This is a genomic window from Spiroplasma endosymbiont of Polydrusus pterygomalis, from assembly GCF_964030825.1.
Lineage (GTDB): Bacteria > Bacillota_I > Bacilli_A > Mycoplasmatales > VBWQ01 > Spiroplasma_E.
The window spans coordinates 461,372-519,042 of the sequence record NZ_OZ034964.1 but is presented as its reverse complement, the minus strand read 5'-3'; the positions used below and the strand labels follow the sequence as shown (position 1 = coordinate 519,042).

60 protein-coding genes, 1 other RNA gene and 1 pseudogene (2 of these 62 running past the window's edge) are annotated in these 57,671 nt (G+C 25.1%); 19 read left to right on the top strand and 43 right to left on the bottom strand.

Features of this window, described 5'->3' with window-relative positions:
* Positions 1 to 231 carry the 5' end (the start) of an APC family permease gene (locus tag ACQH25_RS02570; RefSeq protein ID WP_425381676.1) on the bottom strand. The gene continues 1,533 nt to the left of window position 1, outside the view, so the window shows 231 of its 1,764 coding nt (coding positions 1-231); it begins with the start codon at positions 229 to 231; its stop codon lies off the left edge, out of view.
* Positions 232 to 476: 245 nt separating this feature from the next.
* Between ACQH25_RS02570 and ACQH25_RS02565 the strand changes: the two genes are divergently transcribed.
* The 4 genes from ACQH25_RS02565 to ACQH25_RS02550 all read left to right on the top strand — a co-directional run bounded on the left by ACQH25_RS02565 (position 477) and on the right by ACQH25_RS02550 (position 5,062).
* On the top strand, positions 477 to 1,973 hold the full coding sequence (locus tag ACQH25_RS02565; RefSeq protein WP_425381675.1) for a YfcC family protein: 1,497 nt from the start codon (positions 477 to 479) through the stop codon (positions 1,971 to 1,973).
* Positions 1,974 to 2,333: 360 nt separating this feature from the next.
* Complete coding sequence (locus ACQH25_RS02560; protein ID WP_425381674.1) at positions 2,334 to 3,887, top strand: type I restriction-modification system subunit M; 1,554 nt, start codon at positions 2,334 to 2,336, stop codon at positions 3,885 to 3,887.
* Entirely contained in the window at positions 3,880 to 4,863 is a 984-nt protein-coding gene (locus ACQH25_RS02555; RefSeq protein ID WP_425381673.1) for a restriction endonuclease subunit S, read from the top strand. The genes ACQH25_RS02560 and ACQH25_RS02555 overlap by 8 nt, the downstream gene beginning before the upstream one ends.
* Entirely contained in the window at positions 4,811 to 5,062 is a 252-nt protein-coding gene (locus tag ACQH25_RS02550; protein WP_425381842.1) for a restriction endonuclease subunit S, read from the top strand. The genes ACQH25_RS02555 and ACQH25_RS02550 overlap by 53 nt, the downstream gene beginning before the upstream one ends.
* 77 nt (positions 5,063 to 5,139) lie before the next feature.
* Here the strand turns inward: ACQH25_RS02550 and pnuC are convergent, their stop codons facing one another.
* From pnuC to ACQH25_RS02535, 3 genes are read right to left on the bottom strand one after another with little or no spacing between them, the layout of a single operon-like run.
* Positions 5,140 to 6,039 carry a nicotinamide riboside transporter PnuC gene (gene pnuC / locus ACQH25_RS02545; RefSeq protein ID WP_425381672.1) on the bottom strand — a complete coding sequence of 300 codons (900 nt, stop codon included), beginning with the start codon at positions 6,037 to 6,039 and terminating at the stop codon, positions 5,140 to 5,142.
* Between the two features lie 18 nt (positions 6,040 to 6,057).
* The gene (locus tag ACQH25_RS02540) at positions 6,058 to 6,381 is read right to left on the bottom strand and encodes a hypothetical protein (protein WP_425381671.1); all 324 of its coding nucleotides are present in this window, start codon (positions 6,379 to 6,381) and stop codon (positions 6,058 to 6,060) included.
* 29 nt (positions 6,382 to 6,410) lie between these two features.
* On the bottom strand, positions 6,411 to 6,593 hold the full coding sequence (locus tag ACQH25_RS02535) for a hypothetical protein (RefSeq protein ID WP_425381670.1): 183 nt from the start codon (positions 6,591 to 6,593) through the stop codon (positions 6,411 to 6,413).
* 211 nt (positions 6,594 to 6,804) lie between these two features.
* Here ACQH25_RS02535 and asnS point away from each other — a divergent pair, with 211 nt between their 5' ends.
* Both asnS and ACQH25_RS02525 read left to right on the top strand, forming a co-directional pair.
* Complete coding sequence (gene asnS / locus ACQH25_RS02530) at positions 6,805 to 8,220, top strand: asparagine--tRNA ligase (protein ID WP_425381669.1); 1,416 nt, start codon at positions 6,805 to 6,807, stop codon at positions 8,218 to 8,220.
* 121 nt (positions 8,221 to 8,341) lie between these two features.
* Entirely contained in the window at positions 8,342 to 8,911 is a 570-nt protein-coding gene (locus ACQH25_RS02525) for a hypothetical protein (protein WP_425381668.1), read from the top strand.
* 31 nt (positions 8,912 to 8,942) lie between these two features.
* Here the strand turns inward: ACQH25_RS02525 and greA are convergent, their stop codons facing one another.
* Together greA and ACQH25_RS02515 are read right to left on the bottom strand one after the other, a co-directional pair.
* The gene (greA, locus tag ACQH25_RS02520; RefSeq protein WP_425381667.1) at positions 8,943 to 9,467 is read right to left on the bottom strand and encodes a transcription elongation factor GreA; all 525 of its coding nucleotides are present in this window, start codon (positions 9,465 to 9,467) and stop codon (positions 8,943 to 8,945) included.
* Positions 9,468 to 9,565: 98 nt separating this feature from the next.
* Positions 9,566 to 9,913 carry an HPr family phosphocarrier protein gene (locus ACQH25_RS02515; protein ID WP_425381666.1) on the bottom strand — a complete coding sequence of 116 codons (348 nt, stop codon included), beginning with the start codon at positions 9,911 to 9,913 and terminating at the stop codon, positions 9,566 to 9,568.
* A 197-nt stretch (positions 9,914 to 10,110) separates the two neighbouring features.
* Between ACQH25_RS02515 and rpmB the strand changes: the two genes are divergently transcribed.
* From rpmB to phoU, 8 genes are all read left to right on the top strand, one after another.
* The gene (gene rpmB / locus ACQH25_RS02510; RefSeq protein ID WP_425381665.1) at positions 10,111 to 10,302 is read left to right on the top strand and encodes a 50S ribosomal protein L28; all 192 of its coding nucleotides are present in this window, start codon (positions 10,111 to 10,113) and stop codon (positions 10,300 to 10,302) included.
* A gap of 271 nt (positions 10,303 to 10,573) precedes the next feature.
* Positions 10,574 to 10,780: a hypothetical protein gene (locus ACQH25_RS02505; protein ID WP_425381664.1), complete on the top strand. Its 207-nt coding sequence runs from the start codon at positions 10,574 to 10,576 to the stop codon at positions 10,778 to 10,780.
* Complete coding sequence (locus ACQH25_RS02500) at positions 10,761 to 10,985, top strand: hypothetical protein (RefSeq protein ID WP_425381663.1); 225 nt, start codon at positions 10,761 to 10,763, stop codon at positions 10,983 to 10,985. The genes ACQH25_RS02505 and ACQH25_RS02500 overlap by 20 nt, the downstream gene beginning before the upstream one ends.
* 16 nt (positions 10,986 to 11,001) lie before the next feature.
* On the top strand, positions 11,002 to 11,127 hold the full coding sequence (locus ACQH25_RS02495; RefSeq protein ID WP_425381662.1) for a BspA family leucine-rich repeat surface protein: 126 nt from the start codon (positions 11,002 to 11,004) through the stop codon (positions 11,125 to 11,127).
* A 219-nt stretch (positions 11,128 to 11,346) separates the two neighbouring features.
* Positions 11,347 to 12,312: a PstS family phosphate ABC transporter substrate-binding protein gene (locus ACQH25_RS02490; protein WP_425381661.1), complete on the top strand. Its 966-nt coding sequence runs from the start codon at positions 11,347 to 11,349 to the stop codon at positions 12,310 to 12,312.
* Between the two features lie 11 nt (positions 12,313 to 12,323).
* Positions 12,324 to 14,375: a phosphate ABC transporter permease subunit PstC gene (pstC, locus tag ACQH25_RS02485; protein ID WP_425381660.1), complete on the top strand. Its 2,052-nt coding sequence runs from the start codon at positions 12,324 to 12,326 to the stop codon at positions 14,373 to 14,375.
* Positions 14,276 to 15,217 (top strand): phosphate ABC transporter ATP-binding protein PstB, encoded by a 942-nt coding sequence (gene pstB / locus ACQH25_RS02480; protein WP_425381659.1) that lies wholly within the window; start codon positions 14,276 to 14,278, stop codon positions 15,215 to 15,217. Before pstC ends, pstB begins: the two co-directional genes overlap by 100 nt.
* Before the next feature lie 31 nt (positions 15,218 to 15,248).
* On the top strand, positions 15,249 to 15,926 hold the full coding sequence (phoU, locus tag ACQH25_RS02475) for a phosphate signaling complex protein PhoU (RefSeq protein WP_425381658.1): 678 nt from the start codon (positions 15,249 to 15,251) through the stop codon (positions 15,924 to 15,926).
* Between the two features lie 93 nt (positions 15,927 to 16,019).
* Here phoU and ACQH25_RS02470 read toward each other — a convergent pair whose 3' ends face one another.
* The 5 genes from ACQH25_RS02470 to ACQH25_RS02450 form a co-directional block, all read right to left on the bottom strand.
* The gene (locus ACQH25_RS02470) at positions 16,020 to 16,778 is read right to left on the bottom strand and encodes a hypothetical protein (protein WP_425381657.1); all 759 of its coding nucleotides are present in this window, start codon (positions 16,776 to 16,778) and stop codon (positions 16,020 to 16,022) included.
* Between the two features lie 683 nt (positions 16,779 to 17,461).
* Positions 17,462 to 17,692 carry a hypothetical protein gene (locus ACQH25_RS02465; protein WP_425381656.1) on the bottom strand — a complete coding sequence of 77 codons (231 nt, stop codon included), beginning with the start codon at positions 17,690 to 17,692 and terminating at the stop codon, positions 17,462 to 17,464.
* Between the two features lie 139 nt (positions 17,693 to 17,831).
* On the bottom strand, positions 17,832 to 18,839 hold the full coding sequence (locus tag ACQH25_RS02460) for an ABC transporter ATP-binding protein (RefSeq protein ID WP_425381655.1): 1,008 nt from the start codon (positions 18,837 to 18,839) through the stop codon (positions 17,832 to 17,834).
* A gap of 20 nt (positions 18,840 to 18,859) precedes the next feature.
* Positions 18,860 to 22,849 carry an FtsX-like permease family protein gene (locus ACQH25_RS02455; RefSeq protein ID WP_425381654.1) on the bottom strand — a complete coding sequence of 1,330 codons (3,990 nt, stop codon included), beginning with the start codon at positions 22,847 to 22,849 and terminating at the stop codon, positions 18,860 to 18,862.
* 41 nt (positions 22,850 to 22,890) lie between these two features.
* Positions 22,891 to 23,757, bottom strand: a complete 867-nt coding sequence (locus ACQH25_RS02450) for a hypothetical protein (RefSeq protein WP_425381653.1) — start codon at positions 23,755 to 23,757, stop codon at positions 22,891 to 22,893.
* A gap of 132 nt (positions 23,758 to 23,889) precedes the next feature.
* On the opposite strand from ACQH25_RS02450, the gene ACQH25_RS02445 reads away from it, so the two are divergent.
* On the top strand, positions 23,890 to 24,144 hold the full coding sequence (locus tag ACQH25_RS02445; RefSeq protein ID WP_425381652.1) for a hypothetical protein: 255 nt from the start codon (positions 23,890 to 23,892) through the stop codon (positions 24,142 to 24,144).
* A gap of 23 nt (positions 24,145 to 24,167) precedes the next feature.
* On the opposite strand, the gene ACQH25_RS02440 is transcribed toward ACQH25_RS02445, so the two are convergent.
* The 7 genes from ACQH25_RS02440 to ACQH25_RS02410 form a co-directional block, all read right to left on the bottom strand.
* Complete coding sequence (locus ACQH25_RS02440; protein WP_425381651.1) at positions 24,168 to 24,650, bottom strand: hypothetical protein; 483 nt, start codon at positions 24,648 to 24,650, stop codon at positions 24,168 to 24,170.
* A gap of 208 nt (positions 24,651 to 24,858) precedes the next feature.
* Complete coding sequence (locus ACQH25_RS02435) at positions 24,859 to 25,245, bottom strand: hypothetical protein (RefSeq protein ID WP_425381650.1); 387 nt, start codon at positions 25,243 to 25,245, stop codon at positions 24,859 to 24,861.
* 530 nt (positions 25,246 to 25,775) lie between these two features.
* On the bottom strand, positions 25,776 to 27,560 hold the full coding sequence (locus ACQH25_RS02430; RefSeq protein WP_425381649.1) for a PTS transporter subunit EIIC: 1,785 nt from the start codon (positions 27,558 to 27,560) through the stop codon (positions 25,776 to 25,778).
* 42 nt (positions 27,561 to 27,602) lie between these two features.
* Complete coding sequence (locus ACQH25_RS02425) at positions 27,603 to 27,899, bottom strand: hypothetical protein (RefSeq protein WP_425381648.1); 297 nt, start codon at positions 27,897 to 27,899, stop codon at positions 27,603 to 27,605.
* 101 nt (positions 27,900 to 28,000) lie between these two features.
* The gene (gene der, locus ACQH25_RS02420; protein WP_425381647.1) at positions 28,001 to 29,326 is read right to left on the bottom strand and encodes a ribosome biogenesis GTPase Der; all 1,326 of its coding nucleotides are present in this window, start codon (positions 29,324 to 29,326) and stop codon (positions 28,001 to 28,003) included.
* A gap of 27 nt (positions 29,327 to 29,353) precedes the next feature.
* Positions 29,354 to 30,028: a (d)CMP kinase gene (gene cmk, locus ACQH25_RS02415; protein ID WP_425381646.1), complete on the bottom strand. Its 675-nt coding sequence runs from the start codon at positions 30,026 to 30,028 to the stop codon at positions 29,354 to 29,356.
* A gap of 16 nt (positions 30,029 to 30,044) precedes the next feature.
* Positions 30,045 to 30,698 (bottom strand): hypothetical protein, encoded by a 654-nt coding sequence (locus ACQH25_RS02410; RefSeq protein WP_425381645.1) that lies wholly within the window; start codon positions 30,696 to 30,698, stop codon positions 30,045 to 30,047.
* Between the two features lie 394 nt (positions 30,699 to 31,092).
* Between ACQH25_RS02410 and ACQH25_RS02405 the strand changes: the two genes are divergently transcribed.
* Positions 31,093 to 31,614, top strand: coding sequence for a hypothetical protein (locus ACQH25_RS02405; RefSeq protein WP_425381644.1), 522 nt, complete (start codon positions 31,093 to 31,095; stop codon positions 31,612 to 31,614).
* A gap of 116 nt (positions 31,615 to 31,730) precedes the next feature.
* Positions 31,731 to 32,378 carry a hypothetical protein gene (locus ACQH25_RS02400; RefSeq protein ID WP_425381643.1) on the top strand — a complete coding sequence of 216 codons (648 nt, stop codon included), beginning with the start codon at positions 31,731 to 31,733 and terminating at the stop codon, positions 32,376 to 32,378.
* 1,260 nt (positions 32,379 to 33,638) lie between these two features.
* Here the strand turns inward: ACQH25_RS02400 and ACQH25_RS02395 are convergent.
* The 14 genes from ACQH25_RS02395 to ACQH25_RS02330 all read right to left on the bottom strand — a co-directional run bounded on the left by ACQH25_RS02395 (position 33,639) and on the right by ACQH25_RS02330 (position 48,140).
* Positions 33,639 to 34,445: an SDR family NAD(P)-dependent oxidoreductase gene (locus ACQH25_RS02395; protein WP_425381642.1), complete on the bottom strand. Its 807-nt coding sequence runs from the start codon at positions 34,443 to 34,445 to the stop codon at positions 33,639 to 33,641.
* Positions 34,446 to 35,108 (bottom strand): CDP-diacylglycerol--glycerol-3-phosphate 3-phosphatidyltransferase, encoded by a 663-nt coding sequence (gene pgsA, locus ACQH25_RS02390; RefSeq protein ID WP_425381641.1) that lies wholly within the window; start codon positions 35,106 to 35,108, stop codon positions 34,446 to 34,448.
* A gap of 143 nt (positions 35,109 to 35,251) precedes the next feature.
* A complete protein-coding gene (locus ACQH25_RS02385) occupies positions 35,252 to 37,141 on the bottom strand; it encodes a VirD4-like conjugal transfer protein, CD1115 family (RefSeq protein WP_425381640.1) in 1,890 nt (629 codons plus the stop codon).
* Between the two features lie 33 nt (positions 37,142 to 37,174).
* Positions 37,175 to 37,303: a hypothetical protein gene (locus tag ACQH25_RS02380; RefSeq protein WP_425381639.1), complete on the bottom strand. Its 129-nt coding sequence runs from the start codon at positions 37,301 to 37,303 to the stop codon at positions 37,175 to 37,177.
* A gap of 39 nt (positions 37,304 to 37,342) precedes the next feature.
* Positions 37,343 to 38,716 carry an Mbov_0396 family ICE element transmembrane protein gene (locus ACQH25_RS02375; protein WP_425381638.1) on the bottom strand — a complete coding sequence of 458 codons (1,374 nt, stop codon included), beginning with the start codon at positions 38,714 to 38,716 and terminating at the stop codon, positions 37,343 to 37,345.
* A 52-nt stretch (positions 38,717 to 38,768) separates the two neighbouring features.
* Entirely contained in the window at positions 38,769 to 39,068 is a 300-nt protein-coding gene (locus tag ACQH25_RS02370; protein WP_425381637.1) for a hypothetical protein, read from the bottom strand.
* A gap of 320 nt (positions 39,069 to 39,388) precedes the next feature.
* On the bottom strand, positions 39,389 to 42,085 hold the full coding sequence (locus ACQH25_RS02365) for an Mbov_0397 family ICE element conjugal transfer ATPase (protein ID WP_425381636.1): 2,697 nt from the start codon (positions 42,083 to 42,085) through the stop codon (positions 39,389 to 39,391).
* Positions 42,066 to 42,308 carry a hypothetical protein gene (locus ACQH25_RS02360; protein ID WP_425381635.1) on the bottom strand — a complete coding sequence of 81 codons (243 nt, stop codon included), beginning with the start codon at positions 42,306 to 42,308 and terminating at the stop codon, positions 42,066 to 42,068. Before ACQH25_RS02360 ends, ACQH25_RS02365 begins: the two co-directional genes overlap by 20 nt.
* Positions 42,309 to 42,638: 330 nt before the next feature.
* Positions 42,639 to 44,000: a signal recognition particle protein gene (gene ffh / locus ACQH25_RS02355; RefSeq protein WP_425381634.1), complete on the bottom strand. Its 1,362-nt coding sequence runs from the start codon at positions 43,998 to 44,000 to the stop codon at positions 42,639 to 42,641.
* A 160-nt stretch (positions 44,001 to 44,160) separates the two neighbouring features.
* A complete protein-coding gene (rny, locus tag ACQH25_RS02350; RefSeq protein WP_425381633.1) occupies positions 44,161 to 45,735 on the bottom strand; it encodes a ribonuclease Y in 1,575 nt (524 codons plus the stop codon).
* Between the two features lie 162 nt (positions 45,736 to 45,897).
* Positions 45,898 to 46,881 (bottom strand): recombinase RecA, encoded by a 984-nt coding sequence (recA, locus tag ACQH25_RS02345; protein ID WP_425381632.1) that lies wholly within the window; start codon positions 46,879 to 46,881, stop codon positions 45,898 to 45,900.
* 53 nt (positions 46,882 to 46,934) lie between these two features.
* Entirely contained in the window at positions 46,935 to 47,396 is a 462-nt protein-coding gene (locus tag ACQH25_RS02340; protein ID WP_425381631.1) for a CinA family protein, read from the bottom strand.
* 48 nt (positions 47,397 to 47,444) lie between these two features.
* Positions 47,445 to 47,793: RNase P RNA component class B (rnpB, locus tag ACQH25_RS02335), an RNA gene on the bottom strand.
* Positions 47,794 to 47,822: 29 nt separating this feature from the next.
* The gene (locus ACQH25_RS02330; RefSeq protein ID WP_425381630.1) at positions 47,823 to 48,140 is read right to left on the bottom strand and encodes a DivIVA domain-containing protein; all 318 of its coding nucleotides are present in this window, start codon (positions 48,138 to 48,140) and stop codon (positions 47,823 to 47,825) included.
* A gap of 200 nt (positions 48,141 to 48,340) precedes the next feature.
* Here ACQH25_RS02330 and ACQH25_RS02325 point away from each other — a divergent pair, with 200 nt between their 5' ends.
* Entirely contained in the window at positions 48,341 to 48,691 is a 351-nt protein-coding gene (locus ACQH25_RS02325; protein ID WP_425381841.1) for a Holliday junction resolvase RecU, read from the top strand.
* Here the strand turns inward: ACQH25_RS02325 and ACQH25_RS02320 are convergent.
* On the bottom strand, positions 48,688 to 49,002 hold the full coding sequence (locus tag ACQH25_RS02320) for an HU family DNA-binding protein (protein WP_425381629.1): 315 nt from the start codon (positions 49,000 to 49,002) through the stop codon (positions 48,688 to 48,690). The genes ACQH25_RS02325 and ACQH25_RS02320 overlap by 4 nt on opposite strands.
* 389 nt (positions 49,003 to 49,391) lie before the next feature.
* Between ACQH25_RS02320 and ACQH25_RS02315 the strand changes: the two are divergent.
* Positions 49,392 to 49,502: pseudogene (locus tag ACQH25_RS02315) on the top strand (Rid family hydrolase); the annotation flags it as partial.
* A gap of 50 nt (positions 49,503 to 49,552) precedes the next feature.
* Here ACQH25_RS02315 and ACQH25_RS02310 read toward each other — a convergent pair.
* From ACQH25_RS02310 to ACQH25_RS02265, 10 genes are all read right to left on the bottom strand, one after another.
* On the bottom strand, positions 49,553 to 50,794 hold the full coding sequence (locus tag ACQH25_RS02310; RefSeq protein WP_425381628.1) for an acetate kinase: 1,242 nt from the start codon (positions 50,792 to 50,794) through the stop codon (positions 49,553 to 49,555).
* Between the two features lie 18 nt (positions 50,795 to 50,812).
* Complete coding sequence (gene pta, locus ACQH25_RS02305) at positions 50,813 to 51,805, bottom strand: phosphate acetyltransferase (protein ID WP_425381627.1); 993 nt, start codon at positions 51,803 to 51,805, stop codon at positions 50,813 to 50,815.
* A 30-nt stretch (positions 51,806 to 51,835) separates the two neighbouring features.
* Positions 51,836 to 52,570, bottom strand: coding sequence for a UMP kinase (pyrH, locus tag ACQH25_RS02300; RefSeq protein ID WP_425381626.1), 735 nt, complete (start codon positions 52,568 to 52,570; stop codon positions 51,836 to 51,838).
* A 64-nt stretch (positions 52,571 to 52,634) separates the two neighbouring features.
* A complete protein-coding gene (locus tag ACQH25_RS02295) occupies positions 52,635 to 53,213 on the bottom strand; it encodes a hypothetical protein (protein ID WP_425381625.1) in 579 nt (192 codons plus the stop codon).
* 23 nt (positions 53,214 to 53,236) lie between these two features.
* Positions 53,237 to 54,118, bottom strand: coding sequence for a translation elongation factor Ts (tsf, locus tag ACQH25_RS02290; RefSeq protein WP_425381624.1), 882 nt, complete (start codon positions 54,116 to 54,118; stop codon positions 53,237 to 53,239).
* Positions 54,119 to 54,135: 17 nt separating this feature from the next.
* The gene (rpsB, locus tag ACQH25_RS02285; protein WP_425381623.1) at positions 54,136 to 54,906 is read right to left on the bottom strand and encodes a 30S ribosomal protein S2; all 771 of its coding nucleotides are present in this window, start codon (positions 54,904 to 54,906) and stop codon (positions 54,136 to 54,138) included.
* A gap of 328 nt (positions 54,907 to 55,234) precedes the next feature.
* Positions 55,235 to 55,834, bottom strand: coding sequence for a LemA family protein (locus ACQH25_RS02280; RefSeq protein WP_425381622.1), 600 nt, complete (start codon positions 55,832 to 55,834; stop codon positions 55,235 to 55,237).
* A 140-nt stretch (positions 55,835 to 55,974) separates the two neighbouring features.
* Complete coding sequence (gene radC / locus ACQH25_RS02275) at positions 55,975 to 56,664, bottom strand: RadC family protein (protein ID WP_425381621.1); 690 nt, start codon at positions 56,662 to 56,664, stop codon at positions 55,975 to 55,977.
* A 31-nt stretch (positions 56,665 to 56,695) separates the two neighbouring features.
* A complete protein-coding gene (locus ACQH25_RS02270; protein WP_425381620.1) occupies positions 56,696 to 56,932 on the bottom strand; it encodes a hypothetical protein in 237 nt (78 codons plus the stop codon).
* A 67-nt stretch (positions 56,933 to 56,999) separates the two neighbouring features.
* Positions 57,000 to 57,671 carry the 3' portion of a Nif3-like dinuclear metal center hexameric protein gene (locus ACQH25_RS02265; RefSeq protein ID WP_425381619.1) on the bottom strand. 102 nt of this gene lie beyond the right edge of the window, so 672 of the gene's 774 nt are visible here — the last part of the coding sequence; its start codon lies off the right edge, out of view; its stop codon occupies positions 57,000 to 57,002.

Here is a 57,671-nt window from a genome sequence, read left to right as displayed (position 1 = left end):
ATGCACTCGTGAAAGTCTTGAAAAAGATCAAGCACAAGTTCCTGCAATTAATCCTTCTACTAAAAAAATTCAAATCATATGGGAACCTAAGTTTAAACTATCTTTATTAATTAAAACTACAAAATTAGCAGTAAAAGTAATGCCAACAGTATAATTAAAACCAAACCAAATTAATTCTGATAAAGTTAATTTATGATTTGTCCTTTCTTTTTTCTTAAAAAGTTTTAACATAATATTCTCCTTTCAATTATTATAACTATATACCTTTAAAATCACCTCAATTAATTACAAAAAGTAAAATAATAAAAAATATATGAAACTATAATAACTAATATTATTTTAAAATGCTACTAATATTTAATTAATTTTTTAAAATAATATTAAAAAATAATATTAAATATCTTTTAATCTAGATAGTAAATAGTGTATTATATAATAATACTTTTAAAAAATTAACGAGGAGGCATTAACGATTTATGAAAATTAATAAAAAGAAAAAATTTCGTTTATTTCCATTTAAAATGCCAACAGCAATTACCGTTTTATTCTTTATTATTGCACTAATTGTTGTTATCTCTTGGATTCCAGGAACAACTGGTAAATGATTACAAGATGAATCACAACCACCAGATCCTAATACTAACCCTTGACAACAAGGTGGCCCATTAGGGATCATGGACTTATTTTTGGCGCCAATTAAAGGCTTTATTGGTAGCAGTGATATTATTATTTTTGTTTTAGTAATTGGTGGTTACATTGGCATCGTTATGAAATCAGGTGCTTTAGATGCTGGAATTGGTCGTTTAGTTAAACGTCTAAACGGAAAAGAAATTTGAATTATTCCTTCAATTATGACTATTTTATCAATTGGTGGAACTGTCGAAGGAATGTGTGAAGAAACTATTCCTTACTATTTAATTATTATTCCAGCAATGTTAGCTGCTGGTTTTGATGTTGTTACTGCCGTACTAATGATTTTATTAGGTGCTGGGGTTGGTGTTATGTTCTCAACACTTAATCCCTTTGCTATTGCAACAGCTTCACAAGCTAGTGGTTTAAATCCTGGTGATGGTATCATTTGACGTTTAATTTGTTGATTTTTAGCAACAATTGGTACTATTGCTTTTGTGATGTGATATGCCATTCGTGTTAAACATAATCCTGAAAAATCAGTTGTTTTTCATTTACATAGTGAACATCATGAAGAATTTATTAATAATGAAGAAATTCCAGAATTTACTAAACGTCGTAAAATTATTTTAGCATTATTTGGATTAACATTTTTAATTATGGTACTTTGTATTATCCCTTGAGGAAAAATTACCGGAACAACTATTTTTGATGATTTTCATGATTTATTAATTAACTACTTTCCATATTTTACAAGCCAAATTAATGCATTTGGTGACTGAAATATTGAAATGTTAGCATTTTTATTTTTCTTTGTTTCACTTATTATCGCAGCAATCGATTGAAAAGGTGAAGAAAAATATGTTCGTAATTTTATTAGTGGTTCTTCAGAATTATTAGGTGTTGCTTTAATTATTGCTGTTGCTGGTGGTATTGGTTGATCATTACAACACTCAGGAATGCAACATGTTGTTGTTGGACAATTACAAAGTATTGATAAATTACCAAGATTTGCTATTGTTATTATTGGTTTCTTTGCTTTTTTAGTAATTGCTTTTATTATTCCTTCAACCTCAGGTTTTGCAAAAGCTGTTTTTCCCATTGTTTCAAAAATAGTAATTCCGTTAGGATTAGGTTCAGGAATGATTACTACTTTTGTAATGGCTAGTGGTTGAATTAATTTATTTGCACCAAGTGCAGGAGTAATGATGGCAGGACTTGCCATTGCTAAAGTTCCACTAACGAGTTTCTATCGTGCAGTCTGACCATATACTATTGGCATTACTGTCTTTGCTTTATTAATGTTAAGCATTGGAACTTTATTACCAACATCAATTTTTTAGTACTTATTATTTAATAAAATTTATTATATTAAATGTTTCTAATTTATAATGTTTATATTTATTAAAATCAAAAATTTTATCTAATCCAAACTTAAACAGTACTTCTTGTCTAATTTTTGTGTGACTAACAGTTTTTTATCAGTTTCATTTCTATGTTTAATATATGGTTTATAATTTTTAATTTCTAAATTTTCAATTGTTAATTCTATTTCTTAAAATAAGTTTATCCTTCATTTTTTTATATAATTATATCGTAAAAATAATTAAATATTTATCAGCAAAATTACTAACAAGGTAAAACTAGTTAACATTAAATATCATTGCTTTAATTAATAAGTTTGAAAGTTAGGAAAAGATATTATGACAACACATGAAAAACAAAATATCCAACAACAACAGTTGTTTTCTAAGTTATGAGATATTTCTAATACGTTACGTGGGACAATGGAACCATCCGAATATAAAGAGTATATCTTAGGATTAATATTTTATCGTTATTTATCAGATAATGTCCAATCGATAATAGCAAAAGATTTAACAATGGAAGGGATTGATTATTACACTGCTTTAACTAATGAAAAATATCGCAATGATTTTTTAGAAGTTTTATATGATAATGATAGTGTTGGATATTATATTGAACCAGAATATTTATGACAAGCAATAAATAAAAAAATTAATAGTGGAAAATTTGATATCTTCATCTTAAGAAAAGCGTTTAACAAATTAATTGAATCAACAGTTGGTCATGCATCAGCAAAAGAATTCGAAAATTTATTTGATTCTGTTGATTTAGATTCTAGTAAATTGGGAAAAACAGAAACCGAGAAAAGTAACATCATTGCTAAAGTAATGTTAAAAATTAATGAAATTAATTTTGAAATTAACGATGCAGAAATTGATATTTTAGGTGATGCCTATGAATATTTAATTAGTAAATTTGCTTCTGAATCAGTAAAAGCAGCAGGTGAATTTTATACACCACAACCTGTTTCTAAATTATTAGCTAAATTAGTTAGTCAAGGAAAAACAGAAATTAAAACGGTTTATGATCCAACATGTGGTTCTGGTTCATTACTATTAAGAGTATATAAAGAATTAAAAATTGGTCATTTATATGGTCAAGAATTAAAAACCAATTTATATAATATCGCAAGAATGAATATGATGTTACATGGTTTAAAGTATAATAAATTTGATATTTATCATGGTGACACACTAGAAGATGATGGTTTTAAAGGACAAGAATTTGAAATAATTGTTGCCAATCCGCCATATAGTTCTCATTGATCGGCAAATCAAAAATTTTTAAGCGATGAAAGATTTAGTGCTTATGGCAAATTAGCACCAAAAACAAAAGCTGATTTTGCTTTTATTCAAAATATGATTTATAAATTAGCAGCTAATGGTGTCATGGCCGTTGTTATTCCACATGGAATTTTGTTTAGAGGTAATGCTGAATTAATTATTAGAAAATATATGATTGCCAAAAATTGAATTGATACTATTATTAGTTTACCAGCTAATATGTTTTATGGGACATCAATTCCAACTTGTATTATTGTAATGAAAAAATGGAAAAGTGATAATGCCATTTTGTTTATTGATGCTTCGAAAGAATTTGCCAAGCAAGGAAATAAAAATACTTTAACTGATGAAAATATTATTAAAATTATTAATGTTTTTAATAACAGAAAAACTATTGCTAAATTTTCTAATTTAGTTGCGATCGAAATAATTAAAGCAAATGATTATAACTTAAATATTGCTCGTTATATTGATAATACAGCAGAAAAAGAAATAATTAATATTAAAGAATTGCAAGATAAATTAATTACTAATGAACAAGCAACGCAAAAATTAAATGAAGAATTTAAGTTACTGGTAAAAGATTTGGTGATTAATAATGAATAAATCTCTGGTGCCAAAAATTAGATTTAAAGGATTTAATGATGAATGAAAAAAATATAAAATTAATGAAATTTATAAATTAAAAAGAGGATGCGTTATAAGTAAAGAAATACTTTCTAAAAATAAAGAAGCTAATTTTTTTCCTGTATATTCATCTCAAACATCAAATAATGGAATAATGGGTTGAACTAATAGTTATCTTTTTGAAAAAAATAAAATTATTTGAACAACTGACGGTGCTAATGCTGGTACTATTAGATTTGTGAATGAAAAATTTTATGCATCTAATGTTTGCGGAGTTTTGATTGGTAAAAAAGATCATTATAATAATTATTCATTTGCTATTTCAATTAATTTAGAAGCAAAAAAACATGTAAATAAAAATGGAAATCCAAAGTTAATGAATAATATTATGGGAAATATTAATTTTTATAATTCAAAATCAAAAAATGAACAAACAAAAGTGGCACAATTTTTTACCATTATTGATAAAAAAATTGAATTAGTTAAAGAACAGTTAAGTTTATTAGCAAAACAAAAACAATATTACTTAAATAATATGTTTGCTAATGAAAAAGGTTATCCCCAAATTAGATTTAAAGAGTTTATTAATGAAAATAATTTTCAAAAAGTAAAATTAAGAACAATAGCAACAATTTGAGGTGGTTCAACACCTTCAACAAAAAATAAAAAACTATGATTAAATGAAATTCCTTTTATAACTCCTAATTTTATTACAAAAAATAACAGTATGCTGCTTAATAAATATGATCGTTTTATTACAGATAAAAATTTTAATTTTTCTAAGAAAAATGATATTCTTTTAACTTGCAGAGCTCCTGTTGGTGTAGTTACAATAAATAATTTAGAAAAATGTTGATTTAGTCAAGGAATAAAAAACATTAGAACAGGAAAATTAATAAACCATAAATACCTATATTATTGACTTTATAACAATAAGAAATGTATTAATTACTAATTCATTTGGAACAACATTCTTAGAAATTTCTAATAAAGATTTAGAAAATATTCAAATTTATATTACTTGTAGTTTACAAGAACAAACTAAGATTGCACATTTTTTTAGTATTATTGATAGGAAAATTGAATTAGTCAAAGAACAGTTAAGTTTATTAGCAAAACAAAAACAATATTACTTAAATAATATGTTTATTTAATTTATGGTTTCTATCTGATTTTTAGATACAAATAAAAGTTTTACATAATTTAACAAGAAAATGAATAATAATTAATACTAATAGTAATATTGATATGTATTTTTTTTAACTTCTACCTTTTCTTCACTTCTAACAAAAAATCATTGATAAAAACCAAAACAAGCATTACCAAGAGCAACAAATCACATTAATAAAAGATTTACATCTAAATGATTATGAGCTACTCCTGAATACATAACAATTTGACAAATATTAACAATTATTCAAAAAAATCATTGTTCACGAAAACGTAATAACATTAAAATTTGGGCAACAATACTTAATGCATTAGTTAATGAGTCTAAAATATGAGGTAGCAATTGTTGAAAAGTATTACCATCAAAATCATAATGACCTAAAATTACACGTGAAAACTCAGGAATTTCAAAATAAAAAAATACTGCTAAAACAATGGTAAAATAAATAACAATAACATTTGTTTTTAAATTTAAACGTTTAGAAATTATTTCTTGTTGTGAATTTAAATGAAACTTTCATAAACTATAGCCAATAAATTGGAAAGGTAAAGCAAAAAATAAATTTAATTGCATGCTACCAATATAATCTCAAACTAAAGCAATACAACCATAAATACTAACAGCAAAAAAACCTCAAAAAAAATTAGAAATTTTACCAAATGAAATCAAAATTATACAAATAACATTAGTAAAAGCAGCAATACCATTTAAAAATAACAATGCTTGTTGTCAAGGGCGATAAACTTGATGGTTAATAATTGTTCAAATCGAAGGATATAAAGCAGGATTAACAAAATGATTCAAATCAAAAAATGTATTTCATACCATAAAAATTCCTAAACAAAAAATAGCGACCTTACCAGTAAATGGAAGCGTGTTAAAATCTTTAGGTATTAGTAATAAAAATGATTTTATATTTTTATTACTTGTTATAAATTTAAATTTTATATTTTTAAACATTTTGTTAATCCTTTTTAGTTATTTATTAAAATAAACTATCGTATTATTTCATTGTAATTTTCCATAAATTGCTAATGTTAGGCCATCATTAACTTTATCCAATTCACTTTCATTAACAAAAGTACCACTAATCCCTTTTTCACCAATACTGCCATCAACTTTACCAAAATAAACTAACGTTAAATCTAAATTTAAAGTTGTGACATCAACTGCATAAAAATACCATTTTTTTATTGAAGTTTTATTAATATAATAACTACCAAGGTTATAAATATAATTACTTTTTAAACCATTAATATTAATTCCTGTCTCTTCAAATATCTCATCTTTAACAGTTTGCAATGGTGATTTATTTAATTTACAGCCACCTGTTAAAGTACTAAAGTGTGATTTTTTTTATCTTCAAATAAAGGATTATTTTCATTTATTAACAAAAACCAATATTGATTATTTTGATATATAAAAGGTAAAACAGCAACTGCTTCATTATTACATCAAGGCTCACTAACACCCATCATAAAACCATTAGTAATTAACTTTAAAAATTTACCCATAATTCTGTTTGGTACTCCTTTTGTATTTGAATAACTGATATTTATTCATTATAACACTAACTGCAAATTTAATAATAAAATTTATATTAAATCAAAAATAAAATTAATAGCAAATATTACTGAAAAAATAAATAAATAAATGACTACTAAGATAATAGTTAATATATAATTTATTTATTATATATCATAAAAATAACGAGGAGGAACAATAATGATTTATACAATTAATAATTTATTTATTGATAATAATGATAAAACTAAAAAAATACCAAAACAAATAACTGTCAATGGTTGGGTTCGTTCTAATCGAATTAATAAAAAAGTTGGATTTTTAGATTTAAATGATGGTTCTTCCATTCATAATTTACAAGTAGTATATGATCCAAATTTAGCAAGTAATAATAATTTAACTACTATTACTACTGGCAGTGCTGTTACTATTACTGGTAATCTAATTTTAACGCCAGATGCAAAACAACCATTTGAATTAAAAGCAATTAATACTACTATCTACAATCTATGTAGTAATGACTACCCAATCCAAAAAAAAGAGCATACCAAGGAATTTCTCCGTGAAAATGCACACTTACGTGTTCGCACGAATACTTTCTTAGCACTATTTAGGATCCGTGATCAAGTATCATGATCGATTCATAAATTTTTTCATGATCAGCAATTTATTTATTTGCATAGTCCTATTATTACTGCTAATGATGCCGAGGGCGCTGGTGAAAATTTCATTGTTACAACAATAACTAATGATAAATATGAAAAAGATTTTTTTAGTAAAAAAGCTGCATTAACTGTTAGCGGACAACTAAATGCAGAAGCATATGCGCAATCTTTACAAAAAGTTTATACTTTTGGTCCAACATTTCGTGCTGAAAAATCTAATACTACCCGTCATGCTGCAGAATTTTGAATGATAGAACCAGAATTTACCTTTAGCAACTTACAAGATAATATTATGCTAGCACAAAATCTAATAAAAACTGTTATTAGTGATGTCTTAAATAATTGCAATTCTGAACTAAAATTTTTACAAGAAAAACAAGAAACTAAAAATAATGAATCATTAATTGAAAAATTAACAAGTATTGCTGATGCAAAAACTAATTTCAAAGTTATTACTTATACAAAAGTCATTGACTTATTATTAGTTGCCCAAAAAGAAGGAAAAAAATTTGAATTTAATAATATTAAATGAGGCATTGATTTACAGTCAGAACATGAAAGATATTTATGTGAGGAGATAACTAAACAACCAACATTTGTTATTAACTATCCACAAGCAATCAAAGCGTTTTATATGAAACTAAATCCAATTGACAATAATTATCCAGAACAAAAAACAGTAGCAGCTATGGATTTATTAGTACCAGGAATTGGTGAATTAATTGGTGGATCTGTTCGTGAAGATAACTACCAACAATTACTAAAAAATAAAAATCAATTTAAAATTGCAGGCGATGATTTACAATGATACTTTGATTTAAGAAAATATGGTTATGCACCAAGTGCTGGCTTTGGTTTAGGATTAGAAAGATTTTTAATGTTTATTACTGGTAGTAATAATATTAGAGATGTTATTCCTTTTCCTCGTACACCAAATAATTTAACATTTTAAAAAAATGTTAATATTACTCTTTATTTTATAATCCATAAAAATTACATTTTTTTTAACATCATATATAATAATTTTGGCACTAAAATTATCAGTTTAAAACTAATGAGAAGAGGAAAATTATATGTACAAACCACATACAATTAGCAAAACATGATTACAAACTAATGTTTTTGCTATACAAAGTAAACGTTTAAATTTAGAAATAATAATTGATCATAGTCAACAAGATGGAATTAATGTACAACACTCGCTTTATAATTGTTCAAAACTAACCAGTAGTTCTGAACAATTACAAGCATTTTTTAAAAATGCTTATTATAAAGCAGTTGCCACAAACAAGTTTTATATTCCATGAAAAATAAAAGCAACACTTAATTTACCAAAATTTCAAATAGTTGAAAATAAACTATTAGATTCAACAAAAACAACTGCAACTATTAATGATTTAAAAAATACAATTATTAAAGAAAGTATTATCATTAAAAACAATGAAACAAACTTTGAAGTTAAACTTTCATTAAAAGAAATATGTGAAAATTTTCATATTGAAAATCCTACTTTAAACCAATTACTAAATGATTGTTTAAAAATAAATAATAATTTTGAAAAAGTCAAAAAAGAAAGTAATTTAGTTGCTAATAAAGAAGACAAAAATTATCACTATCATTCTCTATACAATTATAAATTATAATATTTTTTATATTTTAAATAAAAAATGATCATTAATAATGATCATTTTTTACTTCGATAATTTTTACTTTATATGATTCTTTAATACCTTTAATATCAACAATATCACCAATTACACAATTCATAATTGATGTTGCTAATGGACATTCATTAGATATTCATCCTTCAAATGGATCAGTTTCAATACTGCCAACAATTTTAAATTTTTGCTCTGAATTAGCAATTACTTTATTATCCTTAATTTTTGCAATTGTTACTCAACTACCAACACGAACTGCTTTGATATTACTATTTTTACGTTGTTTTTGTTCTTCAAGAATAACAGCACTAGTAATAATAGTTTCAAGTTCTTGAATACGTGATTCATTTTTAGCTTGTTCTTCACGAGCACTAGTATAGTCAGCATTCTCTGATAAATCACCATCGACTCTCGCTGCCTTTAAACGTTCTTTTATTGCTTCACGTTCAACATTAATTCTTTTATATAATTCAGTTTTTAATTTTTCTAAACCTTGTTCAGAAATAATTATTTCTTTATTTTTGTTAATTTCACTCATTAAATTGCCTCCATTTATATTTGAACAACGTAAATAATTATATCATAAGGATAATGGTTTTAAAAAAAGTATTCAAAGAATACTTTTGATTTCTTAAATTACTTTATCAACTTTTCTTCTTTTAAGACAAAACTAATTACTGACTTAACTTCATCAAGTATTTTATCTTCTTCTTTATCATTGATTTTTGTAATGATAAAAGCAATTTTATTAAAGTTTTTTACTTGTAAACCTAGAAAACTAAGAACTGATTTTGCTTTAACTTTTTGTTCTTTACCTGTCAGTTCTATTGGCTTAGTAATGTCTGCATTATCAGGTAACTTAACAACTTCCACATCAATATTTTTATACTTACTAATAGCACCTGCCACTTTAGCTACTGGTCGTGCATGTAAACCTATTTTTTTTTCATCATCAATCTGCACAGGATAAATAATACACTTCATGTTTTCCTCCAAGATTTCTCAAAAATTTCTATATTAATCATAGGTTATTTATAACACATTTTTTGTTTTTAAAAAAAAATATATATAATTATTTTTTTATTTTATTAAAAGATAAATAAATTTGATATTTTTTTAAAAAAATATCAAATAAATATGATATTATTTACTAGTCAAAACATTAATAAGGAGAAATAACTATGGCAAGAAAATGTGCTTTAAGTGGCATTGGCCCACTAGCTGGCAATAACCGTTCGCACGCGATGAACTCTTCTAAAAGAAAATGAAATCCAAACTTACAACCAGTAAAAATTGGTGGCAAAACTTTAATGATTAGTGCTCGTACTTTAAAAACTTTAAAGAAAAATAATGCTTTAGATAACAAAAAATAAAATTATTTTATCTTTTTAATTATATAAATAAAGAATGTGAATAAAAGAAATATAGTCTTCTATATTTCTTTTATTTTTTTATATCATTTCATTATAGTTAAAAAATATGAAAACTATTTCAAAGTTTAAGTAATTTTTTTTCAATCATACATGTTAATTTCTAGTAAATATTTTGTTATTTAATATAATATATTAAATTAAATTTGCAGTAAATTTAATACTTTTTATTAAAAAAAATATAAAACTTAATTGACTTTTTGAACTTAAGAAGTTGCTAGGAAAAATAAAAAGGGATTTTTGTAAAAAACCAGTACTAACAACATTAAATATTTTAACATTTGCAATAACAATAGGAAATTTAAAAAATATCTTACACACAATTTTACAAAAAGATAATATTAGTACTAATAATTATAGTGTAGCTAAAACCCAACAAGATACTAAATATATTGATAAATTTGGCAAAAATAACAACTAATGAAACTAATTTATCAAATAGAATTACCAAAGAAATTAATCAAATTGGATTTTATCAAAATGAAAAAAACGAAATTCAAGCTGTAATTATGCCAAAAAGTATTGAAAAAGTACCTAATCAATTACCACCAAAAATAACATCTTTAAAAACATGTTTGCTATTACAAAAATATTTAATAAAGATTTATCAAGTTGAGCTGAGATAGATCAAAAGTAACAGATATGAGTGGAATATTCTTTAGAACAGGTTTTTTTAATGATAATATCTCAAAAGAAAACGTTTCAAATATAACAGATATGAATTATATGTTTACTGGTGTAAAATTATGTAACCAAGATCTTTCATAATGAAATATAGCAAAAATAACAAATCATCAACAATTTAATACCAATTTAGGAATGAATGATAATGCAAAATTGCCAAAATTTAAAATAACAAATTACATTTATTAAATAAAATTTTAAAAATATAATTTTTTTTAAAACGAAATAATTTTTCTAGTTTTTATCAATTATATTGTTATAATACGTGTATGATAAAGAAAACTCTCAGTTGGGTGGATTTATATGTTAAAAAAAAGAATTTTGCCATCATTATGACTAATCACTATGATTACTATTTTTATTGTAACGTTAGTTAGCCATAAACCATACTTTATTATGGGTGGATCAACTTCAATATCACCGTTAATGCATACATTAATGAATTATTATCCTGATAATCATAAAGAAGCAGATTTCACTTACAATAGCTTAGGTTCAGATGCCGCAGTAATTCCTGTTAATAAAAATATGTTTGCCATTGGGTGATTATCAAAAGAATATACTACAACTAATAATAATTTAATTTCTTTTGTTTTATCAAAAGATGGAATGATTCTTGTTTATAACCTACCACAAAACTGCTTAGGCAATGATAAACCACTAAATTTTACACAAGACAAAGCAAAACAAATGTACCTAACTACTTCACCAATTTTATGAAAAGATTTATTTCCGGAAAAATCTTCAGATCCAAATCAAGGTTGAGTCAAAGCAACTTGTAACCTTAAAGTATTACCTTATACTCGTGAAAATGGTTCAGGAACTCGTGATGTTTTCAATGAAAAAGTTTTAGGAAACTCACAAGCATACTATCCACAAGCAATAACAGTTAATTCAAGTACCCAAATGTTTAGTATGTCTGCTGGTGGTGTTGGTTATAGTTCATATTCAGATAAAAAGCAATTATTTTCTAATCCACAGTTCGCGAATATTCATATTGCTAATTGAGAAAATGTTATTCCAAGTTTAGACACAATTAAAAATAATACTTATCATTTAGCACGACCATTTACAGGTTTAATCAATAAAAACTTTAAACAAATCAATAGCTTAATTAAATTTCTAAAATTCCTATTTGTTAATGATTATCCAGGTCATAACGAATATGTAGTTCCTGCTTTTAAAGAAGATCAATATGCACAAGCCGCTGTACCATTGAATGATGAAGTAAATAAAAACTTACAAAAATGATTAAATGAATTTCCATAAAGGAGTAACAAATGAAACGCAAATCTTTTAAAGACTTCTGACACAAAATAACTTTTAATCATTTTAATAAAAAACATAAAACTAAAAATGGATATATTAGTGAACAAAAAAAACATACTCATGATTTAATTGCTAAAGTTTGTGTCCTAGCAATATCTTCATTAACATTAATTATTACTGCATTATTAATTGGTTTTATTATTGGTCAAACATTTAGCAATATGAGTTTCCTTAATTGATTTAAAATGTTAGGAAATAGTAAATGATTACCTAGTGCTAATAGTTTTGGAATTATTGCTTTTGCTGTTGCCACTTTCTGAGTCGCATTGTTTTCAATGGTAATTGCTGTTCCTTTAAGTTTATTAACTTCATTATTTATCTGTGAATTTTTACCACCAAAATTAAAAAAAACAACACTGACTTTAGTTGAACTACTATCTGGCATTCCTTCTGTTGTCTTTGGTGCTTTTGGTCTGATGACAATTGGCCCTATTTTTGTAAAAATGGGAGCACCAACTAAAGAAAATATGATGACAGCAAGTTTTATTTTATCAATGATGGCATTACCAACTATCATTTCCTTATCTGTTAATGCTATTACTAGAGTACCAAAATCCTATCTATATGCATCATTAGCGTTAGGTATTAGTCGAACTGATACTAGTTTTAAAGTTATTTTTAAAGCAGCAAAAACGAAAATTATTGGTGCCGTAATCTTTGGTTTTGGTAGAGTTATTGGTGAAACAATGGCTGTTGTCATGATCGCTGGTAATAGTACTTTAATTCCTAACTTTGCACATGGACCACTTTCATTTTTATTTAGTTCAATTTCTACTTTAGCAGGAGTAATTGGATTAGAAATCGGAGAAGCAGTTAGTTCACAACAAATATCAGCATTATATGGCATTGGTCTATTTTTATTTATCATTGTTGCAATTATTAATGTCATTGTTTTAATTATTTATAAACGTAGTGATAAAAAAACAAAAGGTCATAAAAAAGCACGAAATTATAATTTAAAAAATTTAAAACTTTCTGATCACCAATTAATGTTAACCATCAATGAAAAGACAATTAAAAATCAAGGTTGAAAACATTTTAAAGATTATTTTCGACTATTTTTTATGGGATTAGCTTGTTTTATTACCATGAGCTTAATTGTTTGAATTATTGGTGATATTATTATTAATGGCATTTTTAATATTAGTGGTAATGCTGCTAGTGTTAGTGGTGTTTTTAATTTTAATTTTGTAGCTTTATTTTGAACAACTGGTGATGAAGGCTACTTATCAATTATCACAATGACATGTTTATTAGTATTAACAACAATTACTATCGCAATGCCGTTAGGTATTATTGGTGCAATTTACCTTCATGAATATGCTAAAAATGGATGATTTGCTGCCACATTACGGTTTGTTCTAAATACATTAGCTTCAATACCATCAATTATTTTTGGGATGTTTGGATTTACTTTTTTTATTACTTTCCTCCAAATAAGTTTTTCAGCTATTGCTGCTAGTTTAACATTGACAATTGTTGTTTTACCTCTTATTATTAAAGCAGTAGAAGATACACTAAAATCAGTTCCGATTGAATATCGTGAAGCATCACTGGCACTTGGAGCTAGTAAATTTGAGACAATAAGAAAAGTAGTTATTCCTACTGCTCTTGGTGGTATTATTACCAGTATGATTTTATCAATGGGCAGAATTATCGGTGAATCAGCACCAGTTTATTTAACATTAGGAAGCACTGTTGCCTTTCCCAATAAAGGTTTCTTAAGTTCAGGGCAAACATTAACAACACATATTTTATTAATTAATAAGGAATCAAATGATACTAATAAATTAGGAATGATGTACCAAACAGCACTAATAACAGTCATTTTAATATTTATTTTAAATTTCTTAGCAAAACATTTTGAAAAAAATTTAACAACAGGAATCGGGGTGAAAACAAAATGTTCAATTGAATTATTAAAAGAAAAGATGAAAGCAAAAAAACAGCAACGAATAGCAATCAAAAAAGAAAAACAAATCCAAACAAACCATATTTCTTAACAATAAAAGAAAATAAACCTCATCAATCACGTAAAAATTCTGACCCTAAACCAAAAACTGCAAGTGAATTTAGTGAAAAAAGTAGTTATGTTTTTACTATTAAAAATTTAAATTTCTTTTATAATCATGGTAAAAAACAAGCTTTATTTAATATAAACTTAGAAATTACTCGCAACCAAGTAACTGCTTTTATTGGACCAAGTGGTTGTGGTAAATCAACATTACTACGAACTTTAAATCGCATGAATGATTTAATTGATGGTGTTAAAATTAGTGGTGAAATACTATTCAACAATGAAAATATTTATGAAAATAAAAAAAATATTATTTTATTACGAACTAAAGTTGGGATGGTATTTCAAAAACCTAATCCTTTTCCAATGTCAATTTATGATAATGTTGCCTATGGACCAAGAAATCAAGGCATTAAAAAGAAAAAGATTTTAAATCAAATTGTTGAAGATGCTTTAAAAAAAGCAGCATTATGAGATGAAGTTGCTCAACATCTTTTTGATTCAGCATTATCATTGTCTGGTGGTCAACAACAACGGTTATGTATTGCTCGTGCTATTGCTTTAAAACCAGAAGTATTATTAATGGATGAGCCAACTTCAGCTTTAGATCCAATTGCTGCATCAAAGATTGAAGACTTAATGAATGATTTAAAAACAGACTTTACCATTATTGTTGTTACCCATTCAATGCAACAAGCAGCACGAATTTCTGATAAAACTGCTTTTTTCTTAAATGGTGAAGTTATTGAATATAATAATACCAAAAAAATATTCTCACGACCAAAGGATAAAAGAACAGAAGATTATATTACCGGCAGATTTGGTTAAAATATATAATTATTAAAGAAAGGAGGAAAATATGAAAGTAATTAACCGTAGATTTGATTTAGATATTATTAATTTAAAACAAAATTTATTAACTTTACTAAAAGAAGTTAAAAAAGAACATAAAGACGCATTAATAGCAATGGAAACACAAGACTTTGAAACTTCAAAAAGAATTGTTGAAACTGATAAAGAAATTAGAACTGTTGCTGAAAGTTTAACAATTACTGCGATTTGAAGTATTGCTCAACAAAATCCTTTTGCTAGTGATTTGCGTACTATTATTGGTTATATGAATATTATTCGTGACTTAGAACGTATTTCAAATTATGCTAAAAATTTATCTAAATTTAATGTTAAATACAAACCAGAACTTAAATTAACATCACAGTTGTCTGGATTAATGAAAAAAGTTTTTAAAATGATGGATTTAATTGGTGAGTCAATAAATGAAAATGATATTAACAAAGCTTATCAAGCAGCAGCATACGATGCTGATATTGATAATCGTTTTCGTGAATCAATGAAAAATATAGTTAACATGCTAAAACAAAATAAAAATGATGATCAACTCTCTCAATATACATCAACAATGCAACAGTTGAAGTATATTGAAAGACTAGGTGATCACCTAGTTAATATTTGTGAAACAATAGTTTATATTATTAAAGGTAAATTTTATGACTTATCTTCCACAAAATTATCTGAATAATTTTTGACAAAATTATTAGTTCTTTGTAAGTTTAAGGACTATGAAGATATTTCTTATATTAATTTAGAAATGTAAGTGAAATATAGTAATTTATTATTTATTTTTTTTAACAATTAAATTATTAATAGTATTAATAATTAAAGTTAAAAATAATGTAATAATTACAAAAAATAACATACTTCCTATCCAATAACCTCAACCATAAATAAATCATGAAAGAAATCAATAAGGTGAAATAAAAACTAAATGATCATTTAGATTTATTCCTTTAATTTTATATTGATGAATTAAATAAAATGAACGAAATAGCATAAAAATTGCATACAAAAAAGGGAAAATTAATACTAACCAAAAATCTTTTTTATAATAAGTTCGATTAATTTTAAAATAATCACAATATATAATAAAATAAATTAATAATAAAATAGGAATAATTAAATGTCCTATTAAGGTAGCAGAAAATGATAATGATTCTTCTGTTCTTTTGACAATATACTCATTTCATCCGTACCTAAATATTCCACATCAAAAAATAATTGCTGCTAGCAAATTATAAACCAAAGAAAAAGCCTTAAAATTATAACTAGTAATTAACTGAATATTATTTTTTTTAGTTAAAAAAAATAATATTCATGAACTTCAAATTAAAGAAATAATTGTTGCTCAAACGCTAAATCATCTTAAAATATCAATAATAAAAATTCAATAACTTACGTTAATATCACCTTCTCAAAATTTTACTGATAATACATAAAAACTTAATAATCAAATTAAAACTAATATTATTAATTTGATTATTAAGTTTTTTTTATGATAGAAACTTTTTTTAGATTTTCTTATTAAAACATTCATTATGATAAATTCCATTTCATTTTATATAACTTTTAAATGCCAGTTTAATTAAAACAGATAAATATATTTTGTGAATATCATTTTTTTTCTGAGCATATCGTTGTATAAGCCCCCAGTCAACATTACCAACATAATCTAAAATATTATAAATTATTTGCTTTGTTATGTATTATTGTTTTGTTACCACCATTTGATGATAAAATTTTTTTCATAGCAAATTTCAATTGCTGCTATTATTTTATTTAAATTTGTTTTTATTAATGTTTAGATTATAAATTATTTCTTTTTCTCCTAATTTTATGTCTGAATTATACCATTTTCCATTATTCTTATAAAAAAGATGCTATTAAACGCAAAAAAAGAAAATTAAATACAAAGTGTTTATTTTTTGAGACAGTAAAAAAACATTACAAATTTCATATTTACTTGTAAAACTTAATATAAATTTTTAATCTATTATTTTATTTTTAAAAATAAAATAATAGATTTTAATAATTTTGGAAAGGGGGAAAGAAAAATTATGTTCTAAATAACTACCCTACAACTTTAAAATTTATATTAAAATATTTATAACTTTTTTAATAGTCAAGAAAATATAAATTGCGTTAATTTAACAAAAATTAAATTAAATTATATTTTAAAAAATATATTCAAAAAATTTCACTCTATTAACAATTTTATTTTTAATCTATCTTTTCTGATAAATATTTCTTTTCCATTGCTACTGTTTGCTTATTCTTACTATTATATAATAAAAATAAACCAATAATTAAACCAAATACGTTTAATGTTAAAAATAATAATAAAACCCCTAATGCATTATTACTACTACATAAAATTATCCCTCAAATTAAAAACACTACTCAAAATACAAAACATATTCATATAATCAACATAATTAATCCAATACTCATTATTATCCCCCTCTTTCGAAAAATAATTAAACTAAATAACATATCGTATTCTCTATTGATTTCTTATAATTTAATATTTTTCTCACTACACAAATTTTTTCTATATTTAGCAAAACAACCCCCATCTACGCCCTTTTTCTTATGATCAATTTATGTCACTTGGTTTCATTGGTTTTTCATTATTCTTTATACTAATAATTTTACCATTTTTAACATTAATAACGGTATTAGCGACATATTGAAAGTTTGGATTATGAGTAACCATAATAATTGACGTTTTGTATTCATGATTAACATCTAATAAAATTTCTAATACCTTCCGTCCCATTTCTTCATCAAGGGCACCAGTTGGTTCATCACAAAATAAAATCGTTGGATTTTTGGCTAGTGCTCGACCAATCGAAACTCTTTGCTGTTGACCACCAGATAATTGACTTGGAAATTTATTCATATGTTCATCCAACTCAATAACTTTGAAAATATCATCAATTGTCATATTTTTATTTTTATTTTTAGCAAGATTTTCACCAACTTCAGCATTTTCACGAGCTGTTAAATTAGTTAATAAATTATATTGTTGAAAAATAAAACCAACATTGTCTCTTCTAAATTTAGTTAAATGACTATCCTTTAATAGCGATAAATTATATCCAGCAACAAAAACATCACCAGTATTTGCCTTATCTAATCCTGAAATAATATTTAATAACGTTGTTTTTCCACTACCAGAAGGGCCTAAAATAACAACAAAATCGCCTAACTTAATTTTTAAATTAACACCTTTTAATACTTCATATTCTAAATCTCCTGTTAAGTAAGATTTTTTAACATCAAATAACTCAATCACGTTAGTATTAGTATTTGGTATATTGTTAGTGATTGAGATAATTTTACCTGCTAAAATTTCTCTTGAATGGGCTTTTGTCAATTTTTTAATTTCTTTTTGCTTATCTTTAAAAAGTTTTAATTTCTTTTTATTTACCTCAATTTCTTCTTTTGACTCTGGCTTATCATGGGAGGCGTGAATTGGTGGTAGTACTGGTTTTTCTTTTTCTTTTGCTACTGACTTTTTGATAAAACTAGATTTTAATTGATTCTCAGTTTTCTCGTTATTTACATTTTTAAGGTTTTTTTTATTATTTTTCATGTTCTTATTCCCTTCAATTTTTAATCAATTTCATTTAAAGCTTTAATTGGATTAATTTTCTTCATCGCATATCAATCAATAATAAAGGTTGTGGCATAAATAGCAACAACAATAAAACCGACAACAAAAGGTAATCATCAAGTAAAAAATAAAGGTAAAACTCATGTTGTATTATCAGCTAAATAATTAATGATAAACTTAACAATTATTCATCCTACGGGAAGACCAAAAACAAACATAACAGCAATCACTGGTAAATACATACCAATAACAATATTAGTTATCTTAGCATCACTATAGCCAAGTGTTTTCATAGTTGCTATTGTTTTACGATTTTCATAAATTACTAAATTACTTGTTAATAAAATAATAAAGAATGAAATTATTAAGGAAAAAATAATAAACGCTCCTAATACGGCATCAACTAAATCAGTAATTTGATTTAATAATTGATGATCAATATCTTGTGGTGTAATATTATTGGCACTACCAGCACCATAACCCTGATAAGTAATACCATTATTAGTACCACCATTTAAGCCAAAAGCACTATAATCGCCATACATTTGTGAAGTTGAAAATGAATTAGTAATATCTGGTAATGCTTGTGCAGTTGAAAATTTAAAATTAAATATTGGATTTTCATTTGCAAATACTTGATTAAGTTTAGCAAAAACAGGATCATTTATTTTTTCAAGCAATTCTTGATAATTATTAATATCTTTTAATTTATCAAACTCAACACCAGCGATTGTATTTTTTTCTGCTCATTCTTTTTTAAATAATAAAAAGAAAAATTCTTTTGTTTTATTAAATGATAAGACTTTATCAGCATTATTTTTGCTAATATAAGCATTAGGTTGACCATAACCATTATAGATACCAACTACTTTATACTTAGAAGTCATTTGATGATCGTAAGCATTAACAACGTTACCAGCAGCAACTTCTTGTAACATTGGTGTCGCATTAGTACCTAAATTCTCATATGCTCCATTTTTTAAACTATCAACTTCTTTATAACCAGTTTTTGCTTTTGATAACGTTACATTATTATCATTTTTAGGATCTTCTACGATGTCATCAATATCAATTTGATTTAGATCAAAAGCTTTAAATTCATTAGTAGCGGCATCTTTAAATTTCATAATATTACCATTACTACTCATTTTAAATTCATCGTTAGTTTTTAAATTTAATTGTTTAGCGATCGTTTGATTAATAACAATACTAATACTATCGTCACTATTTTCTTGTTCTAAAACCGGATTTAATGAAGAACCTCTTTCATCATATAATTGCATCATTGATGGTTTACCTAATTGTTGTTGATTTTGTAAACCATAAACTTTCATTAAATATTTGTTGTGATTAAATAATTTTTCAGGAGTACCAATAAAATAAGTTCCTAATTCATCAGTATTCTTATCATAGGGAACAACATTAAACGCCACATTAAAAGGAGCATTAGGGTCATTATAAGCCTTAGCAATATTCTGACGAATAAAATATGGACTTTTAGTATAAACACCTTGCACTACTGTTTGTCCCATTCTTTTATAAAATAAAGCACCAAATCAAATTCCAACTTTATTAATTCAATGATCACGATCTTCTTCACTAATACTAATTGCATCATTATTTAATAACTGCTTTTCGTTAGTTAAATGTCATGGGTATAATTTATCACTAGTATCAAAACTTAAATTATCAATATCATTGGCAAAAGTAACACCAGAACTTGAAGTATTATGATAAGCAGGTATATTACTATTTGCTCAAGTTTTAAACTTTGTAACATCAAAATCACTAGGATTAGTACTAATATTACCAGTTTGCGAAATTATACCACTAATATTCATTGCTACTGTCGTGCGAAAATCTTGATAAAATCTTCGCACAATATTATAAGTATCATTACTATAAAAGATATCATTCTTTTTTTCTTTTAAAACTTTTTGATACATTGGTAAGGCATTTGGTCAAGCCATTTGCACCATAATTTCAACAATAGTATCATTATTAATATCACTAGAATCTAGTCCATTTAAAAAGTTTTTAGTAAGCATTTTACCATTTAAATATGTTAAACCAGACATTCCCAAAGTGGTAATAGCAGCGCCAGGATTAGACTCATATGACATTGGAGCATATGCTTCACCATTAATATTATTTTCCAATAATTCTTTCACAAAAGTCTCATTCAATGGACCTGAACTATCAAAACGAGGGGGATGTAAATACTTTTCACCATTAGTCTCATCAGTAGTAGCAGTATATGTTCAATCATTTTTATTATTTGGATTATAAGTTTTATAAAAACTATATGGCGAATTATAAGTTGGCACTTGATATTCAACTAAAGAATGGTAATGCATACCAGTAAAAGAAAGTAATTTATTATCAGCCATAATTTTTGGACCAATAATAGCTGTTGTCATTAAAGTTGTTCCTAAAAACATAGTTAATGCTGCTGCTGACATTTTTCCAATTGATGATGTAAATAGTGATAAACGAAATCTCGTTAAAAAACCACGATTAATACTTTTTGCTTTAATAAGATGACTAAAACGAGAATTAACAGTAACTGATTCATTTTTAATTAAATCTATTGGTTTTTTAATAACTGTTAATGCACTAATAATTCAAGCAATAATTGATAAAAATCCAAATATTAAAATTAAACAATAAACAAAGCCTAATCCATTAAAAATAAAACGACCAAAATCTAGATTAAAATAATCAGAAAAAGTATGGACAATAATTAGTTGTAAACCACTAGCTGGTAAAAAAACTAAGACAGTACCAATAAGTGCAGCAATCATTGGATAAGCTAACGATGTAATCAAAATTTTAATATTACTATAACCTAATGATTTTAAAATTCCAATTTGTGTTCGTGAATTATCAATATTTTTATAAGTAATTAATATTACTGTAATTCCAGTAATAATTAAAACAATTAATAATAAACCAATTAATAAACTTTTAAAAGCAGTAAAAGTTGCACTTAAAGTAGCAGTACGACTATTAAACGTATAATTACTATTTCCTAATTGATATACTAAAGCAGCATCAGAATCAATAGTATTAATATATTTATCTTTTAATTGTTTTGAAATTAATTTAATATTATTAATTTTACCGATCATTGATTTTCCAACAAAATAAATCTCACGATCATTATCAGCAGCAATCGTTATTTTTTCATTATTCCTATCATATGATCAAACAAAGTTATTATCTTCTGGTGCTTTGCTTAAACCAAATTGCGTTGGATCAACATATAATAACCCTTCGCGAGTTTTATTTGGAATTGGTGTTGTTTGGTCAATAATTGGTGTTGTAAAATCAGCAGATACACCATATCCAACAATTTTTAATCAATTATAACTACTATAACCAGGATCATTTAAATTATAGCCTGAAACTTTTAAACTACTACCTAATTGATCTGATTGAACACGGATTGTATCATTAATTTGTAAATTATTTTTTTGGGCAAATTCTTTATTAATAACTACTTGTTTTCAATGTGGTGTAATATGATCTGGATTACTAGCATCCCCAATTTGATAACCAGCACTAATAATTAATTTATCAATACGAGCATCTTGATTATAAGTTAATATTTTTAAAATTCTATTATTGTTATTATTATCTAATTGCATAGTTCTGCCTTCAACACGATCTCAGATAAATTCATTACCAACAGTATTGGCAATAGCATTAATATGAAGATCATTTTTCTCAACAACTGCTGTTGTTAAACTTTTACTAGTAACATTATGTTTTGGAGCAGCATTAGATAAATCAATCACAAAATCATGTAAATTAGATTTTTCAACTAATATTGAATATTCATTAGAAATTCTTGCTAAACTTGTTTGCATTAATGAAAAAATAGTTGATGATAATAATACTAAAACTATTAAACCCACTAACTGAATTTTATTACGCAATGCTTGTTTAAATGCATTTTTAAAAAGCAAAAATGATTGTTTTTTCATATTCGTTCTTCCTTTCTTTTATAAATTTAAAACAAAAGAAGTTATTGAATTAAAGACATTTTTCAACCATTAATCAAAGTTTTTAAATCTTGAATAGTTTTACTAATAAGCATTGTTAATTGCGCGCTTAAAAAATAAGTTAAATTTTTCTTATAAGTAGCAATTAAAAGTTTTTGATTATGATAATCAGTAATAGAAATTTGATTATCAAAATTAGTAAATAACTGACGTTCAAATTGTCATGTTAAAACAATAGTCTTAGTTTTAGTATATGTTTTTATTGGCAATTGTTTATCAATGATATTAGGTAATGAAGAATTAGTAAATAATGTGATTCAAGTTTTTTTCATTAAATTAAAAATAGTAAATAAATTATTACTAAACATTTTTCACAAAAAGAAAAATAATCAATAATAAAAGAAAAGTAAAGTTACTAATGAAACAACATTACTTATTGATGGCAATGATATTTTAATCATCGTAAAATTAAATTGAAAAATAATGGCAATCACAATTATTGACAAAATAGTAAAACGCATTGTTTTGATAATTTGATTATTATTATGACTGAAAAAACTAAAACAAATAACTAAGTGTAAAATTGAAATTAATGATAATAATCGTAAGGTTTCTAAATCAAAAAAATGAATATTAATTACTATTTCTTGCATTGGCAATAAAAATAAAAAAAATTGTGCTAAAAATCATAAACTAAATTGTAAAATAATAGTTTTTGTTTTATTAAATATTTTATTATTATTAATATTTTTTTTATGAAAATTAATAGTAATTAAAAAAGATACTTTCATAATTAAAAGTAAAAAAAGAACTGGTAAAGCAAAATAAATAAATAATTGTTCAAAATTATTAATACTATTAATTTTTGAAATATTACTATCGTGTAGCATTATTTTTCACCTTTAACTAAAGTTTGCTATTATTATAATTATAAACTATTAAAATTAAATAACGCAACTATTTAATTTTAATTAGTAGTTAAAATAAAAAAGGAAAAAATAAAAATGTTTTGAAATTATTGTATGAAATGCATTAGTAATAACGTTAATAATGAATACTTATATCGAGATCCAATGATGCATATTGAACAACATTATACCATTTACCAACAACCTACTACTACAAATATTCAATCATTATCTAAAACTAAATCAACACCTTTTTTAAATAAAAAAATTAATGAAAACCGTCTGAAAAAAAAGATAAAAGAAATTAATGATCAAATAATTACTATTAAAGAAGAAAGTGAAGAAAAAACTAACCATTTATCATTTTAAGTAAAAAGAGTTAATAAATTTTATTAACTCTTTGCTTTTAATTTATAACTATCTTTAATTTTTCTAAAAATCATTGTTTTACATTCTTGATCACTAAAATCATCAAAAACAAATATGCCAATAAAATGATAACCGATACCTTTTGTTTTTTCTTCTATTTTGGTAAAAGTAACAAATTCAACTTTTTCATGATGATACTTTTCACCTAATTGCTTTCTTTTAGCAATTGTCGTTAAACTATTAAATTGATAAATAACATTTCAATCTGCTGCTAAAAAGTTACCATATCCAGCTTTAATTACTGTTTCTTTTTTATTATCTGGGGTAATTGTTAAAAATCAAAGACGTTGATAATCATTTATCTGATAACCAGTTTTTAATGTTGATATACCTTCTTCATTGGTAAAAAGAGTACTTAAAACCTCAAAAATTGTTTTAAATAATATTCGATCATTAATTGTTATTGCTCTTTTGGCTAAAATTCTTTTTAAAACTTCATTATTCATGATATAGCCACCTCTTAATAAATATACCATAATTTTTATATTTTATTTTTTAAACTAGGATTCTTATTTTTTACTAAAATTACATGCTAGATAATTTTGGTTGTAAATAACATCCCATTGTTAGCTTATCAACAGCATCCATATTTTCTAAACTTTAGTTTCCATTACAATTTATTGCCAGTAGGTACTAAAATTGGTACTGATGCTACTACTGGCTGTATACTACATTTACTACTACTGTTTTTGGGACCATTTTTTGCTCAAAAACTGGTTCAACTTTCATGCAAGGTTTGATAGATGAAAGTTGAGAATTACTACTTGCTACTATCAATATTTTTTCAAATCTATTTTCTCTTGCAATTATTTTTTTAATTTTAGCATATTCACTTGCTACTAATACACTACCATTATCAGTAGTATTATCGTTTGTAAAAGAATATTTTATTCTATTAGCAACAAAGTTATAAGAATTTAATACACATACTTGATAATCTTCACAAACTAATTTAAAGTGCTTAAATATATCAAGATTATTATCTAATTGTTTTTTAATGTATTTAATTTTTTCATCAAAAGATGCATTGTCACTTGTCATTACTTTTATTTTTTCTTTAAAAACAGCAACAACTATTATTTTTAATAAATTGATTAAAATCAAGTCATAATAAGGGATGATTAAAAATATTATATATTAAAATATGAGAAATCAAAATTCTCATTGACGACATCAAATCTTGATCAATAAATTGTAAAGCATAATTAATATTTTTGATAAATAATTCATCATCAAATTTTTCATCTTGTTTTTTTATAATATGCAACAATATTACTAACAACTACAATAATACTTTCTTTACTACTACAACACATATGTCTTAAATTAAGTGTAGTAATAAAATTGTTTTCAGTTATTGTTGGTAGTTGACTTTAACTTTTTGTAAACTTTTAATAAATTAAACGTTCTCTTACTTTCACTTCTTTACTCCTTTCTTTTTAAATAATAAAAGCTGCTCATATAAACTAATTAATAGTTATATGAGCTTATTATCTTTATATTATGTTTTGATAATAAAATAATATTTTTTTAATTATGGATTTTATTTTAACTTTAACATTTGCAACAAGTTATCTTGCTAACTGTGCTTTCATTGCATTAGCAACATGTTCAACATCTGTACCAATAACAATTTGGACAGCTTCTTTATTTAAAATTGTAGTACCAAATGCTCCCGCTGCTTTAACTTTTGCTAAATTAATAAGTGAAGTATCTTTAACAATCAAACGTAATCTAGTAGCACAATTATCAATTTCAACAAAATTATCAGCACCAATTGCTTCAATTAATTTTATTGCCATTACTGTATATTTATCACTTTTAAGATTTTTATTATTTAATTCTGATTTCACTGCTGCTTTATCTTCAGTAATACCAAAAGAACCAAAATCATCTTCTCTACCTGGCGTTTTAATATTCATTTTTGTAATTACTGTATAAAAAGTAATAAAATAGATACCACCAGCAAGCGCAACTAATAATAACACTCACAATGGATTTGCAGTAAAATGATAGACATCAACAGCATAATTAGCAAAACCTCATGATTGCGCAAATGAAATACAATAGTCAATAATCCCGGCACTAAAACCAAAACCAACTTGAATATGTAATGCTGTTGTTATTGCAATAAATATTCCTGTTAATAAAGCATGAATTAATAACAATAATGGAGCAATAAATACAAAAGAAAATTCAATTGGTTCAGTAATTCCACTAATAAAAGAAACTAAGGCAACCCCACCTAAAAATCCTGATACCATTTTTCTATTTTCTTTTTTAGCAGCCATAATCATAGCTAAAGCAGCAGCAGGAATACCACCCATCATAATTGGAAAAAAACCTGACTGAAAAAATCCAGACCCTTCAATACCTCTAGTAAAGGCATTAATATCTCCATTTACTCATTCTGTTGTTTCAGATGCAGCTCCAGTAAATGGAGATATGACATGACCATTAATTGGTAATTGAAATCAAAAGAAAGTATTTAAAATTTGATGTAAACCAAAAGGTAATAATAGACGATTTAATATTCCATAAACTGCTGTTCCAGGAATGGCAACGGCAGGATTATTTGGATTAGCAACTGCTTGACCAAATCTCATTAATACTCATTGAATTCATGGTCAAATGATAGCAAAAAGCAAAGCAATAGGAATTGTTATTGCCAAACCAACCATTGGCGCAAATCTACGACCACCAAAAAATGATAATGCTTGAGGAAGTTTAATTTCTTTAAATTTATTATACAAAACTGCTGATAAGCAACCAGCAATAATTCCACCAAAAACACCAATATTTAATACATAAATTCCACCAATAATAGTTTTACCATCACTACCAAACTTTTCTACATAAAATAATGATGAAAACGTTTCACCCGAATCTGATTTAAATGTTAAAACATTTTTGTATAACATTTCTGGTAGTGAATGTTCAACTGATGTCATCGCATATATTGCTAAAAAGAATACGGCTCCTACCAATGAAGCCTCACCACGATGATCTTTAGCTAAACCAAATGCCAATCCCAAAGCAAATAATAATGATAAATTATCAAATACTATTTTTCCTGGTTGTTGAATAATATATGAAATTCAATAACCTACTTTATTAGTAATATGTAAACCTGTAACATCAGTAATACTAGTAAAAGTAAGTCCCAATGCACCAAAACGATTTAAAATAGCGGCAAATGGTAATACTGCTATTGGAAATTGCAATGCTTTACCTAAATCTTGTAAAAATTTTAAAACATTACTTCAAGCATTTTTTTCTTTTGCCGTTTTCAATTCAGTATTACCATTTTTTGTTTGCTTTTCTTCTTTATGTTTTTTTCGAAAAACTAAACCCATATTTTAACTCCCTCCTTAAAACTTTTACTCAAGTTTTTAAAATTAAAACATTGAACTTATTGAAACTGATAATAATACGATGGCACCAATCGTTGCACAAAATATTAAAAATATATAAAGAACCTTATTTCAAAAACTAAAAACTTGATATGTAACTTTTTTTGGTTTTAGTAAAAATTGTTCGTTAATCATGCTCCTTTCTTTATACAATTTTCTTTTAAATAAAAAAAACACAAGAAAAATAATACCAACACAAAGCAAGCCAATGATGAACATTATTCACATTGCTGATGTTGATAAATTTTTATTGTGCGACTCTAATGTTAAAAAATTTAGCATAATCCTTTATACTTTCTAATCATTAGTCTTTTATCTTAATAAATATTATTATACAATAAATAATCTATTTGTTTAAATATAAACTTATTGTTTATATTTCATTATTTATACAATGATTTACGCATGTTAAATCTTAATTTAATTGGTACTCCTTGAAAACCAAATCGTTCACGAATTTGATTAATCAAAAACCGTTCATAAGAAAAATGACATCGTTGGGGATCATTGACCATTAAAATAAAAGTGGGTGGGTTTTTTTCAACCTGTGTTGCATAATATATTTTTAATCTACCACCTTTAAAGTAAGGTGGTTCATTAATTAATTGTGCTTTGTTAATTACTTCATTAAGAATACTTGTTTTAATTCTTAAATTCATATTAACTAATATTTCATTAATAGTAGCGAATAAAGTATGAACTCTGCTGTTTTTTAAAGCGGATAAATATACAATAAAAGAATATTCAAGATATTTAAATTTTTCTTTTATTTTTTTAGTAAACGCTTGCATTGTTTTTTCATTTTTTTTAACCAAATCTCATTTATTAACAATAATAATAACTGGTTTATCTAAATTTTTTGCTATTCCCGCTATTGTTAAATCCTGTTCTTGAATTTCAACACTACCATCTAATAAAAATAACACAATATCACTACGTTCAATAGCATTAGTAGTTCTAATTAAACTATATTTTTCTAAATCTTCAGTAATTTTTCCTTTTTTACGAATTCCTGCCGTATCAATAATACAATATTGTTTTTTATTATAAACAAAATTACTATCAATAGCATCGGTTGTTGTTCCTGCGATTGGTGAAACAATAACTCTATTTTCTTGAAGAATAGTATTGACTAAACTTGATTTACCAACATTAGGACGGCCAATAATTGCTAATTTAATATTTTCGTCTTTTTCAATATGAACTTCTTTTGGTAATTTAGCAATTATCATATCTAATAAATCACCAAAACCAATACCATGATTAGCAGATACTAAAATTGGTTCACCAAAGCCAAGATTTAAATATTCATAAACTTTATCATTATCTTTTTGAATATTATCATATTTATTAGCAATAATAATAACTGGTTTTTTGGTTTTATATAATAATTTAGCAATATCTTGATCTTCACCAGTTAAACCTTCTTGATAAGAACAAACAAATAAAATAATATCAGCTTCTGCTAACGCAATATTAACTTGTTGATTAATTTGTTGGGTAAAATTAGTAATTGTTTTAGTAATACCACCAGTATCAATAATGACAAAATTCTGCGTTAATCATTCGCCAATTCCATAAATTCGGTCTCTAGTTGCACCAGGCATATCTGCAATTATTGCTACTTTTTTTTGTAATATTCGATTAAAAATTGAAGATTTACCAACATTAGGTCGTCCTACAATTACTACTTTTGGTAATTTATTCATTTCATTCAAATCCTTATATTTAAAATACTATTTTTTATGACTAATAAAGTAATTATCATATAAAATTTTTAATTTAGCAACAGTCGTTGCTAAAATAAAATCACTATTATCTAAAATAATTGCATCCTTAACAATTACTAATTGACCAGTGCTACGAGTTTTATCAATATTATCACGTATTACCATATCATTATATACTTGTTCTTGTGTAATACTAATACCTTCTTTAAGGTATTGTTGATATCTTCTTTCACTACGAATATGTAAACTAGAAGTTAAAAAAATTTTTAATTGGGCATTAGGCAAAACAACGCTACTAATATCGCGACCAACAACAATAAAACCTTGATTTTGAACTATTTCTTGAATTTTAGCAACAATAAGTTTTCTAACTTCAACTAATGTAGCAATTAATGGTACTTTACTAGTAACATTTTTATTATAAATTTCTTCTGTTGACGGTTGATCATTAAAAAGAAAATGACCATTAACTCACTTCATATCAAAAAGTTGTAACGCTGAAAGTACTAAATCTTGATTCTCAAAATCAATTTTATTTTTTAAACAATAATTAGTAAAACTACGATATATAATTCCAGTATCCATAAATTGATAATTAATTTTTTTTGCCAGCAAATATGCTGCTGCTGATTTACCACTGGCAGCTGGGCCATCTATTGCAATATTAATTTTTCGATGCATTGTTTTTCTCCATTCTTTATTTAATAAATAATATTAATGATAATACTAACATGACTACTAAAATTAAACAAACAATGGTAATACTAAATACTGTTAAACTTCATTTATAATTATTTTTAATTTTAATTTTTTGTAATTCATCTTGAAAATGATTATGCTGGTGATTAATTTCTTTTAATTCTTTATTAAAATCACTATTATTTAGTTTGTATTTTTTATATTTGAATTCTAAATTTTTAACAAAATTTTTAATATCATGAATTTTACTTTCTAAATCTTTTTGAAATTCACTTATTTTATTATGCATGCTATTAATTAATGTTTGATATTCTAAATTAGTATTGATTAATGGCATATCAACTTTATAATCAACATTATTGCTATATTTTTCTAAAATATTATTAATATTTTCTAACATATTTTCCAATATTAATTTATCATTATCATCTAAATGTTGCTCATTATTTTTAATAAAGCAATTTTCAAAATTAATTAAATTTAATTCAGAATTTAAACTTTGAAAAATTGGTTCAAAATATGCTTTATCAACTTTTATTAATTGTTGATAATATTTTTCTATTTTTTGTTCTTGTTCTCAAATTTTACTATTTTCTTTAATTTCTTTAGCAATTTGTTCACGTAAATCTTTATATTTTTCCATTCTTGTCATTAAAACACCCACAGATTACTAGTTAATATCCCAAATTTTATTTTACCTTTAATATTAATAATAATTTTCTTGATTATAACATAAATATATAAAATCATTATAATATACACGATAATTATTATTAATATTATCTAGTTTTATCAGCAAATTACTAATATCAAATAATAATTAAATTTTTATCCTACAAAACTTAGATTAAAATCTAAATATTTTTTTTATTGCATATTTATTTTTTCAATAATAGACTTAAATTAAGATTTACTTAAAATATGTTTTATTTAATATTTTTTCACATTTTTGCTAAATCCCTTGCTATTATTGATATTAAAACAAAATACATAATCTAAGTGAATCTTAATTTAAAATAAGTAAACTAAAAGTGAGGAGAAAAAACATGTCAAAAATTGTATTTTCAGGAACATTAAAATATGAATTGATAGATGAAGCAGCTGGTTATATTACTCCTGTTTCTCTACAACAAAACTTAAACACTATGATTCCTTATATTAATCAAATGTTAGATAGATTACCAGACACAGAAAAAGTTTTATTCTTAAAAAATAATGAATATCCAGAAGGAACATTTGTACTAGAAAAAAATGGAACAATAACACCTATTGTACCACAATATTTACTTAGTAGATTTCAAGACGTTATTATTGATGCATATAATTTAGCAGTTGAAAAAGATTGAAAATGAACAATTGCTAATAAAACAGATGCTACTATTAATAATTTAGATACAGGTTTTGAAAAACACTTAGTAGCATGTTTAAACAGATATGCTGAAGAAGGAGAAGATCTAAAATATCCATTGGACTTCACTTACAAAATAGTAGCAACTGTAACTAATGCACCGCAAGTAACTGCTAGTGCAGATAAAAAATTCCAATTTACTGTTAAAGCAGTTAAATAATTTTAAAAATTTATAAAAAAATAATTTTTCGTACATATTTATATTTTCTTAATACCTAGGTTAGTAGTTACTAACAACCTAGGTATATATATTTTTTAATAAAAGGAGAAATATTAATGAAAAATAAAAACACAACTGAAAAAATTATAATTAAAATAAAAAAAATAAGCAATAATAAAGATAAAAAACAAACAACAAGTGATAATGATAGTAAATTAATAAAACCTAAAATAACAAAACTGCAAACTGCCATTAGTGACTTTGATAGTGTTAATGAAATTAAAGAAAATTTAAATACAATGACTATTTATATTACTCAACTTTTAGATTTATCACCATTTACTAGGAACTTCTTAATAAAGAATGAAAAATATCAAAATGCAACATTTGCAGTCAGAAATAGAAAAGAAATAACTGAAGAAAAATATAATATCATTTCAGAACAAGTAATATTAGATTATATGCGTAATATGTTTCAAGCAGCTTATAGTCAAGCTAGTATTAATGAAAGTTGAGAATGATTTATCAATGATTTAAATAATGTCACTATTGTAAATTTAACAAATTTATTTAAAAAACATTTAGAAGAATGTAAAATAAAGTGAATAGCAGATGGTGATGATAGTTTAGCATACCACATGGATTATCCAATAACAATAAAAGTAGCGATAAAAGGTAAAACTTTTAATGTAACCTCAACTCAAAATTTTACATATATTGTTAGAATGGCTACTTTAACTAATTCATTTAATGCTAACTACTAAATTAAATTTTAATAAAAAATATATTTTTATTTTTAAAAAAAATTTAATATTATAAAAAATGATATTTATTGATAAAAATATCGGTATTAAAATATCGTAAATACCATGCTGCCATCTTATATTTAAAATATTAAATCAATCATTAGTTAGCAATAAAATTGATTAAATTATTATTAAAGACATCTAAAATGCTATTATTTGAGAATATTTTTATATTATCCTAAAAGTTAAACAAAACCATCGACAATAATAAATTAATTATGATTTTCTATCGTTACTGTACTAATAAGTAAACTTAAGCCAATAATAACTAAAATAAATCAATTAATTGATTTATGATTAATAATTTTATTTATCTCTTTTTCTTTTTAAATTAAGGGTAGTAACATTTTAATGTTACTACCCTTACTTAATATTTTTTATTTTAACAAAGAAAGAGAGTTTTAATTTTAAAAGAAAATATAAATATCAAAATGATATTATATAGGTTTTAAAGCAATACCAATTGATAATTATAATTTATATTTTGATATTTAGTTTCGTTAGTTACTTTAGGAATGGCAAATTAACAAAGTAAATACCAGAAGTTATTAACTTTATAGTTAATAACCTTTAGAAAATAAAGTTTTAATTAATACTTTTACTATAAACAAACTTAATTATCATAAAAAAGTAAATTTGACTTTAAATTTTTAATACTTTTAAAGTATAATGATATAAATTTTAAAATGTTTTTTGATTATTAGTTTTATATGATTATTGGTGTTAAAGGGTAAGTGGGAATATTAATTTTATGAAATTGGAATAGATATTAAATTGAGTTTTTAAACTAAATGAAAGACTCATATCAGTAAAACAAAATACAAAACCCTTACATGAAAATTAACCATATAAGGGCATAAAGCCAAATTTACAATTTTAAATTAATTAAACTGATGTTTTTTGTCCTAAGATTAGGACAAGTATATAATAACAAATTTAAATCAAATTACAATAGATGATCAGACTGTATATAATATATTTTGATTAATTAGCATAGAAATAATTATTAATTTTAATTAGTTTTATAATTTAAACATCACTTATCTTATGATAACATTCTTATTTTTTTATATAGAAGTAGAACAAATATAAAATTCATATTTGATAATTATCAATCATAATTTAAAATTGATGTAAATTTAAACCAGTAGTAATAAAACTATCAATTAAAACAAATCTTAGCAAATAATCTTGCTAAGGAAAAATATAAAGTTATTGTTAACGGTTTTTTTGATATTTATATATTAACCTCAGTACTATTCTTAAAGGTAATATTCTAATAATAGTTCTTGTAATTTTATTAGAAATACCAGTAATAATAAAACTTTTTCTCTTTATTTTTAATGCTGTTTGTAATGATTTTTTAGCATAAGTTTCAGTATCTAAAACTGGTAATAACGAACTGTAATGTTGTTTACTTCCTTTACCATTACTACTACGATTTCAAAATTCAGTTTTTAACGGACCTGGGCAAATTGTAATGACTCTTACTTTACTTTTTGCTCGCTTTAATTCATAGTTAATAGCAACCCCTAAACTTCAAACATATGATTTAGAAGCATAATAACTAGCAAAAACAGGACCAGGACTAAAAGCTGCCATACTTCCAATATTAATAACACGACCATAGTTATTTTTACTAAAACGTTGCACAAATAACTTTGTTAAAATATGAAGACAAGAAATATTTAAATTAATCATATTTAATTCTTGTTCTAACATGCTATCGTTAAACATTCCTCAAACACCATAACCAGCATTATTAATAACTACCGTTACATTTAATGTCTTAACTAATTCAAATAATTTATAAACATTTTTTAAATCAGATAAATCAAAATCATAATTTTTAATTTGTAAATGTGGATACTTTTTTGCCAATTCTAAAATATTCTTACTATCACGGGATACTCCTAAAACATGATAACCTTGTGCTAATAATGCTTGACAATAATAATAGCCAAGGCCTTTAGAAGCGCCTGTTACTACTGCTCACTGATTCAAAATAATCATTTTTTTTGTCATTTATGTTAATACTCCTTTGTTTTTTTCAATACTAAATAAACTTTTAGCATTTAAATTAATATAATGATAAGCACTGTAAATACTTAATATTGTTGCAATGTACATTGGTATCATTACTAATTGATTAATTAAACCATATTGATCATTACTATCATGACCATTAACATTACCATTTAAAAATTGTCAATTAATAAAAAATAAAATAATAATTCCTAACATTTCAACTGCTGCTTTTATTTTACCATACTTATCAGCTGCCATTATCACACCTTTACTAGCTAAAATTTGACGAACGACATCAATAATAAAATCACGTAATACTAAGATCACTGCCATTCAAATTGGGATTATCGTCGCACATGCCATAACAATTAAAACACCATTAGTTAAAAGTTTATCAGCTATTGAATCAAAAAATTTACCAAAAATTGTTACTTGGTTAAACTTTCTTGCTCATCAACCATCAATAAAATCACTAATTGTTGCAATAATAAAGAAAATTGCTGCAATTAATCAACTAACAGGCAAAGTATAATTATTAATAGTGATACTTATTGTCGAAAGATGATAAAAATTATCATTATTAATTGGAGATATAATCATTAAAATAATAATAATTGGTACTAATATTAACCTTATTGTAGTAATAATATTGGGTATCATATCCTTAAGTCCTTTCATCTAAGTTAATTAGATATCATATAAAAACAAAACTTATATCATTAACAGTATAACGTTATTTTCTATATCTATCAAGAATATATATTTATATTAAAATACCTTTATTAAAATAAAGGTATTTTTTCTTAACTATTATTATTTGCTTTTTCTCTTTCCGCTGCTGCTTGTGGATTTTTTCTTTTCTCAATATAATAAAATAAACCAATAAAACTTAAATAATAATCTTTATTAAAATCAATTAATCGTGAAGCATTTGTAACAACAGCTTGTCCTGCTGGTTTAGTTCCCCATTCATAAAACGGAATTAAACGTGTTTTTGCTGGATTGTGTTTTGCTAAAAAAATAACAGCAGTATTAAAATCTAATTTCATTAATTCACTACCAGTAATTAATTTCTTACCTTGTAATGATGAATTAATATTATCAGCTTTTTTATCTTTATTACCAGAATGACTATAATTAATAATTGTTTTTTCACCAAACATATCTGAATATTTATTAGCAGTTTGTAAATCCATAGTTTGCAAAAAAGTATGTAAAATACAGTTATTAAAAATAGTTTCTGCTGTTTCTTTACCATATTTTTGTGTTAATTGTTGTAAATCTTGCATAATCATCATGAAGAAAATATTACGACTTCGTGAAACAGTAATCATTTGTGCCATATTAGAGATAGTTGGTATATTACCAAATTCATCAAAAAGAAAATATAAAGGACGTGGTAATTTAATATCAGGTAAGGTACTTGCATAGCGAATTGTATTTTTATATAACTGGGCAATAAACATTGAAACAAAAGCATTACGTTCATTACTTTCATCAGGAACAACTAAGAAAACAGCACTTGGTTTTTTTACAATTTCATCTAAATTTATATCATTACTACAACTAATATTTCGTGTTACTGGATCAGTAAATAAACGTAAACCATTAGCAACCATCTGACTAATTGAACCTGCAGTTTCCTCAGCACCTTCTAATGCACCCAAACCAATTTGACGAGCTAAACTATGAGTTGGCATTTTTTTTAAAATTTCAACATATCGTTGACGATTAGTAGCAACAATAGCTGCATTTGACATACTAAAATATTTTAATGGCACATCAGGTTGATCTTCTAATTGTTCTAACATAAATAGCATAATTGATTTAACAACCTGCATTGCTGATTGATTTCAAAATTTTTGTTTTGGATCTGACTCAGGGAATAAAGCTTCAACAATATCATTAATTCATGATAATGCCATTGATTCATAAGTAATTGATTCATTTAAAGGATTATTTTCTTTTTTTAAACGCATTGATTCTACATAAAAATCATATACTTTTACAAAAGGATTTCATGAATTAGAGACAGAAGTATCACGCAAATTAATGACATAAACATCATAATCATTATCTTTTAGTATTTTAGAATGATTTTGAAATAATTCACCTTTTGGGTCAGTAATAACCATTGATGGTTTAATTTTTGACTGTGCATTTAAATAAATAGTTGGAATAACTAATTTTTGTGTTTTACCACTACCTGTGCCACCAATTACAATATTATGAGCATCAGGTTTAATATTAAATTGGACACCACCAATTTTTGTTTTTGTTGTTTGAACAACAATACCATAATCATTTTCAACAGTTTTTGATAATGGAAAGGTATTAGCAATTTCAGCAGGTGTTAATCAAGCAGCAGAACCATATACTTTGTTTTTTGAATCACGGAGAAAACGACTTTTATTATGAGTTTCACGATAAATTTTATACTTATGAATTATAAAATAAGATAATAAAATACAACACTCAACAAGAAATAAAATTAAAAATAATAATCAATGATCAATAACATTCTGTGTTAAAATCTTAAACGTAAATGGTTGTTGGTTATCACCATTATGAAAAAACATCTTATTAACAAAAACAAAAGCATAAATTAATAAAGTATTTACTAATAGTAAAAAAGGTATCGCAATTAAGACAACTAATGGTAATATTCATTTTTTTTCACGAATAAATTTCATTTTAATAATCCTTTATTTTTATTTTGTTAAAATTTAACCATATTGGGAAATAACACCAGCAATACCTGATATTATTATTAATAAAATTCCAATAGTAATATTACGTCTTCAACGATAACTTTTTTTCTTTTTAAATTCATTTTTTGTTTTTTTTAATTTCATAATTTTCTCCAGTATTTTAATAATTTATTTTTTTATTCATTATATAGGATTAAAGTTAGGACTACCATATCTTCCTTCATTAAAAGGATTACTAATATTTTCATTTCATTTTTCAGAAGCAGCACTTCTAGCCATATTATTTAATTTAACAAAAGGATTTTTGATAATATTTTTTGTACCTTGTCATTTAGTGCCCTCGGCATGAGATCTTCCAATTTTACCAATACCTTTCGCAAGACCTTTAGTTCCCTTACCTAAATAACCAGTAATTCCATTTTTTAATAACGCATTGCTTTCCTTGACACTACCATCTGGATTTTTTCCATCTTCAGCACCACCAAAAGCAATTTGTTTACCAAGTTTTAAGGCACCAACTCCACCAGCTGTAAGAGCAGCGAAATCACGAGCTTTGCCCATAATATTGCCAGCAATAGCAGATCCATTAGAGTCAATAGCACTCTGTACACCTAAATTTTGCGTTACCAAGTGATTAATAAATTTTTGCGTTTTTAAACAAGAAATAGCACCTGCTGTACAAAATAAAGTATATAACACTTGTCTTTCAAATCAAGTAAAACTAGTATTACTACTAATATCTGCTATTGCTTTTGGTAATATCTCAAGAAAAAGATAAATAGGCAACATCGTTCCTGGACCAATGACGAACTTACCAATTACCATTTCTTTTCAAACACCCAATCTTTTTCCTTGATCAACAGGCATCATTCCTGCAACTATTGGTGATATTGAAAATAAAAGTAATAAATCAATAATTCTTTCTACTAATGTCATTGAAGCAATAAATAGTACATACAAGGTAAATCACACAGCAATAAATTCAAGAATAAGGTTTCAATTCTTTAATTCAGCAATAGCAGGCATTCCAAAATCACCTGGAACGTGCTTCGATACTACCTCAGCGTTACCAGCACCAATACCTCATAATAAATCAGCTAAACTATCATTTTTACCTAAAGATGCAACCTGCAACACTTGTAATAAACCTGTCATTAAGTAATTAATAATACTCATAAAAAATGGAATAAAAACAATTACTAAAAAAGCTAAAAAAGTATTTTTTATTGCTTTACCCATTTTTTCTCTAATCGTATGTGTTTCAGTAAACTGGATGATAATTAACTGCATAATAAACATAATGAGGATTACTCCAACTGCAATAATCGATAATACTACAAAAAACTTTGGTAAATTTTGACTATTAAGTGGATCTTTATTAAAATTTCCAAAAATTAAATTAGTTAGCGCATCAGTTGTTAAATAATCAAATATCCCACCATGACCATGATTAGGTGATTTTAATAAAACATCAATTAAATATAATGGTCCTTGAATAAAAATAAGTCAAGGAAGAAACAATAAAGCTCATAACAAAATATCTTTTAGTCAATCCATATTTTTATCTCTTTTCTCCTCGTAACTTAATACTAAAGTTGATTATTATCTTTTATGTAATAATCCCTGAATTACCATGAAAAGCCGCAACGACAGCAGCAATAATTGCTGAAGCAGTAATACCAATAACTGGTGCAATTAATGTGTACATAAATGCTTTTTTAATTTCACTTCGACGTTGTGGATCATCGCCGGCCGCAGCTAAATCTTTTGCCAAAATAATTATTTTAAAAACACTAAACGCAACTAAAGCAGCAATTAATATTGATGCAACTGCCAAGACATAAGGTCTTGCTACATCGATAATTTTATTGATATCTGGTTGATCATCTGACAAGTAAGTAAAAATCATAAGTTTTTCCTCCTTAATAATAAAAAAATAAAATTACTAATCAATCAAAATTGTTTATAAAGCATGAATTTAACTTTCTAATAATATAATAAGTCCTATTTTACTCATGAAAGAGATAAATTAGGACTTAAAGTCAAATTCATATGTTATAAATAATGTTGATACACTCTAATTATAGTTAGTTTTAAAATAAAGTAAATATAAATTGACAATTTTATTAACTAATTTTTTTTATTTTTATTAAAATTATTTAATATATTTTCAATTAAAAAATATATACTTTATAAATATTCTAACTTCTTTCTATAACTTAAAATATTTTAATCTGCTATTAGTCCTTCTTTATCATTTATACCTTTAATTGCTTGACTTTCGGCATCACTAACATTAATTGTTAAACACATACGATATAAACTAGAAACAGCAAACAGACATTCACCAACTTTAGCACGAGCAATAAAATCAGTTTCATTAACAGATATACCACCATAAGAAGCATATAATTCATTTAATGCTGCTAAATCATGAGGTTGCAAGTTTAACACTTTTAAATATTGACTTGAGTTAATAATAGCAGTAGTATATTTTTTAATTTCTTCAGATCCAAGAAAATCATTAATGTTTTGAGTAATAATATTTATCATACCTGTATATTTACGAATTCTTTTAACAATTTGATACATAAATAATAGTGCTGCTGGAAACTCTTTATCAATCAGTAAATGTGCTTCATCAATAGTAATTGAAATTCATTGTTGTTTATTATTTATTTCATTATCGTTCTTATTTTTTCGAACTTCATTTTCAATATATTTTAAAATTAAAAACATTTGTGCATTAACTAAACGTTTATTACCAGATTGTGTCAAAGTATATAAATCATAAACTTGGAATAAACTATTATTAGTATTAAGATTAGTATGAGCATTTCATAAATTAGCATCAGTACCACCAACAACAAATCTTGACAAGATAATTAATAAGTTTTTCAATTCATTTTTACTTCTAATTTCTTTTTCTTTAATCATATCAGATTCAATAATATTATATAAATCTTGAAAAATTGGAAATTGTTCTGCTGTCAATAAATGAATTTTTGTTTTTGCATTAATTTTAAATTTTTCATACATTAAACGAACATAAATCATTAACAAACTTGATTCATTTCTAGTTAATCCACCAGTAGCAATATTTAAAAATTGTTCTAAAAATTGCATATGTGGTGCTAAAACATCACGCACATTATTATCATTACTACTATTGTCACTCAAGGCCAATGTAATTTGAAAGGGATTAATATTACCAAAAGAACCATCACCAACATCAATTCAACTACCATCATGATAATTACATAAATCGCGATACTCACGTTCGGGATCAATGACAATTACTTTATGACCAAGCATAACTTGATAATTTACTTCTTTTTTAGATGTATAAGATTTTCCTGAACCACTAGTACCAATAATTAATTGATTATGATTCTTACGAATACCACTTTTAAAAGTTTGATCAAAAAATACTTTATTTCCACTTTCGTTAAAACCAAGAAATAAACCTCGTTGATCATTTAATTCTTGATTTAAAAAAGGAAAACTAGCAGCGATTGTTAAACATGGCATTTCATGACCAGTTTCTTTAAATCAATCAGCATTATCTGGCATAATTGATAAAAATGCTTCCAACTGACGATAATATAATCTATCAAATTTCATATTATTACTTTTTATTTCATATTCTACTGCACTAATATTTTGTTTAAGTTGTTTACGATCAGCACCACTAATTAATAAATACATATTAGTATTAAAGATTTTTTCACCACCACCAGCAATTTGATCTAATAATTCATTTAATGATTGATAATGATAATCATAGTCTCTTCGCTCTGATAATGATTTTGTCATAAAATTTAAAGTTGCTAAATTTTGCATCGCTTTATTTAATTGTCTTTTAGCACTCTCTTCACTAATACTATTAAAAGTAAAAATTAAACTAGTATTAGGAATATTTACTAAATTTGCTAATCAAACTGCTGAAACTTCAAATGGATAATCATATATGTTATAAACAGTCTGAAAACAATTAGCAAACTCTAAATTATTCTTATGCACTAATAATTCTTTAATTGCTAAATCATTTGTTAAATCTTTACTTTTAATAGTTTCTTCTTTTTTTGTAGTAAACATTTCTTCTAATGAAGCACTTTCATTAATACTTATTAACTTACTATAAACAACCATCATTTCAAAGCAATTAATATCACTCGCTTTAACACCACTACGACTAATATAATTTTTAAAAGCATTTACTTCAGCATTTAATTTTTCTTGATTTGAACAATAAAAAAATAAATAAAAAAATGGTTGTGTCATTTCATCTTGATTTTGAATTTCATCATTAGCATTAATGGCTGATATCATTTGGAATTTTCTTGCTAATTTTGCTTTTTCACTAATATTTTCCAAATCAATTTTCTCAAGTTGTTCTTTATAAAAATTAGTTTGTGCTGTAATATCTAAGGGCATATCAATTTTTATTAAAGACATGGAAATATTAATAATTTTAAAAGCAGCAGCTAAATCTTTAATTTTATTTGAGGCTTCTTCATTAGACAATAATGTAATATTAAAACCCTCCAATAATAAAGCTCTAGTATAATTTGTATTTTTAACATTTAATTGCATCACGTTTTTACTAATGATCTTTTTAAATGGCACTAGTACTTGTGAATTTTTTTCAGCTTTATAATAACGATTTTTGCTATGAAATTTAAATCACAAGAAAATAATTTGTCAACCTTTTTTTCTTGGTTGTCAATAAAAAGTAAGTGGTATCGCAGCAGAACCAACTAAAATAACTGCTAATAACTTAAAAATAATAGCAATTTGCAATAATAAAATAATGATTGAAGCAAATCCAACCACGAATAAAATAATTAATAAATCAATTAAACCAATACTTCTTCAAATTTGTAATTTTACAAATTTAATAGTTTTAGGAATTAAAAACTTCATTTATCTTATCTTTTTTCGAATTTAGTGTTGCATTTGGTTTATTGTTTACTTTCTCTATCTTTATACTATTGACACGCTTTTTAAAGCCACAACGACTGCAATTAACTTGAATATTTATTCCTTCTAAATAATCAGCGATTAAAATTACTCTACCACAACGATAACAAGCAAAAGAATTTTGCGGTTTTTGAGCTAAGCGAACAGATGTATATGTATCTTTCATAATCTCATAGTCTCCTAACTGAATTTAATTTATTTATGAAACACAATTCAAAGTTACCTTGTTCCCCAATTATTTTTAAGTAACTGATAAAGAATATACAAAATTTTATTACATTTTTAATCCAAATTAACCCATTATTTAAAACACTATTTTCTTCTTTTTAAGATCTAGTTTTATTTTGTAAAATATATTATACTTTTTAAAAAAATTAAAAGAAATATTTATAAATTAAATATCTATAAAACCTCAAGAAATCAAAGATTTAATACATTTCTTGAGTTAAATAAATTTTAACAAATTAACAAAAAATAACAAACTTTTTTGTTTTTTTTATTTTTCTGATTTTTTTATTATTTTATCTAATCCAGGAATATTTGGCATTTCACCTTTTTTAATCTGACCAGCAATTTGATCCATAACTTTTTTAGTTTTTTCAAATTGATTTAACACTTTATTTAACTCTTTTTCTGAACGACCTGACCCTTTTAAAACTCTCGCTTTTCTGGTTGGATAACGCAAAATTTGTGGTTTTTCACGTTCTTGAGCAGTTGTTGATGCAATAATATATTCTGCTATTTTTAAATCAGTTTCGGCATCAGTAATCTTAGCATCAGTAATTTTAGCAGACATTCCAGGAATCATTTTGACAAGCGAACCTAATTTACCCATTTTTTGAATTTGTTTCATTTGATTAATAAGATCATTTAAATCAAATTGACCTAGCATCATTCTATTCATAGTTTCTTCAACATCACGAGTTGAAACTATACTTTCAGCTTTCTCCATTAAAGTTGTAAGATCACCCATACCTAAAATACGTTCTGCCATTCTTTCTGGATAAAAAACTTCTAAATCAGTTACCTTTTCACCGATACCTAAAAACTTAACCGGAATTTTTGTTACGTAAGAAATTGAAAGTGCTGAACCACCCTTAGCAGTACCATCTAATTTGGTGATGATAGTACCAGTAATAGGAATCGTATTATTAAATTCAATAGCAACATTAATAATATCTTGTCCTGCCATACCATCGCAAACTAGTAATACTTCTTGTGGTGAAACTATTTTTCTTATTTCTACTAATTCTTGCATTAATTTTTCATCAATATGTAATCTTCCAGCAGTATCAATTAAAACTACATCAAACTTACTATGAGCATACTCTTGAGCATTTTTAACGATACTAGCAGGAGTTTCATTTTTTTGTGAAAAAACTTCAATATTTAACTGTTTACCTAAAACTTTTAATTGTTCAATAGCAGCTGGACGATAAATATCTCCTGCTACCAACAAACATTTTTTTTGATACTTATCTGTTAGCAATTTTGCTAGCTTAGCTATTGTTGTTGTTTTACCAGAACCTTGTAAGCCAACAATCATAATTACAGTAGGATTAGTAGCTAAATTTATTTCAACATTCTTAGTACCCATAATTTTTGTTAATTCATCATGGATAATTTTAATTAACATTTCTTTTTGGTCTAAACCTTCTTTAATAAATTCTCCTTTTGCTTTATTAATAATTTCATTAGTTAAAGTTTTAACTACTCTAAAATTAACATCAGCCTCTAACAAAATTAATCTGAATTCTTTAATTGTTGCTTCCATGTTCTCTACAGTTAAGGTTTTTTTATTTAAATTTTTTTCCAATGTTTTTTGTACTTTTTTTGACATTATGTCAGCAAAACTCATATTTATATTCTCCTCTATTTTTAAGACTATATTATTTTAACATTAAAATAATAATGAAAAAATATTTATAAAAGAAAAAGCACAGAAATTTTAAAAAAAGATAATATAAAGTTAAAAAAGAGAACCGTAGGTTCTCTAAAATAAATTTATTGTATTTTTGTTAATTAATTAATTCTGTTGCTCTTACTTCACGAATAACAGTAATATGAATGTCACCTGGAATGCTAATCATTTGTTCTAACTTTTGTTTTAAAGTTCTTGCTAAGGTATGGGCATCAAAATCATTAATAACTTTAGGATCAACAATAACTCTAATTTGTCTTCCTGCTTGAACAGCATATGCTTTTTCGACACCTTTAACAGATTTACATAAATCTTCAATTTCTTTAATTCTCGTTATAAATTCTTCTAATGAATTATTTCTTGAACCAGGTCGAGCTGCTGATAATGTATCAGCAGCCGAAACTAAAGAAGAATAAACATTATCCTTTGGTACATCACCATGATGAGAATGAATAGCATTAATAATAATATCATTTTCACCATATTTTTTTGCTAAAATTACACCATTATAAACATGCGAACCCTCTAATTCATAATCAGCAGCTTTACCAATATCATGTAATAAACCAGCACGTTTGGCAAGATTAATATCCAGACCTAATTCAGCCGCCATTGCTCCTGCTAATTTAGCAACTTCAAATGAATGTAATAGTACATTTTGACCATAACTTGTACGATATTTTAGTCTTCCAATATAAGATACTAATTCTGGTTCAAAACCAGTTAATTTTAATTCATCAATAATTTTTTTACCATCAACTTTAAAACCTTCATTTAATTCTTGTTCATGAAATCTTAAAATCTCTTCAATTCTAATTGGATGAATTCTTCCATCTTTAACTAAATCTTCTAACGCTCTAGTCGCAATTTCTCTTCTAATTGGATTAAATGAAGAAATTTGAATTGTTTCTGGAGTATCATCAATGATAATATCAACACCTGCTGTTAACTCAAAAGACTTAATATTTCTACCTTCTTTACCAATAATTCTACCTTTCATTTCTTCATTAGGCAATTTAACATAAGATACTGATTTATCAACAATGAAATTACTTGCATAACGTTCTATTGCTTCACTAACAATGTTATTAGCTAATTCCTTAGATTGAAGTTTAATATTATATTCATGATTTTTTATCATTTTATTAAATTCTAACGATAATTTTTCTTTTAATTTACTAAACAACTCATCCTTTGCTTCATTGCGACTCATACCAGAAATTTTTTCTAATTCCATAATAATTTGATCAATTTTTTGATGATATTCTAATTTAACATTTTTAACAATTTCACGTTGATGATAAAGATTTTGGGTTTGTGTTTCAATTATTTCTTCACGTTCACTTAATTTGCGCTCTCTCTTATTTAAAAGTTTTTCATATTCTAAATTTTGTTCTTTACGATATTCAATCTCTAAATACAAATCTTTTTTTATTTTGCTTATTTCAAATTTTGCATCAGCTCTTGAGGATTGAATTAATTTTTGAGATTCTTTTTCTCTCTTTAAAATATTATTAAAACTTTGTTGCTCTTTAATTTTTAAATACATTTTTCTAATTAGAAATCCAGCAATTATCCCTACTATCATTGCTAGACAAATTGATATACCTACTCACATTCCAAACTGTTCACTACTTATATTTGATAATATAGTTAACATATTTTTTTCCATTTATATTTCTCTCCTTGCTGTAAAACACTTACAAGAAAAAGAATCCTTACACTCAAAAACTTAAATAAAACTAAAATTTTATATTTTCTTCCTTAATATCTATACACAAATAAGTAGGATAATAATCCTAAACTAATTCTAACATGTTTTAAATATTAATTTTTAAAACTTGATTTGTTCCTTAATTTGTTCTAAAAGAAAAGTATTTGCTTCTAAACTTTCTTTTATTTTTATTTTTCCTTGTCCTAATTTTACATCTTCATAAGAATACCAGCCACCAGATTTATTAATAATTTTTTGTTCAACAGCAATGGAAATGATTTCACCAATCTTTGAAAATCCCTCTTCAAAATAAAAATCAAGACTTACTGTTTTAAACGGTGGGGCTACTTTATTTTTTACAACTTTTATTTTTATTTTATGACCAACGATTTGATTATTTCTAATTAATTGTTCACCTTTACGTACCTCTAGTCTAATTGTACTATAAAAACGTAATGCTTTTCCTCCTGGCGTTATTTCAGAATTCCCATATATAATACCAACTTTTTCTCTAATTTGATTAATAAAAAGAACAATACAATTAGTTTTGGCAATACTTCCACTAAGTTTTCGTAATGCTTTAGACATCAGTCGTGCTTGGACACCAATTGTTTGCTCATTCATGTCACCATCAAGTTCAACTTGTGGCACTAGTGCAGCAACCGAATCAATAACAATCATATCTAACGCTTGTGATTTAACAAGAATATCTAAAATCTCTAATGCTTGCTCTCCTGAATCGGGTTGGGTAATTAATAAGCCATTAATATCAACACCTAATTTTTGACTATATTGTCGATCTAGTGCATGTTCAGCATCAATAAATGCTATTTTACCATTTTGTTTTTGAGTTTGAGCTAAAGCCATTAATGCCAATGTTGTTTTACCTGCTGATTCAGAACCATAAATTTCAACAATACGACCCTTTGGAAAACCTTTCACTCCTAAAATATCATCTAATAATATACTTCCTGAACTAATAACTTCAATATCACCAATGCTACTATCACTTAGTAACATAATAGCACCTTTACCAAATTCTTTTTCAACTTGTTTAATTGCTTGTTCTATTAATTCATCTTTTTCTTTAATATTTATTTCCATAAAATCACCTCACAAAATATTAATAATTTTGTAAGATAATTCCTTTTGTAATTTTAAAATTTTAATAAACTTTTTTTTAAAATACTTATTGCTTGATCAACAGCGATTGCTCTAATTTCTCTTCTATTACCTGAAATATTTAGTACTTCACATCAAACATTATTGTTAATAACAATGCCAATATAGATTAAACCAATAGGTTTAGTCTCGATAACACTAGGTCCTGCATTTCCTGTAAAGCTAATAGCAATGTTTGTTTTTAAAATTTTTTGGGTATTTAAAGCCATTTCTATCGCACATTCTTTACTTATTGTACCATATCTTTCAATAGTTATTTTTTTTACTTTAACAACATTAATTTTTGTTTCATTAGTATACGTTATAAAACCACCACTAAAATATTTAGAAGCACCAGCAATACTAGTAATTTCTTGAGCAAAAAGTCCACCAGTAATGCTTTCGCAACAACCAATTGTAAAATTTAAGTTATTTAATAAAACTAAAAGTTGATTCATTTTTAAACCTTCAATCAAATAATTTTATAAATAAAAAAAGAATAAAAAAATCATAAGCCACGTTCTGTCCTTGCATTTTTGCAAGTGCTAATCATTTATCTACTATTATAAACAATAGTTCGGTTTATTATTCATTTCTAATAAACCAATGCCCCTACCTAAATTTGGGTTTCTCGCTTGTGGGGTTTATCTCGTTCCAGCTTTTAAGTTTCCTTAAAACTCGTCTCTATGACACTTTTATAGACTAGAACCTTATTTAATTAAAAACTTAGGTTTTTGTCAGCCGTCAGGATTACTGCTTAGAGTTATTGTTTTCTCTAACACAAACACTACTTTCATCACAGAAAGTGCGAGCGTGGACTTTCCTCTACATACCTGCAGTGATTAGCTCATTTTTTATTCTTTTAGAAAATAATTGTAACATATTTATTCTTCATGTACAATACTTTCTAATTTACTTAATCTAGTAATAATATCAACATTTTCTACACCTTTAGCTTCCAATTTTTGTTTTTCTTGTGTTAAAGCTAAAATTTGAGTTTTTAAAGCATCAATTTCTTTTAATAATTTGTGATTACTATCTTCTAAAATCATATTTTGTTTTTTTAACTTATTTACAAGTTCTTCAAGTATTTCATAATTAGTAGCAACTAAATCAAGAAATAAATCTACTTCTTTAGAATGATAGCCTTTATAATCAACAGTAAATTCTTTATCAATAATATCCTTTTTGCAAATATTCATAATTTATGTCTCCTTTAATTATTCAAATAAGGAAAACTATTCCAAAATTTATTAATACTCTATAAAGAGGGGGAATAATAATGTTTTATCCTAACCGTGGAATGTTTCTCGAAACTATAATTAATTATACTATTGAAATTATAAATAATTATAAATAATAAAAAACAAGCATTAATCTTTAAACAAAATTCACCAATTTCATATCAACAAATAAAATTTTTAAAGCAAAAAGTAATGTTGATTATCATGACGTTTATCATGGGAAATATTTATGTTTTGAAGTGAAAAGTACTAAATATCTAACCTTACCATGAAATAATTTTAAAAAACAGCAACTTCAATCTTTAGAAAAAGCTTTTTATTTTAATACTATTAGTTTTATTATTATTTATTTTTCCGAATGTAATACATTTTTTTTATTTTTTTGAGAAAAATCAAAATTTTTAAAAAAGCAAAAGAAAACACTTACCTATAAAGAAATAGCAAAAAATGGATACAAATTAGAAATAGTATATCCATTTTATCTTAATTTTTTAAATTTTTTGATTTAAGAAATTATAGTTGCTTCTTGTTGATTAGTATGCTTTTTAAATTCAGAACTAGCTTTAAACTTAGGTGCTTTAGAAGCATTAATTACAATAGATTCACCAGTTTGGGGATTACGACCTGTTCTTGCTTCACGAATAACAGTTTCAAATATACCAAATTTTGGTATATTAATTTTACCACCATTTGCAACTTCAACTTTTATTTCTTCAAAAAATAAATCAACAATATGAGTTGCTAAGGCAATTGTGATATCAGCCTTTTGTGCCACTATTTTAATAATCTCCGCTTTCGTTTTAGAATTACTTTTTGCCATAAAAGATTTCCTCCTCATGTTTTAAGAATCATAGTCATAATATATAATTATAACTATGTTATCTTCAAACCAATTTAAAAATGTCACTGGTCTGTAATCAAATTATATAGTAACATTTTGTAAAGTGAACTATAAAATTTATTTTTTTAAAAAAATAATAAAAGATTTATATCTATGTTTTATCAATACTGATAATAAAAAATTAAATAAAAAATGAGTTTGAAGAATAATTATTAAAACAGAAAATAAAAATAATGTAAAATATATTTATAATTGTTAAAGTTTTGCTAATTAATATTAATTAGCAAAATATTGTTACAATTTACTACATATTTATGATATATAGCAATCATTTAAACATAATAATTTTAGAAAGAGTGATAAGATATATGACAAATATTATTAATACTTCTAATGCTCCTGCTGCCATTGGTCCATATAGTCAAGCAATAATTGCAGGTGACTTTTTATACATTTCTGGGCAATTGCCAATTGATACTAAGCATTATATATTAAAATAAAAAAATTCTAAATCTATTTTTTACCCTTTTTAAATATTTTTTAATAAATTATATGTATCGTGACAAATCATTAATTCTTCATTTGTTCTAATTTTAAAAATAGGAATTTGTGATTGTTTATCACTAATTTCTAAATAATCATTATATTGATCATCATTTTTACTTGCTACTAATTTTAAATTAAGTACTTTAATTTCTTCAATAACTAATTGACGAATCATTGCAGAATTTTCACCAATACCTGCTGTAAACACTAATGCATCAACATTATTTGCTAAATCATTAGCATATTGAATAATGTAATTAGCAATTCTTTGCACAAACATTGTGATTGCTAATTGTGATTGCAAGTGATGCTGATGACTTTTATCGTTACTACTGGCAAGAACATCACGTAAATCAGAAGAATGGCCACTAATTCCTAACAATCCTGAACTTTTATTTAAATCATTAGTAATAGTCTCAATAGTTGTTTCTGTGTTAACACTACACATATATCCATGAATAGAGGGATCAATAATACCACTTCTTGAACCCATAATTAAACCATCTAACGGCGTTAATCCCATGCTAGTATTAAAACTTTTACCATTTTTAATTGCGCAAATACTAGCGCCATTACCTAAATGACAAATAATAGTATTAATCTTGTCTTTTGGCTTATTTAAAATATTAGTTAGTTTTTCTAAAATATAACGATAACTAGTACCATGAAAGCCATATCTTCTTACTTCATATGATTTGTATCAATCATATGGAACTGAATAAAGATACTTTTCTTCAGAAAGTGTAGTGTGAAATGAAGTATCAAATACTGCAACATGTTTAGCATGAGAAACTAATTCTTGAAATGATGATAAACCTTCTAAGGCTGCTGGATTATGTAATGGTGCTAAAGGAATACATGATTTAATTCCAGCAATAACTTTATCATCAATAATAATTGAACTATTAAATTTTTGACCACCATGAACCATACGGTGACCAATCCGTTTAATATCAGCAAAATCAGCAATAACTTGATATTGACGTAATGCATCAATAACTACTCTTGCTCCTGCTAAATGATTAGGAATATCTTTAGTTACTTCATGTTTAATAAACTTATCACCATTAGCAATTTCAATAATAAAATTACTATTTTTAATCGCTATTCTTTCAACTAATCCTTTGCAAAGGATAGTAAATTGATTATCAATAGTATTAAAAAGTTGAAATTTAATAGAACTACTTCCAGCGTTAATAACTAAAATTTTGTTTTGTTCTGACATATTTGTTTTATCTCCTTGTTAATTTTTAATTAATGTTTGCATAGCAGTAATTAATGCTGTGTAATAAATATCATCAATGCTAGCACCACGAGAAAGATCATTAACTGGCTGTTTTAATCCTAGTACAATAGGACCAATTGCTTGGTAATCACCTAATCTTTGGGCAATTTTATAACCAATATTAGCAGCATCTAAAGTTGGAAAAATAAAAGCATTACATTGGCCCTTAATAGTCAATGATGGAAATTTTTTATTACGAACTTCTTGATCTCAAGCAGCATCAAATTGAATTGGTCCTGCTACTTGCACATTTTTTAATTTTAATTGTTGCACCAAATTAGTAGCATTACGTATTTTATCAACACTTTCACCAGCGCCACTATTATTAGTAGCATAAGATAGCATTGCCAATTTAATTGTATTAAATTGCAAAAGTTCAGCAAAATGAGCTGTTGATCTTGCAATATCTACTAATTGTGCAGTTGTTGGATTTAAATTAATTGAACCATCACTAAATAAAAATATTTCTTCATTTTTATTCATAATAAATGTACTGCAAACAGTTTTAATACCTGCTTTTGGACCAATAATTTGTAATGCTGGACGCAAAATATCAGCAGTAGTAAAAGTAATACCACCAACAAAGCCATCAACTGCTTTATTACTTACTAGCATCATTCCATAATAATTACGACTTTGAACTAATTGCTGAGCATCATCTAATGTTAATCCTTTTGCTTTTCTTAATTCATATAATTGATTAGCAAAATTGGTAATTTGATTATCTGTAATAACTAACGTTTTGATTTTAGTATTTTTAATACTATTGGGAATTTCTTTCTCATTATTAAATAATAAAACTGGTACAATAAAGTTTTTGACAGGTGATTTATTACTAGTGATATTTAAAGCTACTGCTTGTACTTTTTCATTATTACCTTCTGGAAATAAAATTGTGATTGGTCTTTTACTCTTTTGTAAAATTGACAAAATAAAATCTAATAATTTCATATTTACCTTTTCTCCTTAATCGTTAATTTTCTATTTTTCTTTTTCATTAGTAATGATAGTTGCAATTGCTTTATTTTGTACTGCTTTAATAATATTATTTTCACCATTAATATTAAAAACAATAATTTTTAAGTTAGCTTCCATACACATTGTTGAAGCAGTTAAATCCATTACTTTTAATTGCTTATTAGTAATATCTTGATATGATAAATGTGAATAACGAATAGCATTTTTATTAATAATTGGATCTTTATCATAAACACCATCAACACCATTTTTTGCCATTAATAATACATCAGCATCAATTTCAGTAGCACGAAGAGCTGCTGCAGTATCTGTTGTAAAGTATGGTGAACCCGTTCCACCAGCAAAAATACAAACATAACCTTTTTCAAAGCTACTAATTGCTTTTTTATAATAAAAAGGTTCAGCAACTTGATTAATTTCTAATGAAGTTTGCACAATCACTTTTACATTAAGTGCTTTTAATTTTGATTCAATTACTAAAGCATTCATAATAGTTGCTAACATTCCCATATAATCAGCATTAATTCTTTTTAAACCAATCTTTTCTCCCTGTTTAGCACCACGTCAAATATTACCACCACCAATTACTAAACCAACTTCTACTTTTGCTTTAACTAGTGCTTGGATTTGCTGACAAACATTATCAATGTTTTTATTATTATATAATTCATTAGTACCATCACCTAACGCTTCACCACTAATTTTTAATAATATTCGTTTATATTTAAATTGTTCCATTTTTGATCATCCTCCTTAAATTTTAATATTATAAAAAGCCACAGCTTACTTTGTGGCTTTTTATTTACTTATTGTTATCATCTGATAATGAATGATTTGTGCTTGCAACAACATCTTCTAATTGAACGTTCTCAATGACTTTTTGTGCTAAATGTTCTTTAATAAAACGCTGTGCTTGTGGTGTAATAATTGTTAAGCGTTTTTTCATTTTTTTAATTCCCTGTTCATAAACAATTTTTAAAACATTTTTCTTTTGTTCTAACGCTACAATTTTGCTAGTATTAACGCTTTGACCAAAGAAATAAATGTTATGGTCATCAACAGCAATTCCAAAATCAAAACTAAAAACATATGCTAAACCTAATAAAATAATTAAAAATATATATTCTAATATTAATAAACTTAAAAAAACAGGATCAGACTTAACATATTCTGAATCAAATGTTCAAATTTGCATTATTATTGGCACAATTGAGATAACTAAACCAATTACTCCAATCACTAATGTTGGTACTAATAATTTTAAATTTAAAAACTTAGCATTTGTTTTTGGTTTATTAAAACTATATCAACCTCAACCAAGAATAACCATTAATATTACAAACATTAGTAAAGCAATATAATATATAATTTGAAAATTCATTTTACTTACCTCCTCAATAATGTTTATTTGGTAGCATTATCAATTTTTTCACCTAATTGATAACGTATCATTGCCTTAATTGTAGCATGATTTTTAGCTAAATATTCTTTAATCTTAATACCATTGTCTTTAATGTAAACTTGATCAACAATAATTAACTCAGATAATACTTTTTCAAAACGTCCCTTGATAATATTTTCAAGAATATTATCAGGTCGTTTTTTTGGTTTTGATCTTTCTTCCTCTTTAGTTTTTTCTCTAATGATTGATAATTCTTTCTCACGTACTGTTATCGGAATGTGAGCAACATCAATGTATTTAGCATCTGTTGATACTAATTGCATTGCAACATTATTTGGAAGATCACTCTTAACATCAATATCACCTTTGATAATAACTAAACCAGTATATTTACCTCCACCATGGACATATGAACCAAAAACTTCATCATTACTTTTAGATAAACATTGAAAACGAGTTAAAATAATATTTTCACCTAATTTAGCAATTGCAAGTTTTATCTCATTACTTAGAGTTTCATTAGTTGTAGTAGCTTTTAAAGCTAATGCTGCTGCAACAGTTTTTGGTTGATGTTTTAAAATTGTTACTAAAATTTTATTAAATAAATTATTAAATTCTGCTAAATCAGCAACTTGTTCAGTTTGACAATTTAATTCAGCAATAACTGCATTATTACCATCAATTAATACTTTAGTAATACCTTCAGTTGCCTTATTGACACTTTTTTTCTCTGCTTTAGCTAAACCCTTAATTTTTAATAACGAAAGTGCTTCTTCAAAACTATTATTTTTTTCTTGTAAAGCTTCACGACAATCAGTAATTGGTAAATCGGTTGTATCTCTTAACTTTTTCAATAATTTAATATCTACTTTAACTTCTGACATATAAATTATGTTCTCCTTTATTTTTTTTCAAGTGGAACTTCTGTGTTGTTTTCATCAAGACTAATAGATTCTTCTTCAACTGCTTCTTTCTTATCAATAACTGGTTTTACACTTTGCCCTTCATTAATAGCTTCAGCAATTTTTTTAGTAATTAAAGTAATTGATTTTGTTGCATCATCATTACCAGGAATAATATAATCAATATTATCTGGATTTGAATTACTATCACAAATTGCAATAATTTTAATACCAAGTTTAGCAGCTTCTTCAACAGCAATTTTATTAGTAATAGTATCAGTAACAAAAATTGCTTCTGGTAATTTATACATATTTCTAATACCACCAAGATTACGCTCTAAGCGTGCCTTTTCTTTAATAAGCAACATTTGTTCTTTTTTTGTTAATAGTTTAATTTCTCCACTTTTTTCTTTATTTTCAATATCAATTAATTTTTTAATACTTGACTTAATAGTTTTAAAATTAGTTAAATTACCACCTAATCAACGTTCTGTTACATAAGGTGAGTTACAACTAATAGCAAGCTCTTGGACAGCTTCTTTTGCTTGTTTTTTTGTTCCGACAAATAAAACTTTTCCACCATTTTCGCTAATTTCCTTAGCAAAACGATAAGCTTCATCTAATTTACGCATTGATTTTTGTAAATCAATAATATGGATTCCATTCCTTTGTCCAAAAATATACTTACGCATTTTTGGATCTCATCTTTTAGTTTGATGACCAAACTGAACTCCTGCTTCAAGGAGTTGCTCACGTGTTACAACTGACATATTGTCTCCTTCTAATTTGTTTTTCTTCCATTTATTTCTAACATTAACCACTTTTATTATTAAAAAGCACTAGGCAATGAATTCACAAATGTGTTGCTTATTTTCATTAAATTAAGCGTGTATATTGTAGCATATTTCTTATATTTTAAACAAATTATTTTTTAACTGCCGATTAAAATTTTACTTTTAAAATAATTAATATTCTAATAAATTTTTCATATCTTAATTTAATTAAAATACCCTTTCTTTAAAAAAATCATAAATGTTTAATCTAAAGAAAGGGTTAAGTAACAAATATTTTTAATGTATTATCAAAATAAATTTAATTTTATAAATCAATTTTAATATCTTGACGATCACCATCTGCTGCAACAAAATAATCTTTTGAAACTAAATTTAATGTTGATGCTACGACATTAGTTGGAAATGTTTTAATTTTACTATTAAATACTTTAACATTAGCATTATAAAATCTTCTAGCAGCAGCGATATTATCTTCACAATCTTTGGCACCTGATTGTAATTGTAAAACAGTAGTATTTGCTTTTAAATCAGGATAGTTTTCTAATAAAGCATTAAATTTACCAAAAGCTGCATTAAGACCACTATCTGCTTTGGCAAGTTCACCCATTGTTTCCATCTTTCCACTTCGTAATGATACAACATCTGTTAAGGTACCTTTTTCAAATTTCATATAACCTTTAGTAGCATCTAGTAATTTTGTTAATAAATCAAAACGGCGTTTTAATTGTACATCAATATCAGAAGCAGTTTCTTCAATTGATTGTTGTAATCTTAGAAAATTATTACGAGAAACAATAAATAAAATTATGGGAAAAAGTAAAATAAAAGATGAATAAACCATAATTTTTCCAAATAGTGATGGTTGAGCAGTAAATGATTCATTGCTTGGCTTAATTGTTGACATAATTTTCTCCTTTCTTATTAATATCTAATAACAAACTTATTTTAATAACTAGTCCATAGTTAAATTCCATATTTTTTACACACTAAACCATATTAATTCTACTATATTTTTAATTTTAAGTAATGTATTTTTTTAAATTTTTATTTAAATTTATCATATTTTTTATTTAAATTAATACTAAAATAGTTACCTTTACCAATAATAATATGATCAACTAATGTAATATTAAAAACTTGAAAATTTTTTTTAATTTCTTCAGTAATATACAAATCAGATAATGAAGGTTCACTATTGCCACTAGGATGATTATGAATACAAATTACTTTATTTGACTTATGAATAAGTGCTAAATGTAGCATATCCTTAATATCAACTTTCATAGTATCATTAGTACCTTTATATAATAAATTTTGATGAATTAATTTATTTTGATTATTTAATAATAATAAATAAAAATGCTCTTGTGTTAAATTTTGATAATATGCATTCACTAAATTAAAAACATCTTCTGGAAGAAGAATTTTAAAATATTTTTTTTGACTCTCAATAATTCTTATTCTTTTTACAATTTCCAAGCAACTTAAAATTTCTAGCGCTTTACTTATACCAATGCCTTTAATGCTCATTAGCGATTTGATAGTTACTTTATTTAAATTTTCAAGACCATTAAAATTAGTAATTATTTCTTGTGCTAAAAATAATACATTTTTTTCTTTAGTTCCTGTTCGTAAAATAATTGCTAATAATTCATTATCACTAAGAGCATCAAAGCCATATTTAATCGCTTTTTCTCTTGGTTTTTTTGTATTATTAAGTTTTTTAAAATTCATAAAAAGGGGGTATTAAATGTTCAAATTTTTCTTAAAATTTATTAAATTCTCCTTTAATCTTTGCTAACTCTTTACTATCTTTGGAACTATCTCATTTACTTTCAATACCACCTGGTAATTTAATGCTTCCTGAAACACTATTTCATAAATTTTTAATAACAGGGACTGCAATTCCTACTAACATAGCACCCATTAAAAACTGAATAAAGCCACCACTAACTGCTTGACATTGTTCATCAGTCATTGGTTTTAAATTTTCTAAAGTCATTTTTATCAACCTCCTAAAAGTATTTTTATTTAAAAAATAGTTTTTTCCTCTTTTGATTTTTATGATTTTAAAAAAATATAATAGGATTTACTAAATTATATTTAAAAACTTTAATTTGTGTTGATAATTTTTCATTAAAAAAGTTAACAAGAAAATCAACAAATTTTTGTTCCATATAATGGCCAACCAAAATAACATTAATTTTTTTGTCTTTCGCCTCGATAATATAGTTTCATTTCATCTCACCAGTAATCAATAAATCAATATTACTAGGTAAATTATTAATAATATTACCACCTGCACCAGCTACTAAAGCAACAGTTACAATATCATCAGTTAATTTATTATTAACTAATTGTATATTTGTCACATTAAAATACTTTTTTATTTTCTTTATTAAATCTTGTAATGAAATTTGTTGATCAAAATTACCAGTAACTGCTAACTTTTCTTCATCAATAAAATTAATATTTTTTATTTTTAATGCTTTTGCCATTGATACATTCATACCCATTAATGATATATCAAAATTAGTATGCAATGAATATACATTAATATCTGCTTTTAATATTTTGTTATATAATTCTTTCTTTCAAGTTGAAATATTAGCTTGATTAATATCTTCAGCAAAAAGAAATGGATGATGAGAAATTATTAATTCAATATTATTATTAATAGCACTTTCAACAACATCATTTGTAATATCCAAACAAACTAAAATTTTATTAATATTACTTTT